Source organism: Methylobacterium sp. D48H, from assembly GCF_053345715.1.
This window is the reverse complement of the sequence record NZ_JBKFAP010000002.1, coordinates 385,176-435,588: the sequence shown is the minus strand read 5'-3', so window position 1 is coordinate 435,588 and position 50,413 is coordinate 385,176. Positions and strand designations below refer to the sequence as shown.

Sequence of the window (50,413 nt, the reverse complement as noted above, 5' to 3'; positions counted from 1 at the left end):
CCCACGGCCATTTCGACCACGTCGGCGTCCTGGAGGACCTCGCGGAGGACTGGGACGTCCCGGTCTACGTGCACGCCCTGGGGCGGCCCTATCTCGACGGCAGCGCCGCCTACCCGACGCCGGATCCGAGCGTCGGCGGCGGACTCCTCGGCCGTCTGTCGCCGCTGTTCCCGACGAGCCCGGTCGACGTCTCCGGGCGGCTCCGCCTCCTGCCGGAGGACGGTTCGGTGCCGCCCCTGCCCGGCTGGCGCTGGATCCACACGCCCGGCCACGCGCCGGGCCACGTCTCGCTCTGGCGCGAATCCGACCGGACGCTGATCGCGGGCGACGCCTTCATCACCACGGCGCAGGAATCCGCCTACGCGGTCGCGACGCAGGCGCCGGAGCTGCACGGGCCGCCGATGTACCTGACGATCGACTGGCCGGCGGCGCGCGCGTCGGTGCGGGCGCTCGCCGCGCTCGCCCCGGAGCGGGTCATCACCGGACACGGCCGGCCGCTGCAGGGGCCCGAGATGCGGCGCGCCCTCGACGCCCTGGCGGCGGACTTCGACCGGGTCGCGGTTCCAGAGACGGGCCGGTTCGTGGAGAACCCGCTCGGGGCCGCCGACGGCTCCGCCTACAGGGCGCCGCGCTGACCGGCGCGATGCGGCCGCGCGGGCGGAATCCCGCGCCTCACGAGGCCCGCGCGAGATCCTGGAACGGGGCCGGGGATCGCGCGGCGGCGAGCACGCCGTCCATCTCGGCCTTCGGCATGGCGTGGCCGAACAGGTAGCCCTGGCCGAAATGGCAGCCCTGTTCGGAGAGCCAGTCGAGGCTGGCGTCGGTCTCGATCCCCTCGGCGGTGGTGGAGAGGCCGAGGCTCGCCCCGAGCTTGATGATGGCGTCGACGAGCTTCGCCCGCTCGTCGCTCATCGTGATGGCGTCGACGTAGCTGCGGTCGATCTTCAGCTTGTCGAACTTCAGTTCGCGCAGGTGGTACAGGCTGGAATAGCCGGTTCCGAAATCGTCCAGCGCGATGCGCACGCCGAGTTCGCGCAGCGACAGCAGGGTCGTCCGGGTCGCCTCCAGGTCCTGGATCAGGGCGCTCTCGGTGATCTCGACCTCCAGGCGCTGCGGCGGGAAGCCGGTCTCGGTCAGGATCCCGAGGATGCGCTGGGCGAGCCACGCGTCCTGGAACTGCTGCGGGGCGATGTTCACCGCGAGGATCAGGTGCGGCGGCCAAGCCCGGGCATCCAGGCAGGCGCGGCGGATCAGGCTGTAGCTGAGATCCGCGATCATCCCGGTTTCCTCGGCCACCGGGATGAACTCGCTCGGGCCCACCACCCCGCGCGTCGGGTGGCGCCAGCGCGCCAGGACCTCGACCCCGACGATCTCCTTCTCGGGGAGCGACACCACCGGCTGGTAGAAGGGCTCGATCGCGCCCGTCTCGATGGCGAGGCGAAGTTCCGTCTCCATGCGGGCGCGGGCGCGCAGCTCCGCGTCCATGGCGCTGCGGAAGAAGCGGACATTGCCGCGCCCGTCCTTCTTGCCCTGGTACATGGCGAGGTCGGCCGCGTGCAGGATCGCGTCGGCGTCCCCGTGCTCGGCCGACACCGCGGCGACGCCGACCGTGGCCCCGACCTTCAGGTCGTTCTGGTTCCACGTCACCGGCTCGGCGATGCGCGCGATGACCGCCTGGGCGAGGCGCCGCAGCGCCTCGCTCTCGTAGCGGAGCGGGACCAGCATGGCGAACTCGTCGCCGCCCAGACGGGCCGCCAGGCCGCCCGACGGCACGAGCTGCTGGAGACGCTCGGCCACGGCGCACAGGACCGCGTTCCCGGCCGCGTGGCCGTAGAGGTCGTTGACCGGCTTGAACCGGTCGAGGTCGATGAGGAGCACCGCCGCGTCCGCGGCGCCCGGCGCGTGCGCCCGCTCCACGGCGTCGATGAAGCGGCGACGGTTCGCCAGACCGGTCAGCCCGTCGTGCCGGGCGATCGCCTCGGCCTGCGCGGCGGCGGCGGCGCGCTCGAGCATGAGCCGCCGGAGGATGATCGATTTGCGGATGCTGGCGCCCCACTGCGCCACGCCCATGCAGGCGGCGAGCAGCAGCAGGTCCGTGAGGTTGTAGGTGGCGACGACGCTGTTCAGATACGCGAAGGTCCCGAGCGTGACGCCGACGAACCAGATCCCGACGCCGATCACGAGGAGGCACAGGGTCTCGTACAGCTCGCCGCGGCCCCAGGCTCTCGACGTCTCGATCGGCATGGTCAGGACCCGGTTTCCAACGTCAGAGCGAAGCATGCCGTCCGCTCATGCGCTGTAGATCAGCTCCGGACGCGGCAGCTTCTCTACATCTTTACGGGTCTTTGTCTTGGTTTAATTTGGATTAAATCGCGCCGCCACGCTGCGCGCGGCTCGGGGGCGCCGGTATGTCCCGTCGCGGGAAGAGATGGACAGGGCCGCGCCGTCACGCCTCGTCGACGGCGTCCGGACGCTGCGCGGCCGCGCGGCTCTCCTGGAGGGTGGCGGCGGCCTTGACGATCGACAGGATCCCGCCGCGGGTCGTCTCGTCGGTGATGCTGGTGAAGGCCAGGACGAGTTCCATGACCTTCGGATCCTCGAACAGGGCCGCGGGTCCGACGCGTCCGCCGCCGTTGTCCCGCGGATCCGCGAAGAACGTGTCCACCGGCACCCTCAGCAGGTCGGCGATGGCCTGAAGACGCCCTGCGCCGATGCGGTTGCGCCCCTTCTCGTACTTCTGAACCTGCTGGAAGCTGACGCCGATGGCCTGACCGAGATCGGTCTGGCTCAGGCCCTGTGCCACGCGGAGCGCCGCGATGCGGCCGCCGATCGAGCGATCGGTCTCGGTGGCGGACTTGGGCTTCGGGGAGGACGACATCGAACGGAAACCTTCAGCATGCTGGATGAGTGGCACTTACCCAGAGTCGCGGAAAAAAACACAACCGAAAACTGCTTAGCGCACCAATAAGTTGCGCAATTCCTAGTTGCACTGGACGCATGGCTTGGCTGTTGGTTGTACGCCCAGGGACGGTGTAACCGCAATGGTCAACTGTATCCGTCACGCAGCGCACAGACGGTTTCCCTCCTGCGCCTGTCTTCGCCGGCTACGGCAGCCTCTCAGTCGCCGTGCGCGACGATACATCGGAGATCGGTCGAAGGGGTGGTAAAGTACCGAGGCCTCCGATCGTCGTGGCGGACGATGACGGATATGTGATGCGGCCGGCATTGTGGTGGGACTGCGGCCGCGGGTCTCCATCAAGACATCGGCGATGCAATTCACCGGCGCGAATGTCGCGGCCGGCGGGACACACACCCCTGTTTCCGACATCGGGTCGCGTCTATCGCCGGCCTAAACACTTTAAGTCCCGGTCGAGAAAATCTATGAAATGATGTATTCACCGGCCAGGCTCGACGGTAGAGTCGGTCTCCCATCACAGCGCCCTCGTCGATGACCGACCTTCTCGTCACCCTCCAGGAGCCAGCCGAACCCGCCGGGCAGGCCGGGCCGGAATCCGAGACGTCGGCCCTGCGCGCGCACATCGCGCGGATTCTGCGCAGGCTGCCTCCCGCCAAGGCGACGAAGACGACCTGACCTCGACCGCCGGGAACGGCGCCGCGACCTGCCCGGACGGATCATCCGCTCGGGACGGGCACCCGGTCCGGACACCCCTCCTAGGCGACGGCCTCCAGCGGCTGCGGCCGGGCGCGGACGCGATCGAGGATGTCGAGGGTGCGGATGCTGTCCGCGAGCGGCATGATCGGGCTCTCGCGGGCGCCGGCGAGCAGGCAGCGATGCACCTCGTCGATCTGATGCCGCAGCCCGAACCCGAGGTACGGCGTCGGGATCAGCGCGACGCGGCGGAAGTCCAGCGGCTGCAGGAGGCGTTTCGCGAAGGCCAGTCGGCCGATGGCCTGGCGGCGCGGCGGGGCACGGTCGGCGGGCGCCGGCGCGGCCGCGGTGCGCACGCGCGTGAGGAAGGGCGGGCACAGGAACTGCCGGTGCAGGTGGATGCGGCCGCGCGTGCCGACGATCACGGCGGCGTTGTCGGCCTCTCCGGTCGAGCCGCAGCTCAGGGTCGCGGTCCTGGCGTTCCAGCCGAGCGCGAGCGCGGCCTGCTGCGGCGCCGCACCGCCCCGATCGAGGCCGACGCCCGAGACCTCGGTGGGTGCGCCGAACAGGTGGAGCGCCAGCGACACGGGGTAGACCCCGAGATCGAGGATCACCCCGCCTTCGGCCGGAACGTCCGTCCGTCCGGGCGGGTTCGGCGCGCGGGGGAAGAACAGGCGGGCGTCGAGATGCAGGGGATCGCCGATCTCGCCCGCCTCCAGCATCGCCTTGGCCCGCACGACGCCGGGCGTGAAGCGCATCCACATCGCCTCCATGCAGAAGACGCCCTTCCGCCGCGCCGCCTCCGCGATGCGCCGCGCCTGCCCGCCCGAGAGCGCGATCGGCTTCTCGATCAGGACCGACTTGCCGGCCTCGATGCAGGCCAGCGCGCTGTCCATGTGGTCGCTGTTAAGCGTGGCGATGTAGACGACGTCGATATCCGGCCGCGCGGCCAGGGCCTCGACGCCGGCGACGGCGGCCGGCGCGCCGGACGCCTGGGGGAAGGCCGCGGCGAAGGCCTGGGCGCTCCCGGTGCTCCGCGCCCCGACGGCGGTGAGGCGCGCGTCCGGCCGCCCGAGAAGGTCGCTGACGAAGCGCTGGGCGATGACCCCGGTGCCGAGGACGCCCCACGAGACGGTCTGTGCCATGGCTAGAACCTGGATCTCAGCTGGATCACGGCGCCGCCGCCGGCATTCTGCATGGCGAGCGCGATCTCGGTGATGTGCAGCACGAACCGCGCCGGGAGCGGCGCCGGAACGCCCGCCCGGATCGCCGCGGCCTGGGCCGCGGGTCCGCGGGCGAAATCCATCTGCGACGGGTAGCTGGGCAGCTTGCCGCCGAAGCGGGGAGTCGGCAGCTTCCGACCGAGGAAGATCCGCCCGGGCAGGTAGCGCTGGATCCGGTGCAGCAGCCGGCCGAGCCGCCCGGGCGCCTCGCCGCTCGGCGAACGGAGATAGACCGGGCCCTGGCTGGCCCACGAATCGGTCACGGTCAGGACGCCCCGGTCGCCGATGATGTGCAGGGATCGGTCCTGCGGCGCGACGAGGCCGCAGGTGATCCGCGCGACGACGCCGGATCGGAACTCCAGGCACGCCGTCGAGAAGTCGTTGGCGACCGAGTCCGGGGGCTGGCCGGTGCCCTTGTCCGGGTACAGGCGCGACGCGAAGGCGGTCATGCGCTCGACCGGGCCGAACATCAGGCTCATCCAGGTCAGGTAGTAGCCGGCGTGCTCCAGGGTGCAGCCGACCCGGTACTCGTCCTCGGCCGGCCAGGGGGCGCCGGTCACGCTCCGCCATTCATGCACCGGCTCCCGGAACACCGGCCCGTCCTCCAGTTCGGCGTAGACGAGCCGGACCGACCCGACCTGGCCGGACGCGACGGCCTCCCGCACGGTCGCGCCCGCCTCGCCCAGGATGCTCGCGGGCGCGCCGCTCAGCGAGAGGCCCTTCGCCTCGGCGAGTTCCACCAGCGCTTCGGCCTGGGCGTACTCCATGGCGAGCGGCTTCTCGGAGTAGACGTGCTTGCCGGCCTCCAGGGCGGCCTTGGTCACGACGTAGTGACTGTGCGGATTGGTCAGATTCAGGATGAGGCCGATCTCCGGCTCGGCGAGCAGGGCCTCGAGGCTGTCGAACGCGCGGGCGTTGTAGTGACGGCAGAAGACGGCGCGCCGCTCCGGGTCCCGGTCGTAGACGCCGGCGAGGCGCAGTTCGGGGTGGTTCACGAGGGTCGTCATGTAGAAGTCGGCGACGTAACCGCAGCCGACGATCCCGATCTGCATCTCTGTCCCTGAAGGTCATCCGCACCGGATTCGGGTCGTAGCGGCAGCGCTCCGTTCCGCGCCTTCATCAATTGGGCGTAGGATCGACGCGCCGAGAGCTCAGCGACGCTCTCCGGCGCCCGAATTCGGCGCCCATGTCTCGGCAGTACACGGCGCTCGGGCCGCAGGCGCTTACGCTATTCGGTCGAACGCGCGTTTAACGCTCCGTTTACCGTACGGTCCGACAGTTCCGGTGCAACCGGAGCCCCGTGGACAGCCATGCTCGATGTCGCCTTCTGGTGGTGTGTGGCCGTGGCTTTGACAGGATCGGTCGGCCTCGTCGGCCTGGCCGTCGTCGCCGGCCGGAGCGGCCGCTCGCAGCCGCGCGGCCTCAAGCTTACCCGGACCGAGCCCCTCGTGCTCCGTCACTTCGGGCGCGCGTAGGTCGGCATTCGACCGGCACCGGCCGAGTGTCCGGCGTCTCAGATCTTTAAGTTCGCGGTCGGGTCGGGTTGCCGCCGGGAAGATCCGTCGTGCCCAGGTCGCGCGAGGATCCCCGACCCTCAACCGGTTCACCCCGGTCGACGTGGCCGTCGGGAACCACCGCCTGGGATCCCTACGATGTAAGGCGGATCGGGATCGGGCCGGTCGCGGTCACCGGAACGGACGTAACCGAGGTCGTCGACGGCAGGATCGCGTGCCTCCGGGTGCCGCTCGACCCGCCGACCGGTCGGGCTTGCCACGGTGCGACATCACGGTTTCCGCGGGTTCGATCTCAGGTGAGCCGCTTCCCTTCGCGGCGCCGGACGCTGCCGGTGTCAGGTCAGGGACAGCGATCGAGGTCCGGCCGCCTCACGATCTCACCCGGAGCACGATCTTGCCTCCGAGCCGACCCTCCTCGGAGCGCGCGTGGGCGCTGGCGACCTCGTCGAGGGGAAACTCCAGGCCGACTCGCGGCATCACGAGGCCGCGCTCGAGGAGGCGCGTCACGGCGTCGAGCTTCCGGCCGTCCTGGCGTGAGAAGACGAAGTGGTAGGTGGCGTTCCGGCCCCAGGCGCCGATGAGGTTCTGAGGCGTCGCGGTGTCGACCAGGGTGACGACGCGCCCGTCCTCGCGGAGGATGTGCGGGGAGCGCGCGAGCGTGTCGCGGCCGATCGTGTCCAGGACGACGTCGACGCCCCTGCCCTCGGTCAGGCGATCGACGGCGTCTACATAGTCCGCGCGCTCGAAATCGATGACGGCGGAGGCGCCGAGCCGCTCGACGCGCGCCACGTCGCTGCCGCGCGCCGTCGCCAGGACCCGTGCCCCAATGGCCTTCGCGACCTGGACGGCGATCGCCCCGACGCCCCCGGCACCGCCGTGGACGAGGACGGTCTCTGTGACCTGCAATCGGGCCCGCTCGACCAGCCCTTCCCAGACGGTCACGCCGACGAGGCTGACGCTCGCGGCCTCGGAATGGGTGAGGTTGACCGGCTTGCGCGCGACGATGCCGGCATCCGCCACGTGGTACTCGGCGTACGATCCCGGACCGTCGAAGATCCGCGGCGTGTAATAGACCTCATCCCCCGCGCGGAACTCGGTCACGTCGGATCCGACCTGGTCGACGACGCCGGACACGTCGTGCCCGATGATGGCCGGCAGCGCGACCTGATCGGCGTAGTCGCCGCGGCGGATCTGGCAGTCGAGCGGGTTGATCGACGTGGCATGCACGGCCACGCGGACCTGCCGGGGTCCCGGCCGAGGGTCCGGCAGCTCCCGGAGCTCGAAGCTGTCCGGCCCCCCGAACTTCGTCAACACCATCGCCTTCAAGAGGGCCTCCCGTCCTGACCGGCCAACCTTGTGTCAGCCGGGCTGCGGGATGACGAACGCGTTCTCCTCACGGGGTCGATGAGCTACGTTCAGCCATGACGATGCGGAGATCGCTTCCCCCCCTCGCGGCGCTCCGGGCCTTCGAGGCGGCCGGGCGCCGCCTGAGCTTCCGCGCTGCCGCCGACGAGCTGGGTGTCACGGCGACCGCCATCAGTCATCAGATCCGGCTTCTCGAGCAGATCCTGGGGCTGCGTCTCTTCCACCGCGAGACGCGCCGGGTCCGGCTGACCGCCGAGGGCACCGTTCTGCTGCCCGTGCTGCGCGACGGTTTCGACGCGTTCGCCCGAGCCATCGAAGAGATCCGCGGCCGGCACGCGGCCGGCGTTCTCACGCTCTCGGCCCCGACCGCCTTCGTGGCGAAGTGGCTCGTGCCTCGGCTTGCCGACTTCCGGGCCGCGCATCCCGATTGCGATCTGCGACTGCACGCGTCCGACAGCCTGTTCGACTTCGCCCGCGACGGCGTGGACGTCGCCGTCCGATACGGGCCCGGTCCCTATCCCGGCCTCGACGCGCACAGGCTGGTGGTCGACCGAGTCGCACCCGCTTGCAGTCCGCGTCTCGCCATTCGATCCAAGAGCGATCTGGCCCGCCACCCCCTGCTGCACTTCGAGTGGCCCGACCTGACCGACGAGACGCCGACCTGGCCGGCTTGGCTGCGGAAGGCCGGGATCACCGATATCGATGGCGGTGCGGGCATTCGCTTCAGCGACGAAGGCCACGTCATCCAGGCCGCGATCGCCGGTCAGGGTATAGCGCTGGTCTCGGTCGTACTGACCGCCGACGACCTGGCGAGCGGCACGCTGATTCAACCCTTCGGGCCCGTCCTCGACGCGCACCCCTACTGGGTCGTCCACCCGCGACATCCGGCCCAGGCGGGACGCATCGGGGTGCTGATCGACTGGCTGCGCAACGCAGCCATCCGGTGACGCGGGACCATGTGGCGAGGTCTGTATGAAGGTTCGCGAGCGGCCATCCGCCGGCGGTTCGGCAATCTTTGTTCGGGGCGGGACCCGGCATCTCGACAATGATGCGGCGACCGTCCGAAGCGTTGGCCCAAACTCCCCGCTCGATCGCAGTGCTCGTCGTGGAGCGAAATTTTCGCCGATCGCCGGTAAATCTCGGCGGCATAGCAAGCCTAAATCCAGTGTCCGGTAAAACCGAAGCTTAAGTCGGAAGGACAGGCGATGCTGTGTCGTAAAGGCTTGCATGAAGACGTTCGACGGGGCCTGTTGCAAGCCCGTCAAGGCAGTCAACGACGAAGGAGTGCGAATCTGAGATCTTTCGCGATCGATCGCCATCGTGGACGGCCGTTGTGAACCGCCCGATAGGTTCCGCCGGCGACACGTGCCGACAGGCCCTGGAGCGCCTCTAGGCGCGTCTCAGTTCGATAGATCGCTTCGCGCTTCTCGAGCTGGTCAAGCGCGCTGCGAAAGAAAGCGGCCGCCCTTGCCCGATCGAAGAGTGGAAAATGCTCAGCCGTCGCTTCCGGAAGCCGTTCGACGATATCGATCATGGCGGTCGTGGCTTCCCTGTAGGGATCCAAGCCCCCAGCTACCGTCCTCCGACCCGCGCTCCGCTCGCGCTCACCGTGTCCGAACAGATTATGGGCGTGCTGCCGATAGCGGACCAGGGGTACATCGATCTCGACGGTCTGACCGACGACTTGCGCCAGGAACATTACCCAACGGTCGTGAGCGATCATCTCGCTGGGGACAATGAAATCGATAAAACGGTCATCGACATCCCACAGATCCAAGAGTTCCCATCGAAAGACGATCGAAAATCCGAAGAACGTCAACCACGGATCGTAGGTGAGCGGTTTTCTGAGGCCGGTACGATGAATGCCTTGCCGAAAGACGCCAAGCTCGCGATTGCTGGAGTCGATAGTGATGGCCGTATGGGCGATCATCGAGACGCTGCGATCGTCCAGATAGGGCGAGCAAAACTCGATCTTCTTCGTGTCCCAGATATCGTCCTGATCGCAGAAGGCGACGAATTTTCCACGCGCCAACCGAGCGGCTCTCAAGAAATTGCTTCGAAAGCCGAGCGCGGGCACGTTCTCATGGATTTTGAACTCGATTGAGCTGCCGCAAGAGAAATTTCGGACAATTTCCAGCGTGTTATCCGTAGATGCGTCGTCGGAAACGATGATCTCAAGAGGATGTACTGTTTGTCCGACGAGAGTTTCGAGCTGTTCGCGGATAAATCTCGATCCGTTATGCGTGGCAAGAACAACAGAAACACCATGTTCATATCGCATGATGATGTCCTGACGAAACGGATTGCTATCTTCTGCGGTCGGAGCAACAATCAGACCATCTCTCGGTCACGGGTGGCCTCTCGAGTTCTTGCTATCGAGTGAGCGCGTATTCATTTGGGGCCACAGTCTTAATCGAACGGACTTGGATGCAAATAAATGAACGGAGCTGTGGCGGCCGAAGCAGATATTTTGCTCCATTCTCTTGGTAAGATGCCGACCAAGAACGTCTTTCTTGAACTCGAGAGTGGCGCTTTGCGCCGACGCGGAGGCTGTTGATTTATCATCTTAGTCGTCGGTACTGTCTATAGCCTTCGCCACAAAAAGCAAGAGCGCTAATGAAGTTCTTGTTCTGCACGTTCCGATCATTGACCTGTACCCGCCGGGGGCCGGAAGGGATATCGACGCGGCCGGATGACGGCGTGCGCTCCGACAGATCTGCGACGCCGAAGCTGACCGGCGGGAATCCACGCCACGTTGCCGACTCGCAAGCTACCCAACCCAGGCGTTCGGAGAGCGGTCGTTGCCTGCCGAAAGCCGCCACTTATCGATCGTCCAGCAACCTCGGATTGAAGGCGCGGTTGGCATCCCACTAAGGAATCCCATTCGCCCCGTGGTCTCGGTAGCCGGATCGAGCGAGAAGGCGATCATGATAGGCCGAGACGGCGGGATAGCTCGGGCGCTCCATTGGCGTCATGCGCCAACGGTTTACGGACAAGCCGAGAACGACATCCGCCAACGTGAAGGCTCCTCCGGTCACATAAGCTCCGGTTGAGGAGAGATGGTGGTCAAGGATCCCCATATTCGCGTTCCAGGCCTCGACCCCCGCCACTATCCGGTCTGGATCGGCGTAGGCCGGATCACGACGAACGAGGCCGAGGAAAGCCGCCCGCCAAGACGCGTTCAACTCGGTCGCTTGCCAGTCCATCCATTGTTCAACCAGAGCGCGTCCACGTGGGTCAGCAGGGAGCAGATCCGTCCGAGTGGCGCTCGCAGCGAGGTAGCGGCAGATCGTATTTGACTCCCACAAGGCCCCTGCCGCGTCTTCAATCACGGGCACGAGGCCGTTCGGGTTGCGAGCCAGAAATTCCGGGGTATCCGTTGCTTGGAAATCGCTGCCGTAGTCCTGGCGATCGTAATCCAATCCGATCTCGGCACAGGTCCAAAGCACCTTGCGAACATTGATCGAACTGGCCTTGCCGAGAATGCGGATCATGGGAGCGGGTTAGCCAACGCTGGAATGATGAAGAGACGACCACAGAGGGCGTGGTTGCATCTTCCACCCGCGGAGTTAACCGCCCTTGTCTCAGGTGCGCAAAGCGGATGCAGCGAGCGACCTCGAGAGGATCTCGAGCGATGTCCACGGCTACGCCCGCTTCGATGCGTCCACAATCCAGATGCGGTCGGGCAGGGAACCATCCATTTAAGACGTTGGGGAGAGCCATGCGCCGCGGCAGAAGCTGGCCGAAAGATGCCGGTCTGCTCCGGAGTGAAACTGCCGGAAAAGTCGACACCTCCTGTCGCGCGTCGTCAGAACACCGCGTGGTCGCCGCGCTCGGCGACCGCCTCGCCACGGACCACGCGCGCATAGTAGTCGAAGAGCGTCTCCGATCCCGTCGACGGAGTGGCCTGGGCATCGTATCGCCCGGTCGCCGGGTCCAGGACGAGCATGGACTCCGTCGCGTAGTAGCGCCCGATCCGCGCGAGTTCGGCCTTGGCGGCCAGGGCCGGTACCCATCGGCCCATCGTCGTCAGAACGGCGACGATCGCGTCCAGCAGCACGACCGGAATGTGCGTGAAGCGCGGTTCGCGCCCCAGAAGGGCGAAGAGCCGCTCGCCCTGCGCGCGCGGCGTGATCGCCTCGCCCGGGCCGCCGATCGGCAGAACGCGATTGCGGCGGTCCCCATCGTCGAGGCAGTCCGCGAGATAGCGGCCAAGGTCGTCGTCGCTGATCGGCTTGCAGGCCGTCAAGGTCCCGTCCCCGAACACCAGAAATGGCTTGCCGCGTTTCACGCGTTCGATCTGTCCCGAGAGCGATTTGAAGAAGGCGGTGGGCCGAACGATCGTGTAGTCGAGCCCCGATGCGATCAGCTCTGCCTCGAAGGCGCGCTTGGCGCGCTGAAAAGCGAGGATCGGCTTCTGGACGCAGATCGCCGACAGAAGCACGACATGCGTGACGCCGGCCGTGCGGCCCGCGTGCAATGCCTCGACCTGCGCGCCGTAATCGATCGCCCAGGCATCGTCGGGCAGCCCCGTGCGCGAGGCGAGGCACGACACCAGGGCGTCGAAGCGTTCGCCGCGGATACCGTCGCGCGCCAGCGACACCGTGTCGGTCAGATCCACGATGCGCGCGGTAGCGCCTGACGGGATTGCGGTTTCGGCAGGGCGCCTGACGAGGCAGACGACCTCGTGGCCGCGCGAGACCAGTGCCCGAACCGTTGCCCGGCCGATTGTGCCGGTCGCTCCCAGGAAGAGGACACGACGCGGCTTCACACCGTCCGGTCGATCCGGTTTCATGATCGCTTCATCACGACGTTCAACCATCCTAGCGCGACGGCGACGCTTGCGCTGCCCCGTCGAACGGCGAAAGCGTAGATACGACGGGATCCGCAGAATGATCCGCGTCAATCTTGACGTTCAGCTGCGCGAGACCGCCTGTCCAGTGTCGACCCTTGGCCTGAGGTGGCTTCCGCTCTCCACCCCCGGCAGTCGCGAAGCCGGACGGTGCGAACCCTGTAAGTGCGCAACCGGCAGTTCGCTCACTTGCGTCGCGCAACGCGGGGTGCGCAACGCGAACTTGCCGGCGCCCTCCCTGACGAGCCCGCGCTACGCCGCAGGAAGGTGGCGGGCGGGTTCGGCACGCGCCAGCGGGGCAGTTCCAGCGCGCCTTCGAGGAACCGTCGGCCGCGGACAGGACGCCGGCGCGGGCCGGGAGCGGGGTGGCGAAGAAGGCCGAGAATCTGGCCAAGCGGATGCCGGACGCCGGATGCCGGGCGCAGCGGCGCCGAAGGTGGTGGCCGGCGGTGAGACCGGCGAGGCGGAGAGCGTCACGATTTCCGGTCAGTGGGGTACAGATCCCCGACGACGTCGCCGACAGCCTGCATGGCTGATCGTTAGCCGCGCCCCTTGGCCGCGAACCCCCAGACCGGCCGTCTCGAGAACGGTCTCTTCGTCTCGCGATCGGCTTCGAGCCGGTCAACGCGAGGGCGATTCGAACGGCACCACCGTCGCCATAGGCTGAACGATTCCGGTCGTCGCTACACTGACCGGTCGACCAAATGTCTGTGCCCAACTCAACTGAATGACGCTGATTCTTACTTGTCCGACAGATCGTCTCCGAGATATCTCACTACGTCGACGTTTAGAGAAGCCGATCCAGCGCACGACCGGATGCGCGCACTTGTTGCGTGAACCAAGCGATTGCCCGATTTGATACCGAACGCGGGTCGAGCACTTGCACTTTTGTCTCACGATGCACATGGGATGCGGTTCCTTCCGGCGGCAGTGAGGGGCCACTGCAGAATTCAGCCGGACGAGCTGGATCTATATTTCCATACGCTGAGCCTCGATGTCGGCCAGATGATAATTCAGTAATAATTTACCCGTCGATGATGATATAACATTGTTCGATTGAGCTGGAATCGCGGCCAATGCGCGGGCCTGCAACTAAATAACGTCGCGTGGTGATACATTCGAGCGCGAATGGTGGTCTCGCGCAGGCGAAATGCTCGACGGTCCCGCGACGAACTCTTTATTTCTGGACCAGCGAGAAGCCTGCTCAGATCAGTCACCCTCGGGGTGCACCGGGATGCGCACCGCCGTTGCTGCCCCCCTCGATAGCGCTGTCGCCGAGGGAACAGGCTGCGGGTGAGGTCAGGCTGACCGGTTTTCATCGCTGTGGGCTGATCCGAGCGTTTACCGATCGGCCGCGTTTCGGTCACCGACGGCGACACCGGGGTGATCCGCGGGACCCGCATCCGCCGTCGGACTGGAAGCGTGCCGAGTGCGCCAGTGGCGTCGAGACCGGTCGGAAATGGAGAAGCCCGCGGCGCCCCCGGCAGCGCTCACGCGGGCTGTCTGCGCGATCGAGGGCGACATCCCGCGCGAGGGCGACGAGATCGACCAGCTTCCCGGAAGCAGGGAGTACGACCGGACCGCGATCGACACGGGCTCCGGCGAGCGCTTACTCTGCCGCGAGGTCGAGGCCGCGGGCTGGCGAGCGGCGCGCGGGTGATGGACGCGCCCGTCCCTGAACTTCCCTCGACATCAACCGTTCCTGTGCCACAGCAATCGCAGGGACGACTTCATGACTCGCACGCTCGCGGCGCTCGCAGGAGCCTTGTCCATCGCCCTGGCCGCGCCGGTCTCAGCGCAAACGGTGACAGGCGGCGCTGGAAACACCGGGGTCGCCCCGCCGGCGACAACCGGAGGTGCCGGCCCGGGTGCCCGGGATCTTGGACCGAGCCCGGTCACCCGTGGAAATGAGGCCAACCCGAGCAACTCGTCGATCCCGGGCACGACGCCGGGCGTTAACATTGGCGGCACCCCCACGAGCGGGCCCCCCGGCACTGGCGGCACGTCGGGCGGCCCGTCCCTCGGTCGGTAAGCCCGCTCGGCCCCGCCCCGATCTGCTCACGGGGCGGGGGAGCGCCTGATCTCACCAGCGTGTGAGCCGAGCCGATACGCAACGCGGCCCGGCGGCAGGTTCGCGGCCCGCGGTTACCGGGCGGTATCCCATGCACCGAAAGCAAGTTTTAAGATTACCGTTCTATATGTCTGACATCGCATTGCGTTCCGATGTTGACCATGACCCTCGCGCTGTTGGCCGTCCTGATTGCCGGGGCGCTGTGTCTCGGAATGATCTCCGCGTTCCTGCCGTTTCAGCGTCCGCGCGAGGAGATCGAGTTGGCAGAGTTCACCGACGACGAATTCTTCGACATCGGCGGGCCGATCATCGATATGCAGGCGACGCGCTAAGGGCGCTCGACACGGACTCGCCGTTCATCGGTCGGCGGGGCATCGAGAGGCGCGCCACGGCGCGCCGGGCAGGTCAAAGCGAGAGGTGCTTCGTGGACCCCCAGCCATTCACCATCGACACCGAGGCCCAGGCTCAGACGTACCTGACCGATCTCCTCAACAATCCGAAGAACCGGTCGATGAGCGAGATCGCGAGGCACTGCGCCCTGCGGGTCCGCAACCCGAAGATCAAGGCGTTCTTTCTGACCGAGGGCGCGAAGATGCTCGCCGAGATGAAAGCCTAGGGGCGAGACAGGAAAGCTCCGACCGGCGAACCGGGCGGCCCGTCCGGATTCGAGTCCCGGCGGGCGTGCAGCGGCAGCGAGAACGTCCCGCGCGACGGTGCCGACGGGGCTGAAGGCGGTAGCCTCGAGGGCATGCCGAGGCCCGGTCGACGCGTGGGCAGGCGGGACGGTTTAAGCCTCCGACGAGGACGGCGCCCGGCCTGCGTCCAGGATGACCTGACCGGCCGCCTTCGGACCGAGCTGATCGAGAGGATCTGCCAGGACCGGAGGAGCCGGACAGGCGGCGCGGTCGGACGACGCGCGCGGAGCAGGTCGCGCCGAAGCTGCACCAGATCGAGGTGCAGACAGCCCGGGGCAAGAACTTGGCGCTTGCGTGCGCGGAAGCGGAGATCTCTGAGCAGAGTGCCTCACGCTGGCGCAAGGCGTACGCCGGTCTCCGAGTCGATCAGGCTCGGAAGATGAAGGATCCGGAGCGCGAGAAGGCTCGGCTGCGGCGGCTCGTGGCCGATCTGACCTTGAAGAAGCAGATGCTGGCGGACGTGGCGGCCGGAGCCTCGTAGCATCCGAGCGACGCCGCTAGGCGGTTGCAGACATCCGGGAGAGGTACGGTCTCCCGGAACGCCACGCCTGCCGGACCGTCGACCAGCACCGCGGCACGCGACGCGATCTGCCCTCCGTGTCGGCCGAAGAGGACGCGTTGACCCCTGCCATCATCACTTTGGCATCCGAGTGCGGGCGCTGCGGCTGCTGCCGTGTCACCGCACTGCTGCGAGCGGATTGCAGGCAAGCGGGCCAGGATCGGGTTCAGCGCATCGGGCGTCGCGAAAGGCTCGAGGTTCCGCAGAATCCCTTTGACTAGGAGGGCGTAACGACCGCGCGTCGCGACGGCCGGGAGATCGGCGCTGACACAGGCAACGCCCCGGGCTTCGAGGACCTCGCGTGGGCCCCGGGCCTCGCCGACCGCCGGCTCGGGATGCGCGGCCCGATTGTCCAAGAAAGCCTCGCTTGGCAGACGGGAAGGCCGTTGACGATAGATGACGATCATAATAGATTATGGGCGTCATATCAAACCGTCGAGGGCCCGCGGGGGAGGCGGCGATGGATGCGGACTGGTCATCGTACGCACCGGCCTGGCCGGCCCGGATTTCCGTGACCCTGAAGCCAGCCTTGGTCCAGGCCTCCGAGGTCGCGCCGGCCGCGGGGATGGTCGAGGGTAGCGGCGCCGAGATCGAGGGCCTTGGGCAGTTCGGAGGCTCCACCGGGGTGACGATCGTCGACGCCAACATCCGGGTCTCGGATGGCCGGCCGGGGCTCCTGTCCAATACCCCCGAAGCCGGACGAGGGGGCCCGACCTCCCGAGTCCGCTCCTCGGACATCGCGTAGCCGGCCGCCGAAGCTGTCACGGACGAGGAAGCCTTCATGGACATCAGGACGCGCCGACTGCTGACGGCCCCTCTCCTGCCGACGCTGGCCCGGATGGCCGTGCCGAATGTCGCGGTCATGGTCGTCCAGACCTCCATCGGCCTGATCGAGACCTACTTCGTCGCCGAGCTCGGCACCGACGCCCTCGCCGGAATGGCGCTCGTCTTCCCGGTGGTCATGCTCGTCCAGATGCTGTCCGCGGGCGGCATGGGCGGCGGCATCCAGTCGGCGGTCTCGCGCACCCTGGGCGCCGGTCGGCAGGACGCGGCGGGTCTGCTCGCGTGGCACGCCGCCGCCATCGGCCTCGGCCTCGGCGCGGTGACCAGCCTGCTCGCCTTGACCCTGGGACCGCGCCTCTACGCGGCGATGGGCGGTACGGGTGCCTCGCTCAGCGCCGCGACGGCCTACGCGACCGTCGTGTTCGGCGCGGCGATCCTGATCTGGCTGTTCAACGCGCTGGCGGCGGTGATCCGCGGGACCGGCAACATGGCGCTCCCGGCCGGCGTCACCTGCGCCGGGGCCGTCCTGCTGATCCCGCTCTCGCCCGCGCTGATCTTCGGTTGGGGACCGTTCCCCCGCCTCGGGGTCGTGGGCGGCGGTGTCGCCTTCGCCGCCTACTACGCCGTCGGCGCCACCCTCTTCGCCGCCTACATCTGGTCCGGCCGGGGTGTCCTGCGCCCGAGCCCTCGCCCGCCGAGGCTGACCTGGGCGCCGTCCCGCGAGATCCTGCGCGTCGGCCTGCTCTCCGGCATCGCCAGCATGACCTCCAACGTCACCGTCATCGCCGCGACCGGCTTCGTCGGGACGGCGGGACCGGCGGCAGTGGCGGGGTACGGGACCGGCGCGAGGCTGGAGTACCTACTGGTCCCCCTGGTGTTCGGGCTCGGCTCGCCGATCGCCGCCCTCGTCGGGACCGCCCTCGGGGCCGGGATGCACGCACGCGCCCGTCAGGCCGCGCTGACCGGCGCCCTCGTGGCGGGTGTCCTGACGGAGGCCATCGGCCTCACGGCCGCCCTCCATCCTGCCGGGTGGCTCAGCCTGTTCGGGCACGATCCGGCGATGCTCGCCACCGGCTCGACCTACCTGCGCGTCGTCGGACCGTTCTACGGATTCTTCGGGGCCGGCCTCGCCCTCTACTTCGCGGCCCAGGGGGCCGGGCGTGTCGGCTGGCCGCTCGCCGCGAGCGTCCTTCGGATGGCCGTGGCCCTGGGGGGAGCCTGGATCGCGGCGAGGCTCGGGCTGGGCTTGGTCGGGATGTTCGTCGCCCTCTCGGCCGGCTTCTTCGCCATGGGCCTCGTCAACGCGGCCGCCTTCGCGACCGGCCGGATGTTCCTGGCGGAGCCCGCGCCGAGCACATCCCCTGTTCCGCCAAGCCTCACGGCGGCCGCCAATTCGGGACGCTGAGACGGGGCCTGCGACGCGGACGAGGCCGATGGGTGCCGGCGCCTCCGAGGCGAACGGCGTCCGCGTCCCGGGGCCGCGTCTCCTTCGGGATGACCGGGGCGCCCGCCCATCTCCAGGCGACGGTGCTGGGAGCACCCGAGGAGCAGTTCGGCAGGATCCTCGAACCGACCGGCCCGCGCTCGCGATCCATGACGGAGATCGCCGATGAATCCTCCGAGACCCTGGGCCGGATTGGCGAGGCCCTCGGATCTGGCTTGCTTTCAAAAATGATGATCATAATTTATATTGGGTCGCAGCGGGCAAGGTGCCGCGTGGATCGGAGGGCGATATGAGCAAGGGCAGCATTAAGACCGCGGTGGTCACAGGCGCCTCGTCCGGCATCGGGCTGGAAACGGCGAAGGCCCTTCAGGCTGCGGGCTACCGCGTATTCGGGACCAGCCGGAGGGCGTCTCCGGCCGTGGACGGCGGGATGGCCACCATCGTCTGTGACGTCACCGATGAGAGATCGGTCACTGAGATGGTCGAGACCGTCTTCGGCGAGACGGGGAGGATCGACCTCCTCGTGAACAACGCCGGCTTCGGCATCAGCGGCGCGGCCGAGGAATCGTCGGTCTCGCAGGCTCAGGCCATGTTCGACGTGAACCTGTTCGGCGTCATCCGGACGACCCGCGCCGTGCTTCCCCTGATGCGCGCGCAGAAGGGCGGCCGGATCGTCAACGTCAGCTCTGTCCAGGGCCTGATCCCGGCCCCCTACATGGCGCTCTACGGCGCCAGCAAGCACGCCGTCGAAGGCTACTCCGAGTCGCTGGACCACGAGGTTCGTGGGCAAGGGATCCGGATCGTGCTCGTCGAGCCCGCCTTCACCCGGACGGCCTTCGACCGGAACCTCGTGCGCCCCGACGCGCCGCTCGGCATCTACGAGGCGGAGCGCGCCGGTCGGGACCGGTTCCTGAGCGAGGTCATGAAGTCCGCCGATGCGCCCGAGGTCGTGGCGAAGGTCATCGTCGAAGCCGCCACCGCGACGAGCCCGAAGCGCCGTTACACGGCGGGCCCCAAGGCGAGGCAGGTCAGCCTGCTGCGCCGCTTCGTGCCGGCCACCGCCTTCGACAAGAGCTTCCGCAAGGAGATGCGCCTCCCGCAGGTCCCGTGATGACGAGTCCGGAGAGGTCGCGGATGCGGCGCGTGTCGGCGTGCAGGGGTTGAGATCGGCCGGGCGCCAGCGCCGTCGATCCTGACCCTCCGCGCTGCGTCGCGCGATGGCGAGTTTGGGCAGCGCGGAAGGGAGTTCTCACCAGGCACACCGACAGCACCCGCAGTTCCGCACCGCTTCGTCGACGTGTGGTGGGATGATCCGATCTGGCCGAGGCAGGGCGAAGCCTGGACGGCCGCGCCTACCTGCGGGCGCTGAAAGTCGGGGAGGCGCGCCTCCGCCGCCGGCCGCGCTGCTGGGGATCCAAGTCGATCGCTTCGTCAGAGAGCTCGGCGGCCTCGTGAAGCGCCGAGACGGTCGGGTTCGAGGCCATGGGCTTCGGCGACCCTGCGCCGCCAAGAATGCACCGACCGAGAACAGACCGTGGGTGGCTCTGGTGGTCCATAGTGCCCACGTGAACCGCGCGTTCCGCCTTTGCTCGCGGACTGACCAGCGATCGTTCCAGGACAGAGCCTTGTTGCCCAAAGGCTTGAATGGTCGGAGTGGCGGGATTCGAACCCACGACCCCTAGTCCCCCAGAACTCGGTCCGATCTAAATAAAGCTTATATTTCCAGTGCTTTATCTTACTTCCGCGCCCGCCGTGGGTGGGAAACGTGGTTGTTCTTTGCGATCTGGGCCTCTTCCATCGCCTCGACGCCGGTCCGGATATCCTCGACCAGAACGTGGGCGTAGCGCATCGTCGTCTCGATGCGGGAGTGCCCGAGCTGCTTCTGGGTGAGCTTGAGGTTCCCGGTCGCTCGGACCAGCCGCGTGCCCATGGTGTGCCGGGTGTCGTGCCGGCGGAACCCCTCCGCGATCCCGGCCTCGCGGACGTGCCGCCGCCAGTGCGACTTGAACCCGTTGTCGGTGATCGGGTGGCGCTTCGGTTCGAGCGGCTCGCCGTCCGGCCCCTTGCCGGGACGCGCCTCGGCATAGGTGAAGACGTGCGTCGGGTGGTGGCCAACGGCCTCGTCGATGATCGCGAGCTGCCGCGGGGTGAGCGGCATCGTATAGAACCGGGCTTGCCCGTCCTTGCCCTTGTTCTTGATGCGGACGAGCATGCTCAGCCGGTCGACCTGAGCCCAGGTCAGCAGCGCGCCTTGTGCCCGGCACCCGGTGGCGATCATGAACCGGAAGAGCCGGCCGTAATCGGGGCCGAGCGCCTCGATGATCCGCTTCTCCTCGTCGACGCTGGCCTCGCGGACGCGCTCCTCCGGCTCGCGCAGGCGGAAATCGCCCCACTTCGGTGACATCACCGGGTAGCCCCAGACGTCCCGGGCGCGCAGGAACAGCTTGCGGAGCGGGTCGACCGCGTACCGGTTCACCGTCGCGTTCTGGACCGTGTCGCTGGGGATCTCTCGCAGCCGGCGCGAGTCCTTGTCCCGCACGACCCGGATCCCGCGCCGCCGCGCGACCATCTGGGCGATCTTCTGGCCGGTGATCTCGGTGAGCAGGGTGTCCTCGCCGAAGTGGTCCATGATCCACTCCAGGGACCGCCACGTCGTCGCCGGGACAGCATGGTGCTTGCCGACCTCTTCCCAGTAGAGCGCGACCAGCACCGCCATCGTCGGCGGCTCCTTCCCGCCCCACTCCTGCCGCTGCTTCTTGACCGCCGCCCTGTTCGCCTTGGCGTCGGCCTTCAGCTGCTTTTCGGTGAGCTGCGCGGCACGCCGCTCAGTCTGGCCCGTAGAGAGGCGATATCGGTCACCTTCGATCCAAAACTCGCACCAGTAGGCCGACGCGTCGGGACGCTTATAGAGGGACATTCCGAACGCCTCTCGTCGTGGAGGTAATCGAGCAGGTCGCTGAGCAGGAACCGGCGGAGCTTCCGCTTCTCCCCGGTCCCCCGCAACACGTATTTGATCCGCCCCCGGTCGACCTCGCGGCGGAGCGTCTTCTGGTCCATCTCCAGGGCGGACGCGGTCTCCTGGAGGGTGAGCGTCGTGCGCCCATCGAACGCCGCTGCGAGGCGGCTCGGCACCGGCAGACGTTCGGTCATTCCCCTCCTCCCAGGTACGGCAGCAGCGGCGTAAGTTCGCGCTTCTCATGGGCGAGGCGCATGTCTTCTCGGACAGCCTCGCCGAAGGTGACGCTCGCGCCGGGCGGGACTGTGTTGGCGAGGAACTCGTCCTCGAACACCACGATGCCGACCTCGACGGCCTCCAGCTTCGCCTTGATGACCAGGGCGAGCGCCCGCCAGCGCGAGCGGCAGGCCTGCTCCCACGCGGCCTCGGCAGCCGACGCGGACCGGTCGCGGCCCGTCTCGGTCTTCGTGAACTCGCCGGCCTTCGGATCCGGCATCGCGAGCCGGAACAGGATCCGCCGGCCGCGCATGGTGAAGTGGATCGCGGCCTGCGTGTCGCTCTCCATGTGCGCGAACTCGCTGGCGCCGTAGCGCCGGACGGTGGTCCGGATCTCGGAGATGCTGCGGTCCATCGGGACGGATGTGTCGGCGGCGTAGCGGCGGCTCATGGTCGGATCCCTCGCTGCGGGCCGGCAGCGGCCCATTCGCGCTCGCGCGTCGCAGCCTCGACCTCTCGGGTCAGGTCTTGGCCGAAGTGCCGGCACTGCTCGACCGAGCCCGCGTACATGCACTGCCGATGGCGGGAGCAGGATCCGGGCTTGATGCAGCCGGACGGCCACGCGGAGCCGGCGGGCTTCGGTGAAGCCTGCGCAGCCCGCCGCGCCTCCGCCTCGTCCGCCATCCGCTGGTCGTAGAGCTCGGCCCCGCTGTCCGGCGTCACGCCGAGCGGACGTCGGATCGCGTCGTGGAAGGCGATCAGCAGACGGTCCCGCGCGGACTCGGCGGCGAGGATCCGCTGCATGACGGCCTCGCCGTGGGCCTCGGTGTCCTTCTCGCTGGGCTCATCCTCGCACCCGCCCGAGCAGCAGACGGGGCACACCACGTCCTCGTCGCTCGGCAGACACTGCTCGGACGAACCGATCCAGCCGCAATGCCCGCACTCGGTGAGATAGTAGCCGCCCCGGACCGGAATCGGCGGCGGGGTTGGGTTGCGGAAGTTGGCTGCCTCCTCGGCGAGCCGGGCGCCCTCGGCGCGCATGCACTCTTCGCAGGTGAGCATGAAGGGCTCGCCGCCGTTGTCGAACGGCTTGCCGCAGTCGTCGCAGATCGCGCTCACGCTGCCCTCCCGCTCGTGTCCTCGGTCGGCCGGATAGCGTCGGGTCGCTCCCAGATGCTGAGCCGCCGCTCGTAGCCGAGCATCAGCGGGTGCAGCGGGTGGCCGTCCTGCGCTGTGCCGAGGCACCACAGCGGGATCAGGTTCGCCTCCGCGATGCCCGCGACCTCCATCCATCGATTGCGGAGCCAGCGCGGGAGCTTCGCGCACGGTCCCCAGGCCACGATCACCTTCTCGGCGCCGCGCATGATGGCCCGCAGGTGGTCGCCGCCGGACGGGCCGATCGGGTCGGCAGTGGTCCGCAGCGCCCGGATGTCGGTGGCGCGGAAAGCGAACAGGTTGCCGACGACGATGTGGCCGAACCCCAATCGCTCGGAGAAGCCGACCACCTTCCGGATCGTCGCGTCGTCGGTGTCGGCGTCGGCCGTCGACGGGTTGACCATGATCCAGGCCACGGACGGTCCGGCCAGGAAGCCGCCGATGCTGCGCTCGAGCCGGTAGCGGTACAGGCCGCAGGGCGAGATGACGGCGCTCATTCCGCGGCCTCGGCGATCGGCGCGAGCTGGTCGATGTTGCGCGCGTGGACGGTGAAGCTCACCGCACAAATCCACGGGTTCTCACCCCAGAGACCGTCGCCCTTCAGGTTCCAGCGCGGGTCGTGCAGCTCGTTGATGAAGCTGCCGAACGCGCTCCGCGGGTCGGAGAAGCAAATGTCCTCCTCGGAGAGCGTCTTGCCGTCGGCAGCCCACCGGCTCGGCCTGCCGACGGGTGACCAATCCATGCACCAGCCATCGCCACCGCGGTATGCGCGCGGCCTCAGGGTGGCGCCCTCCGCGGCCGCATCCCCCTCGCTGATGTCCTGCAGGCGCTCGACCCGGACGTCCGTCACCAGGAGCGTGAGGCGCGAGGCCCAGCGCGGCATGAACAGCGACGGCCGCCAGATGCCCTCGGCGCCGCTCAGCAGATCCGGCAGCCACGTGTGCCACTTCGCGCCCGGGCAGCGCTCATAGTTGAACGACGGCCCGGCGCCCTCGTCCTCGCCATCCCAGGCTTCGATGTCGTGGCAGTCGCCGGTCGCGCGGTAGGCGATCTGCGGGCCGAGGCTGCCGGATCCAGTCTGCCACGTCTCCTTCACCCACAGCCGGTCGCCGACCGCGTAGGGCAAGCGGACGCTCGTGCCCGGCCCGAACAGCGGATGCTCGAAGCAACACCAGCCGTCGAAGATGGACGCGCGCGGCGAGCCCTGAACGATACCAGCTTGGATGCTGGCGTCGCGGTGCTTCAGAACCCGCCGCGTCTGCGTCTTGCCGGTGCCGGTCTGGCGCGCCTCGCGGAGCAGGGCCTGCACCATCGGCGCGCTGAACAGGATGGGACGGTCAGCCACGGGGTGCCTCCAAAGAGAAGAGATCAGCGGTCCAGCCGCAGCGCGCGACCCGGGCCCGCACGGTGGCGTCGCGGAAGCCCGTGCACCCGGGCTGACCGTCGGCGCCGTACTGCCACTCCTCCGGGTAGCCCGGCTCGTTGATGCCGTGCGCCATGGAGGCGACGAAGATCATGCAGCCCTGGCCAGCGAAGCCGTGGCGACGCGAGCAGCCGGAGCACCAGACCGCCGCGAAGTACTCGCCCTCGGAGCCGTTGCTCGGCCGGTAGGGCTGGCCCGCGTGCTTCTTCAGCCGCTCGGCCGCGGCTTCGGGGTAGATGCGCCGGTCAGCCACGGGCGGCCTCCGTCGTGACGTCGTAGAGGTCGTCCTGCGCCGCGGCGGAGAGGGCCGCCCGCGCGTCGGCGGCTGCATCGGTCAACTCGATGGTCGCATCGTCGTGCCAGTGGCCCGGCAGCGAGAGGATCAGCTTGTCGGCCGCGTCCGTGATCTCGGTCAGCGCCTTCTGCAGGGCCTCCCGATCCGCCTTCGGCTCGGCGACGGCTGCGCTCCCCGTCGCGAGGGCGTCGAGCACGTCCTTCCGCCCCTGCTCGCGGGCCGCGGCCATGAGCGTCAGCAGCCCCTCCTCATTCGAGCAGTAGGCTGGGAGAGCGAGATACGGCAGCTGCTCCTCGCTGATCTCCTCGAAGCCGTGCTGCTCGGCCGCCTCCATCCAGAAGTGCCGTTCCTCGCTTCCAGGCGCGGGAACGACGACGCTCACGGGCGGCGCCACGCCATGCCCAGCGCTGATCTCGGCCTCGGACGCCGGCAGGAAGTCGATCAGCCACTGGCGGAGCGCGAGGACCTCCGAGGCCGCGAGGCGCGCCACGTAGAGGTCGCGACCCTCTTCGTTGATGAGATCCAACTCCTCGTCCTTGAAGACGAGCTCCAGCGATCCGTCGCGGAGGTGCAGGGTCGCGGACATGCCCTCCACCCCGGCGCAGGCGTGGGTGTAGTACGGCCGCCGCTTGTCTCCGTAGGCAGCGGGAGCGAGGTCGCGGTTGCACATGTCGGCCGCGATGTTCCGGGCAAGCGAGTCCAGGACGGGAGCGTCGGCCCCAAGCCCGGCGAGCCCGAGCCAGTCGCGGACGAGGGTGAAGACGGGCGAGTAGGCGGTGCTCGTCGGGGGCACGAAGGGTGTCTCGGCCATGCTGCTACTCCGCGGCGGTGAGGGACGGGGACGGTGCGAGAAGGGCTGGAGCCTTGGGCGCCCAGCGCTCGCGGTCGGCGGCGATCTCGCCGTAGTTCCGGGGATGCTGGACCTTGAAGTCGGGGGTCTTCGGCCCGCGGACCCAGCCAACGGGTGTGCGCTCAAGCCAGCCGCCCGGGCTGAGCCAGTTCGTCGGCGCGAGCTGGAGGTGCTTGAAATCGGCGCGGGTCACCGGCCGCTCGTCGAGCAGCACCGACAGCCGGATCGCCTTCACCTTCCAGGCCGTGAGCGCGACCGGCGCCGAGGCACCCGCGACCACGTCCGGGATGTAGTCCGGCAGCTTGATCCGGGTGAGCGGCGCCCACTCGAACCAGTTCCGGGCATCGGATCCCCAGAAGCTCTCGTGCGGCAGGCTCGGTCCGAACGCCGGCCCATAGCGCCGCTCCTCGCCGGGCGGATCGGCGTACATCCGGATGACCGTGACGCCGAGCGCCTCGCAGATCTCCGGGAGGCTGTTCTGGACCTTGTCGGCCGGCACCAGCACCGCCCGGTAATCCGGGCCGACGAGGCCGGCCGTCCACTCCTGCCGCTTCGGCAGTGCCTGCGAAACCACGAGCGGGTTCAGCGCCAGCTTGGCCTCGATCCCGATCTGCGCGCCGTCGGTCTGCCGGACCAGCAGGATGTCGAAGCCGCCGGTCTCGGGGTACGCGACCCACTGCGCATGGTCGGTCCGCTTCGGCGCGGCAGTAGCGGCGGCGATGAAGGCGGCGCAGAGGTCCGCCTCGGAGAAGGGGTTGGCGCGCGGCGTCACAGGTCCGCTCCGATGAGAAGGGGTTGCACCGACCCATCCGAGAAGACGGCATCGAGCGGCACGTCCGCGGTCGGCTCGTCGCCGGTCCACCGCTGCGGCCAGGTGCCGGCGGCGATCAGCTCGCGGATGCGCGCCTCCTCCTCGGCGTTAAGCAGGTCGACGTGCGGCCGGCCGAGCCGGTCAGCCTCGGCGTTGCAGGCCGCCTGGATGGCGAGGATCCGATCGAGCGCGTCGAGGCGCGCCGGCAGGGTGATCGGCCCCATGCGCTGCTGGTTCGGCACCAGCGTCCCGTCTTTGCGGGTCTCGCCGCCGGGCTGGCGCAGCCGGTTCCGGGCGAGCCGCAGTTCCCGGTAGATTGGGCGCAGGCCGAGCAGCGGCGCGAGGTACGACCAGGCCGGCAGGGCGACGACCGCCTCGAGGGCCTTGTCCCGGGCGGCGAGCGGGCAGCCGACGCAGCCGGTGCGCGCGTTCGCCTCCTCGGCCTCGTCGCCACCGTAGGCGTCGGCCAGCATCGCCGTCGCCCAGCCACCATAGGCGCGCATCGGCGCGTAGACCCGGAGCCAGTCCCAGACGTTGCAGACCCGCCAGTGCAGGATCGGCGCGAGGGTCGCGAGGCGTCCGCGGACGCCCTTCATGTCGGGGAGGACCTGCTGATACCAGCCCTGGCCGCACTCGGCGCCGTCCTTCGAGCAGCTCATCTCGATCCGCCGGTCGCGGATAGCGCTCTCCCCCTGGCGGACGCCGGTGATCGTCAGCACCGTGTCGGTCTCGGGCAGGCCGGCGAGGTCGGCCTCGATCGCGGCCGCCATTGGGTCGATCTTGATTTGCCGGGTGCACCAGCGGAGCGTGTTGTTGTTCGGCGGCGGGACGCCCCGGCCGAGGATGTAGACGAGGAAGCGGCGGTCGAGCGGCGCAGTGACGACTCGCAGCCGGATCCACGGGAAGCGGGCGAGCCGCGCCATGACGTCGGCCGCGGCGATCGCGAGGGGCGTCAGCTCCTGGCGGGTGTCGGCATAGTAGACGGTCAGCGTCTTCGGCGGCGCGAGCCGGCCGGCCTCGATCAGGTGGACAATCAGGGTCAGCGTCGCGGTCGAGTCCTTCCCACCCGACCAGGCCATGGCCCAGTGCTCGTGCTGCGGGCCGTAGGCCTGGAGCGAGGCGAGGGTCATCTCGACAGCGTCGTCGTAGACCAGGCGCTCGGCCGTCAGCGCGAAGAGGTCGTGCTGCTTCGAGCCGCGGAGGATCGGTGCGGGCGCGTTCATGCCGCCCTCGCATCGTTCGCCGCGACGAGGGTGCCGAGCGCCGCGCGGCCGGCGGTGACTGGCGCGACCTCGTCGTCGACAGCCGGCCGGGCGTCGCCCTGGTGGCGGTCCCGCCGCAGCGCGCCAATGGTGCAGAGTGCGATCAGCATAAGCGACGGCAGGAGAGCGATCGCCAGGCCGAGGCCGATCATCAGGGGGGCGTTCATGCCGCCACCCCTTCGCCGCTCGCCGGGGCGCGCCGCTTCGTGCCGCGGTGCCGCTGAGCCCAGATCCGCACGTCGTCGTAGGTCGTGGCGTGGAGGACGCGCCAAGCCTGCCGGAGTTGGTCGAGGTTGAGGTGCGCGAGAAGCCCCTCCTGGTCGGCCATATCCAGATGGTCGGCGAGGAAGGCGCGGACGCGGGATGCGGCAAGGACCTGCTCGTTCGGCGGCGCCTGCCGGACGAGCGGCACCACCACCTGGAGGCGCAGCAGCGCGCGGGCGTTGACCGTCGCCTGTCCGGCCGGGAGCCCGACGCAGCCGCCGTCCTTGGTCTGGTGCGCCCACGATGCGGGGCAGACCGGGCAGGCCCAGACCCACACGTCGGAAATCTCGGGGTCGCGCGCGTCAACATCGCGGCCGTCGACGAGGGCGCATTCGGTGCCGCAGTCGGCGCAGAAGATGGTCGCCATGATCAGGCGGCCTGCTCGTCTGCTGGCGCGAAGCCGGGGAAGCCGTCGTCCTCCGACGGGGGGCCGCCGTCGTCGCGCGTGTCGACCTCGTCCATGGTTCGGTCGAGCTCGCCCATGATCTCGGCGAGGGCGCCGACCTGCTGCTGAGTGAGCCGTCCGCTCCAAAGCTCAAAGGTGTCCCGGCCCGCCCTCGCCTTCTCGCGCGCCACGTCGAACAGCGTCGGCTTCGAGGACTTCTGATCCGGGGCGCGCGTCGTCTGCTGGCTACCCTTGGGCAGCTCAACGTTCCCACCGGCCGCCCACTGCGCGAGGCTCCGGCCGGTCTCCTCGTCGAGAGCGCGGCGCTCGGCGAACAGCGCGCGGAATTGCTCGGGCAGCTTCAGCATGCGCCGCTCGCCGGGGAAATCAGTCTTCCACTCGGGCACGCCGTTCGCGCCCGGCAGGAGCAGGGCGTTTACGGTCATTTCGAACAGGAACTCCTCGCCGGCGATCGGCATGAAGCCCAACTCGGTTGGCGCGCCACCACCCTTGATCTTGAGCTTTTCCTTGGCGCGAAAGCAGAAGATGAAGTTGGCGTTCAGCCCAAGCACACCGTTGATGAACTGGCGCCGCTGCTTGGCCGGTAAGATCCAGGCAGAATAGGTTGCACGCTTGCGCGCCGCCTCGTTCTCGCCCGCGATCCGGTCGAGTTCGGCCTCCTGGGTCATCAGGTAGCCGCCGACGCCCTCGTGCTCGTGGCTCATCGAATCCACGACGATGGTGCGGGCGCCCTTCTTCACGCAGAACTCTAGCGCGGCGAGGTAGTCCAGCGAGCCGAACGGCGCGCCGAACTCGACGTGCCGGAACTTGAACCGATCGGCGTAATGCAGGGCGCGCCGCGACTCGGTGTCGACGACGAAGATCTCACCGCCCGTGACCTGCTGGACGCCCTGCGCGAGGCGAAGCGCCGAATAGGTCTTGCCGGATCCGGACGGCCCGAACAGGCCGACCAGGAGCGGGACCTGCTGCCGGACAGCCGGCTTGTCCTCGAAGGTGCGAACGGGGGCCTTCATGCGGCTTCTCCGGCTGGGGCGTAGGGGGAGAGTGCCGTCACGATCTGCGCGCCGTAGCGGCGGAACAGCGGGTCGCTCAGCTCGCGCATCTCCCAGCGCTCGGCCGCCCAGCGTGCCGGCTCGACGGGGGCGATGACGTCGGCGTAGCCCGGCCAGTCGTCGGACCGCAGGCACTCCCGGAAGGCCACGGCCGCCGCCACAGCCCGGCGCTCGCCGAGGTACTGCTGCTCGCCGCATAGCGGCACGATGCGGGCCTCGTGCGGCTCGTCGGTCTCGACGAAGTGGAAGCGGAAGCGGACGCGCCCGGCCAACTCGGGCATCAGGTGAACCAAGCCGCGCCGGTACCACGCCTCCTGGATGTCGAGGCCGTCGGCGATGCGGGTGGCGAGCATCCGATCGGACAGGCCGGCCGAAGTGGTCTTGAGGTCGTCGACCGTGGCCGTTTCCGGGTCGAACCAATCGAGCATCGCCCGGCCCCAGACGCCGATCCGGTCCCGCCAGATCAGCACCAGCTCGCCCTCGCCCTCGTGAAAGGCGCGCTCGGCGCCGGGCGTGTGCCGGCACTTCTCGCGGATGGCCGAGACCATTCGCTCTGACCGAGCAAGGTCCCCGGCCAGCACCGGCGTTTCGCCGCGCTCGATCGCGTCGTCGCGCTCCTCCTGGGCGGCCTTGGTCGCGTAATTCTCGACGGGCTTGCCGGCCTTGTTCAGCGCCTCAATGACGTGGATGCCGCGCCCCTTACCGGTCAGCAGCTCGTGAGCGACCGAACCGATGTCGAGCCTACGGTCCTTCTGATCGTCCCGGTCGCCACCGAGCCGAGGGTGCGCCGCGTAGGCGTGCCGCTCGGTCTGGTCGATCAGGATCCGGGCGATCGACGAGGAGAGCGACGGCTCCGGGCACGGATCGGCATGGTAGACGGCCGCCGGCATCCGGTAGATGCCCGGCTCGCGCACGAAGCCGGCGAGGTGGGGCGTGATCTTCATCGCCCTACTCCGCGGCCTGCTGACGGGTCTGAGCGGCGAAGTGCGCGCTCTCGACCCTCACCGCGGCCAGGTGGCCCGCGTCGAGCTGGTCCTCGATCGCCGGGAACCCGCAGAGCCGGTTCAGCGCCAGTGCGGTGATCTCGGCCGCGTCCCGGCGCGCGGCGGCGCCCGGGATGTCGGGGCAGATGATCTCGACGATGTGGTCGGCCCGGTCGACGACCGCGCCCGGGTTGGCGTGGCTGGCCCGGTACGGCCCGGGCTTGCCCAGCAGCGCCATGCGGCGCGCGAAGTCGTTGGCGGTCTGCATGGTCGGCTCCGTCAGGGTGAGGAAGGCGCGGGCCATCACGGCCTCGGCCTCGGAGAAGGGCGGGAAGGTCACAGGCGGCCCTCCCGCTCGCGGGCGCGGCGGGCACGGATCGCGTGCCCCTCGCGGATGTCGGTGACGTCGGCGGGCCGGTCCCGCGTCGGCGCGAGCGCGGCGGACCAGAACCGGAGCCCGGCAAGCCAGGCGTCGAGCCAGAGGGCGAGCGGGTTCATCGCGCCATCGCCAGCTTCGCGGTGAGGCGGCCGGCCGCGATCTCCACCTTCTGGTGAGCCTCGCCGAGACGCTCGGAGAGGCGCCGCAGCTTGTCGAGGTCGTAGGCCTGACCGGCGCCGCGCCCGGTCGCGCGCTCGATCGACCAAGCCATGGCCGATAGGGATTCGATCAGCCCGTCGAGACCGAAGAGCGAGGCGCCGAGTTCGCCGTCGGCGTGGTTGCGCTCGTAGGCCCCGACTGGCTCGGGCCCCGACGTCGCGTCGGTCAGTCGGGCCGCCAGGAGGCGCTCCGGCAGGGTGTGGAGCGGGTGCGCGTTCATGCGGCCTCCAGCAGCCAGTCGGCCTCGAAGTCCGCGAGGGCCGCCAGCTCGTCGGCGGCCTCTAGCGCGAGGGAATCGGCGTGGTTCTGGGCGGCGAAACAGGCCTCGGCCCAGCAGTCGAAGTCGTCGCCGAGGGGCCCGTAGGGGCCGCGCAGGGCGTAGCCGGCGGAGGAGCCGGCGGAGGAGCCGGTGATCCGGTAGCCGTCGGGGAGGTCGAGGCGCGCCATGGTCAGGCCGCCTCGGACGCGTCGTCGAAGAAGCTCGCGACCGGGACACCGATCCGGTGAGCGGCGGCCTGGAGCATGCCGGCCAACAGGCGATTGCTCGCCCGCTCGTACTTCTGGATCTGCTGGAAGGTGATCCCGAGGGCGTGGCCGAGCTGCGTCTGGCTGATGCCGGCAGCGAGGCGAGCAGCCTTCACGCGCTCGGCGATGCGACGGTCGGCGTCGCTGACGATGCGGCCGCCCATCAGCGGGCGCCTCGGACGGCTGCCACGTGCTGGGCGATGAACGCCGGCACGAACGGGGCGAGGCCGATGCTCAGCGAGCCGAGCAGGCAGTGCGCGACCACGACCGTGGCCGAGGCGTGCTGGAGGTTGTCGAGGTAGGCGGTGAGCACTTGGGGGCTCCGTCGCTAGAGGCGATGGAGCAAATTAGCCAAATGGCAAAAGAGGCGTCAAGCGTTTTTTGCCATTTGGCGAAAATGGCGCGCTGGTTCTAGTCGACGGGCTCCTGGCGCAGGCTCACCAGCGTCGCGATGTTGTTCTCACACTCTGAGCAGCCGAAGTTCTGGCGCTGAAGCCATGCGCTCTCCAGCAGCTCGTCGACGGTGCAGGGAGCGTCTTCCAGGTCGGGGGACTCGATCGTCCGCTTGGTCATGTGGTGGCAGTTGTGGCAGCGCAGGCGCATCGTGAACCGCGCCCGGATCGTCGAGACCTCAGCGAACATCCGCAGGCTCCTCCTTCTCGGATGTTCGCACTTTGTTCCTGACCGGGAACGGAGTCGAGGGCAGCCTCAACCTGCGGTTCGGGCTGTGGATAGCGGGGGAAAAGGCTGCCTGGCTAAGACCTATCGGCCCGACGGCGCAGGCCAGGACGGACGCGCATGGAGACGTCGCGCACGAGGCCAATCACCTCCATTGAATTCCATTCCACCGCCGACGGGTTGTTAGGCACTCGGATCGGCTTGTGCTTCTTGTTCGTGGAGCGCGGACAGAACCAAACCTCGTCGTCGTGCAGTTCGACTTCCTTCACCGACCATTCGCGGAGGTGTCCGCCCTCTCGGGTTCGCTGCAGGACGACGATCATGCCGTCGAGGAGCGGCTGACCGGTCTGCTCGAAGTCGACGCAGATAGCCCGGGCACCGTCGGGAATCGGTGGATCGGCAGCGTTCATGCTGTCGCCCTCGACGGTGAGCGCGAACCGCCGCGCCTTCGGGAAGTCCTCGTCCTCAGGCTCGAACACGTATTCCGGCTCCGCGTCGTCGAACTCGACGACCTCGCGGAATATGCCGGCGGCGGTCCGGCCCGCCACCGGGATCGGGAGCAACTTCTCATAGATGGGTGCGGTCGGCGCCGGCTCGGCTTCGATCAGGTCCGAAACCGAGCACTCGAGCACCCGCGCCAGGTTCTCAAGGTCGATCTTCCGCGGTTCGCGCTCGCCGGTCTCGAACCGTTGCACCTGTGACGTCGATAGGCCCACCGCGGCGGCGAGCTTCTCGAGCGACAGCTTGCGCGCTTTCCGGCGCGCTTTCAGTTCCGGCATAGCCATTCGGCGAAGCTGCGTTGGCTCTAGCGCGCCCTCCAGAGCCAATCGGCAAATCCCCCGTTGACATTTTTCGCCATTTGGCAAAATCATGGGGCATGGACCTCGCCGCCTACCTCTCGGAGCGCAACATCAAGCCCGCGACCTTCGCGGGCGAGATCGGTGTGCCGCCCTCCACCATCACGCGCATCCTTCGAGGTGAGCGCGATCCGCGAGGCGCTACCATCCGGAAGATCGTCGCCGGGACCGGCGGCAAGGTCACCGCGTCCGATCTGATTGCCCGCCCGGCCGAGCCCGAGGCCGCGTGATGGGCGCTCACGACTTCATCCGCGAGAAGCAGGTTGAGCGCCTCGTCTTCGAAGCCACCGATGCCGGCTTCCGCAAGGTCTCCCGCATCACCGAGGTGACCGATCGCGAGACGCAGATCATCGCGTCCTACGACCTGGCCGCGCAGCGCATCGTGGTGACCGAGCGTGAGCTGACGTCCTTCCGTACCGGCGCGACGCCTGTGGAGTACGACTGGCTTCGGCTCTCTCTGACCCTCGACGAGGCGCGGGCCCTGAACGCGCGCCTCTCCCGGCTTCTGGCCGATGCTCAGTCGGAGGGAGCTTGATGCTCGCGGCTCGGGATCTCCGGCAGGAAGAGCAGTTCCAGCGCTTTGCGGGCGTCCGGCAATGTCGGATTGCCTTCCAGGGCAACGGCAAGATTGACGTTCGCATTGTAGTGAATGCGCTCGTACTGGCTTCGGTCCGGTATGCGCAGAAATGCGTCGATGATCGCATGCACAGCGAACCGCTGCGCGATCACTTCGGCTTCCAAGTCTTCGATTTTCTTCCGCAAATCGCGGTCGCTCATGGTCGCCTCCATCGACGTGGGCTTCGGCGAGGAGGGTCGGGTGCCAGCCCGGCCCTCCACCCTCACAGCTTCGGCGCATCGCTAAGCTCCGGCAAGCGCGCCCCCGTCAACGGAAAGGCTGCGTGATGGGCGTGGATCACAACCGACCCCTCGCCGCCTTCGCCGGGGCTGTAGCCCTGGCCGCCCTCGGCACAGGTCTGACCGTTCGCAGCCGTGCGCAGCGCGCTCGGGAGAGCGAAGCGCGGTTCGGCACGGCGCTGAGCGAGGCGCGCCGCTTCCTCGCCTCCACAAGTCGTGTCGATCTCAAGCTCGACACCGAGCCCTTGGCCCCTGCGAAGCCGACCGAGCGTCCGCTCGTGCGCGGGATGAGCGTCACGTTCGGCCTCGACGGGTTCGCTGGTTTGGCGCTGCGCGAGGAATCGGGTCGCGAGCATCTCTTCAGCATCCGCGAGAAGAGCCTGCTCGAGTTCATCCGGATGATCGACCCGCGCCGGGAGACAACCTCTGACCCGGCGGGCGCCCCGCACTTGCGCGACATGGGCGCGACCCTCGTCGACAAGGCACGGGCCCGTTTCCTCGAGGCACAGGCCGACAAGCTGGAACGCGAAACGGCTGCGGAGTTCGTCCACGCGCTCGGCAGCGACCGTCCGTTCCAGGCTGACCGGTGGTCGGTGATCTCGGACATCGTTCCGAGCGCCATCATCGCCTGCGCCCGCGATCTGCAGGGCCGCGAGATCCGGATCGAGACGAGCCCCGACCGCGCCCGCTGGCTGGCCGAGCACCTGCTCGCCGCGGCTCGGCAGGTCGAGATGACCTCGGACGTGGATCGCGCGACGGCCGACGCCGTCCGGCGTCACAGCGAGGGCGCGTAGATGCTCGCCGCCCTCTCCCAGCTCACCACCGGCTCCCAGCGTGCGCTTCCGCGTTCGCCCGTGGGCGCTGCCATCCCGGCCGGTGTTGAGGGCCCGCGAGGGCGTTTCTCCCGAGACCGACTGGCCGGAGCCTGCGCGCTCCGGCCCCTTTCGGGAATCCTCGTCGCGGCCGTGATGCTGACCGCCTGCGAGGCCGACCAGATTTCGGCCCGGGCTGTCCTGGAGGAGCAGGGCTTTCACGCGATCGCCTTCGCGATGGCGCCGCCAGTCGGCCGGCCCTGCGCGTGGGGTGAGCCGTTCGCGCTGCGCTTCCGGGCCGTTCGCGAAGACGGCGCCGTCGTGGCGGGCACGCTCTGTGCGGCCGACGAATCCGCCCAGGACGCCAGGCTGTTCGCCGATCCGTCGGAGGGCCAGAGCTGATGGCCGGTCGCATCGATACGGCCGAGTGCCGCGCGCTCCGCGCCGCGGACTGGACGCTGGACCAGCTTCGCTTTCGCTACGGCGTCAGCCGGCCGCGGGTGAGCTTCGTCTGCAAGGGCGTCGTCTGTCCGGTCGACCACCACCGCCGCGTGGCGGACGCGCTCGGCCAGCGCATGACGAAGGTCGGCAAGACCAACCGTGCTCGGGTCCGCGCACTCTTCGCTGCAGGCCACGCTCCGAAGACGATCGCCGTACTGACCGGCTTCAACCTGACGACGGTCTACAGCCACCTGCCGCCGCTCATGTCGCCGCTCGCTCGCAAACTGCGGGAGGCCGCCTGAAATGGTCGCGCAGATCGTCTTCACCGGCCTCGCCGTCTTCTGCGCGCTCGACGCGGCGCTCGTGGCCGCGCTCGCTGGCCGTCTCTGCGCGCAGGATCGCGTCGAGCGCCGCCGCGGGTTCGGCATCGCGGGTGTGATGCTCTGCGCGAGCCTGATCTGTGCCATCGCCGGAGGTGTCGCGTGAGCGCGCTCCGGCTCTCCCATCGCGGCGGCGTCGAGCGCATCGCGCTCCCCGCACGCGAGCGCGCCGGCCGGGCCCTGACCTGGTGCCCGTGCCGGCGCGTCATCGTCCCTCGCGATCGCCTGTGCTTGCCGGCCGTCGATCGCGTCCCTGCGTGTGCGTACCTCACCCCCATCATGGGGAGCTGCTGAGATGTCGGCCGCCTCCTTCATGCCCGGCCAATCCCCGTCGACTTCCTCGATGTTCACAGCATCGAGGAAAGAGATGGGAAAGTCTGGACAGGTCGTGGGAAGGGTTTCACCTTCCGATGACCGAACATTCGCAGAACGTGTGTCGACGTTCCTGCGCAGGATGCATCCGGTCAAGACGGCCCAGTGCGTCGAGGCCGAGGCCGGCATCCCGGCCACCACCGTCCGCAAGTGGCTGGAGCAGGGCTGCGCGCCGAGCGGCAAGCACACCGCCGCGCTGGCCCGCCGGTACCGCGGCTTCCTCTGGGCCGTCTTCCCCGACGCCGAGAACGAGTGGGTCGCGGAGATCGCCCGGCAGGACGAGCTGGAGCGCCTGGAGCGGCAGGCCGCCACCATCCGGCAGCAGATGTCCGACGTTCTGAGGGGGCGCCTGTGATCTGGCTCGCTCGTCTCGCTCGCCTCGCCGATCTCGCGCTGCGCGGCCTCTCGCTCCCGTTCCTGGCCATCGGCTGGATCGCCACCCCGATCCTGTGGAGCGCCCGCGCCTGCCAGGACAAGGCCCGGGAATGGGACCCCGAGCTCTGGGCCCGCGGCCAGCACACCGACCTTCACCCGCCCCCCGGAGCCTGAGGAGAGCCCCTTGACCATTACCGTCTACGTCGATGTCCCGAGCGACCTCGAACGCGCCGCCGAAATTACCACCGTCGAACGGAAGGTCGGTGGCGAGGTCCGGTGCGTCTGGACCGACGCCGTGAAGGCCGGCCAGAACCGCTACTTCTACGCGCACGACGGCGCGTCGATCGTGGTCGCGGAAACGACCGGCGGTGTCAGCGATGGCCATCCCCGGCTGGTCGCCGTCTTCGCCTTCTCACTGGGCCAGCCGGTCGGACTGGTCGGCACGGACGAGCGCGGCACCATCATCGCCCGGGCCGAGTACGCCGAGAGCTCGCGCAACTACCTCGTCCGGTATCGCGCCGCCGACGGTCGTCTGACCGAAGGCTGGTGGAGCGAGGCGGCGATCGCTGCGGTCAACGCCCCGGCCGGCCCCGCCGAGCAGCCTGCGGAAGCGGCCTGACGATGGTCGACGGCAGCGACCAGGCCGCGGCCTTCCAGACCGCCCTCGACCGCGGGCTTCCCGCACTGCTCGGGGGTGCCTGCAAAGGCGTCGAGGACGGCATCCAGAACGCCTCGCCGGCGACGTTCGCCCTGCGCTGCTCGCTGCTGGCCTACCTGCGCGTCGCGCTCTGGACCGCCGAGCTGGTGCTGGAGGCCGAGCAGAAGGGCGGATCAACGCCGGCGAGCGTCAGCCCCGGCCAGTCCCTCACCCCGGTGCTCGGGCGGGATCTCGCGCTCGTCGAACCGCTCGTGCCGCGCCGCTCCGGCGGCCTCGACCCGCGCCTTCCGGCCGGCCGCTACCACCCCTGATCCGAGCCCGAGGAGGCCGCGATGCACAACCCCCTGTCCGCCCTGATGGAGATCCTCCGCCGCGTGCTGCCGGCCAGCGCCGACGCCGAACTCGTCGAGGTCGAGACGCACCTTCGCGCGGGCATCGAGAGCGTGGTGCGCGCCGAGGTCACCGAGCAAGTCGAGCAGCTGCGGACCGACGTGCTCGCCGCCGTGCGGACCACGCTCAGCCCGATCGTCGGTGCTGCCGCCCTGGCGCCCGAGACCGCGGCCGGCGAGCCGGCGACGCCGCCCGCAGCCTGATCCCGAAACGAGAACCGCCCGGCCTGCTGTGGGAGCGGGTGCCGGGCGGTCAATCGAAGTCGCGTTGGAGGCCGATATGGAAGCCACAGACCTGTTTTCGACGCAAGAGCCCGAGGCCGTTTTAGTGGTCGATGGCGCTTCGTCTTTGGCTATTCCTGCGCCGCGCCGGGTGATCCTTGGCGTTGATCCTGGCGCGTCTGGCGCGATCGCCTTCTTTCGCCCGGACCGGCCGGCCGAGATCGAGGTCTACGACGTCCCGCTCGTCGACAAGATGATCGATGCCGCGCAGGTCGCGCACCTGATCCGCTCGGCCGGCGCGACCGAGGCGATGATCGAGCGCGTCGGCGCGATGCCGAAGCAGGGCGTCTCGTCCACCTTCAAGTTCGGCATGGCCTACGGGGCCGTTCTCGGGATCGTCGCCGCGATGGAAGTGCCGATCCGGCAGGCCACGCCCGGCCGCTGGAAGGCTCACTTCCGGCTTAGCGCCGACAAGGAACAGGCCCGCGGCCTCGCCGTCCGCCAGTGGCCGGGCTCCCGCGACTTCTCGCTGAAGAAGCACCACGGCCGCGCCGAGGCCGCCCTGCTCGCCCTGTATGCCGTCGAGGTGGTGCGGTGAGCGGCGCCCGGGTTACGCGGCTGGACCGCGACCGCTTCGAGGTGTGGTCCCGCGTGCCCGGGATCTCCCTCGCCGTCCTTGAGGACAGCTACCGCTTCGAGCGGGCGGCTACGCCCGCCGACCGCCGCCAGCCCAGCCCGCGCCCGGTGCCCGGGCCGCTGGTGAAGGAGGCGATCGCCGCCGGCGTGCCGCTGCGCCGGCCCGGGGATCTGTTCGGGGGTGCGCTATGAGCGTGCGCGGGGCCCCCTCTGTCATGGCGTCCAGGCGCGAGCCGCCGGATAGCCTCGACTTCTTCCCCACGCCGCCCTGGGCGACGCGCGCTCTTCTCGTCGAGGTGCTGCCGCGGGTGACGGCTGGCCTGCACATCCTGACCGCTTGGGACCCGGCCTGCGGTGAGGGCCACATGGTCGAGGTCCTTGGCGAGCAGATTACCTTCGCGAAGGGGACGGACGTCTTCGATTACGGGCGCGGCTACCCTGTCGCCGACTTCCTGGACGCTGGCACGAGGCTGAGCCCCGGCGCCGATCTGATCTGCACCAACCCGCCGTTCAACGCGGCGGTGAAGTTCGCGCTCAAGGCGCTCGACGAGGCGCCGGTGGTGGCACTCCTCCTGCGCACCGTGTGGGTGGAAGGCGAAGGCCGGTACGAGGCGCTGTTCCGCGACCGGCCGCCGACGGTGTTCGCGCCCTTCGTCGAGCGTGTGCCGATGGTGAAGGGCCGTTGGGATCCCGATGCACGCTCGGCCACGTCCTACGCGTGGTTCGTGTGGGTCAACGGCGAGCCCGCGAGGGCGCCGCTGTGGATCCCGCCGGGCCAGCGCCGAATGCGCACGCGGCCGGACGATGCGCGCCGCTTCGGCGGTGCCGTCGACACTCCCCTGTTCGACCTCGTGGCGGCGGAGTAGCGCGATGGCCTCCGCATCCTGGATCATCGAGCAGCAGCGCGCCGAAGCGGAGATGATCGACCGCTTCAACGACCTCGACGCGGTGATCACCCGCGTCGAGGACGAGGAACGGCGCCACCGCGTCACGGCCGAGACGTTCGCCGGTCAGCCGAACTGCAACGGCGCCGTCGCCCTCCAGCGCGCCAACGACCTCAAGCAGGTTCTGGCGATCGTGAAGCACCATCAGGCGAACATCGACCGCGTCCATCTGCTGGAGCAGCCGAGCCGCCTCGTGCGCAAGACGGGGAGCGGCCGATGACAAGAGCCATCACAGCGCCCGTACTCAAACGCGATTTGAGCGCCGCCTATGTGCGGAGCCGCCTCGAATACGATCCCGAAAGCGGCGTGTTCACTTGGCGTCTTCGTCGTGTCCGTCGGCAGTACGATGCTAGTTGGAATACACGCTTTGCTGAAAAGGTTGCGGGCTCTCTCGACAAAGACGGGTACGTCACGATCAGTCTGCGCGGGAAGCACTATAGGGCGCATCAGCTTGCCTGGCTGTACGTCACTGGTGTTTGGCCCCCTCACGAGCTTGATCATCGCGACCGTGACAAGTCCAACAATCGGTTCCTGAACCTTCGTCCAGCAACCAAATCTCAGAACGCCGTCAATACGGCCGCACCGAGGAGTAACCGATCCGGGCGGAAGGGCGTCATCTGGCAGGCTCACGCTCGCAAATGGCGCGCCCGGATCAAGATCAACGGGCGCACCATCCATCTCGGCTACTTTGCTCAGATCGAAGAGGCCGCTCACGCTTACAGGGAGGCAGCGAACCGCCATTTCGGCGCGTTCGCTGCGGTCGCGTGATGTGGAGCCCTCAGCAAGACGCGGCCCTCTGCGCCATCGCGGCGTGGCACCGCGATTCGGACGATCAAGTGTTCTACCTCGCCGGGTACGCCGGCACCGGCAAGACGACGATCGCCAAGGAGGCGGCGGCGGGCTGCGATGGCGATGCCATCTTCGCGGCGTTCACCGGCAAGGCCGCGCTGGTCCTGCAGGGCAAGGGCTGCCGCGGCGCCCGGACGATCCACTCGCTGATCTACTCGGCCTACGAGCACGAGGAGATCGACGAGGCGACGGGCGAGGTCCTGCGCGTCGAGTGGCGCTACGGGCTGAACCCGCTCTCGGAGGCCTCCACCGCCGACCTGATCGTGGTCGACGAGTGCTCCATGGTTGGCGACCGGCTGGGCGAGGACCTGCTGTCATTCGGCACGAAGGTGCTGGTGCTAGGCGACCCGGCGCAGCTCCCACCGGTGCGCGGCGAGGGCTTCTTCACCCGGGTCGCGCCGGACTTCATGCTGACGGAGATCCACCGGCAGGCGGCGGACAACCCTATCATCCGCATGTCGATGGATGTCCGCGAGGGGCGTCGGCTCCAGCGCGGCGGCTACGGCGACAGCCGTGTGATCGACGTCCGCGATCTTGGCCAGCGGGCGGTGACCGGCGCTGATCAGGTGCTCGTCGGCCGCAACATGAGCCGGCGCACGGTGAACCAGAAGGTCCGCAAGATTCAGGGTCGGGACCCGCGCCATCCCGAGCCGGGTGACCGCCTCGTCTGCCTGAAGAACAACAAGGACAAGGCGCTTCTGAACGGCGGCCTGTGGTCGGTGCGCGAGATACAGCGCGGCGAGGGCGACTTCTACTCGCTCCACGTGGATTCGCTCGACGTGCCGAAGCTTGAAGCGCGCGTGGTGGTGCACCGACTGTTTTTCGACGGGATGCCCGAGGACATTCCGTGGGAGATCCGGAAGAAGTCGGACGAGTTCACGTACGGCTACGCGCTCACCGTCCACAAGGCGCAGGGCTCGCAGTGGGACGACGTCCTGCTGATCGACGAGAGCGCGACCTTCCGGCAGGACCGGGCCCGGCACCTCTACACCGGCCTGACCCGGGCCGCGCAGCGCATCACGGTGGCGCTATGAGCGTCGCCGAGGACTTCGCTCGCTGCGCACGGCTCCGCATGGTCGAGCTGGAGTGGTTCCGCGCCGCCGGCGTGTCGGGCGCCCAGCTCATCGGCTACCGCGTCGACCCGGGCGCTATGGGCTATGCCCAGTTCCGCCTGCTCTACCCGACCCGGGAGCCGGTCGACCTCGGTTTCGAGGTGCGGCGCGCCCGCGTCCAGTTCCTGGCTCGGGGTCGCTTCATCCCCGCGTGGGACCGGCGCGCGGCGACCGACGAGACCGTGCCGGCCCTGGTGATCCCGGCGCTGGAGGACGGCGAGCTCGTCGACCTCGTCGCGTGGCACCCGAAGACCAGGCGCCTCGCCTCGCTGGACCGTCGCGCCGGCTGGCTCGCTGGCCCCGTGCCGGAGCCGGATGCGCCGCTCGTGGTGTTCGCCGATCCCCTTCCCTGGTTGGCCGCGTGCCGGGCCGGCGTGGTGGTGGTGCACGAGAGCCTCGCGCGGCCCTTCCTGCTGGCCCAGCCCGCGATTCAAGCGGCCGACGTCGACCACGGCGAGGCCCTTCGCGCGATGCTCGCGAAGGTCCGCCTCCCGGAGATCTTTTTCCCGGCGCCCGAGGAAGGTGCCACGAGGTTCGCGGCATGACGGCGACGGCCAAGCTCATCAAGCTCGCCGACGAGAGCAAGAAGAAGCGGCGCCGGAAGGGCGGCTCCGGCGACTACACGGACGTCGACCTCGAGGCCGGCGGCTACAGCCACGAGTTGATGAACAGCGAGTTCGCGTTCCTGCTCGTCGGCTCGAAGGCTGTCGTCATCCGCGAGAACCCGAACGCGCCGATCGAGCAGCGGGTGCGATTCCTGACGCTCGACGCCTTCCGGCAGTGGTCGCTCAACCGGCACACCGAGGTCTTCGACCCGGCGGCGAAGGAGGTGAAGACGGTCAGCTGGGCCAAGCGCTGGCTCGGCAGCATCGACCGTCGGCAGTTCGACGGCGTCGAGTTCCACCCCGATTCCAACCCCGACCCGGACCAGGGCGGCGGGACGCCCGGCTATTACAACCTCTGGCGCGGCTGGGGCTGCGAGCCGCGGCGCGGTGGCTCCTACGCCGTGTTCCGCGACCACCTGCTGACGAACGTGTGCAGCGGCGACCAGGACCTCTTCCGCTGGGTGTTCGGCTTCTTCGCCCACATGCTCCAGCGTCCCCGTGAACGCCTCGGCGTCGCGCTGGTACTGCGCGGCAAGCAGGGCGCCGGCAAGACGAAGCCCTGCGAGGTGTTCGGATCGTTGATCCCGTCCCACTACTTCCTGGTCGATTCCGCCCGCTACCTAACCGGCACCTTCAACGCCCACATGGCGTCGTGCCTGCTGCTCCAGGCCGACGAGGCGGTGTGGGCCGGCGACAAGCAGGCCGAGGGGCGGCTGAAGGGGCTCGTCACCTCGACCGAGCAGATGGTGGAATCGAAGGGCATCGACCCGATCCGCCTGCGCAACTTCGTCCGGGTCGTCATGACCTCGAACGAGGACTGGGTCGTGCCGGCCGGCAAGGAGGAGCGGCGGTTCTGCGTGCTCGATGTGGGCGACGGCGTCATGCAGAACAGCGAGTACTTCGCCGAGATGCAGCGCGAGCTCGACAACGGCGGCCGCGAGGCCCTGCTGCACGATCTGCTGGCGTTCGACCTCACCAAGGTCGACCTGCGCCACATCCCCAAGACTGGCGCGCTGCTCGAGCAGAAGATCCACTCGCTCGATGCGATCGACGCGTGGTGGCTGGACCGGCTGATGGCCGGGACGCCGACGCGCAAGGCCGACGAGTGGCCGAACCACATCTGGACCAATCTCGTCCGCGACGACTACCTCGAAGCATCTGAGCGACGCGGCGTGCGGCGGAAAAGTACCGAGACCGAACTCGGCGCCCGGCTCAAGAAGATCGTCCCGCTCTTGCAGCGCCAGAAGCGGCCATGGACCACGCCCGAAGGTGAGCGCCGAGTGTGGTGCTACATCCTGCCGTCGCTGAAAGACTGTCGCAGATCTTTCGAGAAGGCCATCGGCCAAGTCATCGAGTGGCAGGACGAGGAAGACGTGCCTGGGCCGGACGATGGCTGATCCGCCCCACCTGCCCCACCTCTGTTTCGAGGTGGGGCGCCTGTAACCCACTGAAATCAAAGGCTCTGCCCCACCTGCCCCACCTGCCCCACCTCGCGCGCGCGTATGGAAAATCGGAGCTGCAGTTCGGGGCCAGCCAGCGCCCCGCCTACTCCTGAAATTACTCCAACCTTCAAAAAAGGTGGGGCAGGTGGGGCAGGTGGGGCAACACCAGGAAGATCAGACACTTACGCCGCCCCACCTCCATAACCGAGGTGGGGCAGGTGGGGCAGAAGCCCCGAAGGCCAGACAGGAGACCCCCGATGCCCGAGACCAACACCACCGACCTCGTCAGCCTCGCAGCCGGAATCACGGCCTCCTACGCCGCCGGCAACCACTTCCCGGCCTCCGCGCTGCCGGACGTGCTCACGGCCGTCCACGGGGCGCTCTGCGGCTTGGTGCAGGGATCGGCGGTCGAGGCGGCCCCTGCGCCTGCGGCCGACACGCCCTCCCCGGCCGAGATCCGGAAGTCGATCCGTCCGGACGGCCTCGTCAGCTTCCTCGACGGGCGGTCGTACAAGACCTTGAAGCGGCACCTCACCGCCTACGGGCTCACGCCGGACGGCTACCGGCAGCGGTTCGGCCTGCCGGCGGACTACCCGCTGGTCTGCCCGTCCTACTCGGCCCAGCGATCCTCGCTGGCCAAGGCGATGATGCTCGGCGTGCCGGGCAGCCGGGCGAAGCTGCAGGCGGCGGAGTGAGGGCTGTGGCGGCGATCCTGATCATCTACCTCGCCAGCAGTTCGGCCTCGACCGGGATGACGATGGCGACGGCCGAGTACGGCAACGCGGCCGCCTGCGAGGAGGCCGGCAAACAGGCCGAGAAGCGGCTGTCTGGCTGGGTGACGACGGTCCGCTGGTCCTGCTCGCCCAAGGGCGATGTTGGCCCTGCCGCGCCGCAGGCCCGCTGATGCCGACCTACACGCTCATCACCGTGACCCATGGCGGCAAGGTCCGCCATTCGCGCGGCTTCGAGAGCCTTCGCATGTGCCAAGAGGCGCGGTCGATCGCGCTCACCGGCATGACGATCGCCCAGGCGGAGGAGGCCGACCGGGTCGTGCGCGAGCGGGAGGCCGAGTGGGCGCGCCAGCGCCAGGGCATGATGGAGGCTGAGTGGCGGGAGCGGCACCCGCCCCGGTCGCCGACCGAGGTCGAGGCCGCAGGCCTGCGCGTCATGCGGCTCGTCTGGACACATGGCGAGACGAGCGCGCGTCCCGAGTACCTCAACGACTGGTACGGCTACCAAGTGTCGGTCCGCGTGGACCGGTCGGTTTTCGGCGACGACGGCCTGATCCGCGACGAGTTCAGGATCACCGGCGGGCGGTCGTGGGGCGCGCATCACCTCACGGCGTCGCCCAGTCCGGACCCTGGCAGCATCCGCGTCGCCCACTGCGTGATCGAGCTGCCGGACGAGCCGGCCGTTCCCCTGTCGAAGCTGATGGACGCTGCGGAGTAGGCTCATGGACGCGATCACGGGACAGACGCTGCGCGATTGGGGCTTCACCGGCGGCAGCTGGATGAAGGCTGGCCTCGCCAAGGCCAACGACATGCGTGCGGAGGGCGCGACCGACGATGAGATCCGCGTCGCTCTGCGAACGGTGGAGGTCGAAGCCGTTCCGGCTCCGGTAGCCGGCGCTCCCACGACGGCTCCGATTCCAACGCGCCGTCCGGATCTCGTCGTGCAGGAGCCGCCGATCACGATCTTCGGTGAGCACGACGACCGCACCCGTGGGCAGATCGAACGCTGCATGGGCATCGGCTCGGCCGTGAAGGGCGTCCTCTGCGCGGATGGCCACCTCGGCTACGGCCACCCGATCGGCGGCGTCGTAGCCTACGAGGATCACATCTCTATCTCGGGCGTGGGCTTCGACATCGCCTGCGGGAACATGGCCGTGCGCCTGGACGCCCGGTACGACGACGTGAAGGACCGAGTCGCGACGATCCTGGCCGACATCGGCCGCGTGATCAGCTTCGGTGTCGGGCGCAAGAACGAGGAGCGCGTCGACCACCCGCTGTTCGAGAGCCCGCTTTGGGCTGACGTCGCCGGCGCCGAGGGTCTGAAGAGCAAGGCGCAGGCGCAGCTCGGCACCGTCGGATCCGGCAACCACTACGTCGACCTGTTCGAGGACGAGGCCGGCTTCGTCTGGATCGGCGTGCACTTCGGCTCGCGCGGCCTCGGCCACGCCATCACGACGCAGCACCTGAAGCTCGTCGGCGCGAAAGACGGCATGGAGGTCGACCCGGCACTGCTCCCGATCGATCACGACCTCGGACGCTCCTACATTGCCGGCATCGAGCTCGCTGGCCTCTACGCGTATGCCGGTCGAGAGTGGGTCGTAGAGCGCGTCCGACAGATCATCGGCGGTCAGGTCACCGAGAGCGTCCACAACCACCACAACTTCGCGTGGCGGGAGCGACATGGTGATCGCGATCTCTGGGTTGTTCGCAAGGGCGCGACACCGGCCTTCCCCGGCCAGCGTGGCTTCGTCGGTGGCTCCATGGGCGACGATGCGGTCATCCTGGAGGGGGTCGACACCCCGGCCGCCCAGGAGGCGCTCTACTCCACCGTGCATGGCGCCGGCCGGGTCATGTCCCGCACCGAGGCGCGCGGGCGCTTCGTGAAGGACGAGCGAGGCAAGAAGATCCGCCAGCCCGGCCGGATCCGTCACGACGAGTGGCAGGCGTGGATCCGTGGTCGCGGCGTGCATCTCCTCGGTGGCGAGATCGACGAGGCGCCGCAGGCCTACCGCCGCCTGCCGGACGTCCTGGCAGAGCACGTCGGGACGATCCGGGTGCTGCACACGCTTCGCCCGTTCGCCGTCGCAATGGCCGGCGAAGGGGAATTCGATCCTTACAAAGACTGAGGTTGGGAACCGAGCATCAAGCTCGACTAGCGTCGCCAGCGCGAAGTGATCTTTGAGAGTTCCCAAACAAAAGCTTCTTTCAACAATCCGGGAACTTCTCTGATCGGGATCTCGTCCTCGGGAGACAGGGATGCCTGTAAGGCGATCCTACTTTGAAGTTTTCGCCAGGAATGCACAATAGCGCAGCATGGCAAAACGTGCATAACACAAACCATTACCCACTCAATGAGGCTGTAGTTGCCAAATTCGTTGGATGAGAAGTGGGTTACATCAAAAACAACGACAAATCCGCCGCCGAATATCTGGACCGACAAAGCCCAGGCTGCGAGGTATTTTACAGCCCGATCCCATGTCCAGCTTTTTCCCGTTCCTGCTCCAGCCAATATACGTAGCGCTTGAAAGAAGGGCGAGATGTTGCCTGGGTACTCCGCAACGTGCGCCGGCCACTCTTGCTGGTACTGCTCCCGCAGTTCGATCGGTGCACGATTGATCGCAATATCGATGATTCGCGTAGTTGTGCGTGGAAGCCAAGCGATGATTTCATCTTTTAGTATGCCGGTCATGACTACCCCAAAGGCGCCAAATACAAAAAGCAAAGATTTGATCAGCCATTCCATGAAGGTGCCCCGATCAGATTTGGCATTTGTAGTTCGGACAACGCAGAACGAGCACGAGTCACTCCGATGCCGGTCAAGTTGTAAAAGCGCCGCTTCGGTCGACCTTCTTCTTTCGGATCAATTTTCTCCCAATTGCCTTCGATCCACTTGGCTTTCTCAAGGCGAGCAAGCAGCGGGTAGAGAGTGCCAGCACCTACTCCGGTCGCCTTTGAGATTGCTGCTCCTGAGGCTTCTGCTGAATTTGCCGCCAGCAAGAACTTCAGCACCTTCAAGGTGGGGGCTGAAAGGCGCGGGTCTCGGTCAGCCATTCGGGAATCCTTGAATGTCGATATAGCCCCTATATCGAGTTTCGTTAGAGCTGTCCAGAATGTCCTGCGGTCGCTGATTGAGATCGATGCGAGTCCCCACAAATGGTCCCGATCCGCCCCGCGAGCCCTGGACCTGCGCCGATGTCGAGCGCTGGCTGAAGACCGCATTCCGGGCGATGCCGTACACGCCGATCTACGCGCCGCGCGGCAACACGCTGAGGTCGGCCGACGTGAACCAGCCCAGCGCGACCTTCGATATCGTGGCCTTCACCGGCACCGTGCTCGGCGATCGGTCCGAGGATCGCAGGATCCTGCTGCTCTGGGCGCGGGCCATCGCCACCGAGGGCGAGATCGGCGGCTCGATCGCTCAGTTCTGCGAGGCCCGGGGCATGTATCGCAGCACGTTCGACCGCAAGCGGATCCGGGCCTGTGAGAAGATCGCGGCTGAGAAGAACAGGCGTGACGGTCGGCACTGATCTATGTTCGGCCGCGCTCCATCGAAAATGCCGCAGCGGTCAAGTTTCCTCTTGACGATGCGGAAACGGGCGCCGGACCACAGGTGCGTTGCTGCTTCGTGTCGAACGGCAAAGCATTGGGGACCACCGTGCAGGCCAGTTCGCAGAGCACCACCCAAGCCGGGGCACCGAAGCGCCGCAAGATGACGATCGAGGAGGCCCTCCGCTGGGCCATCCGCGACGAGCTGCCGAAGCGGCGCGCCGACGCCCCGATCCGCGGGCCGCAATGCGCCTCCGACCCGGTTTGGCGGATGGTCGCGATGGGCGGCCGGGTCGACAACTGGTCGCGTGAGCCCGGGATGCCGCCGGCGATGGGTGACCCCCATCCGGACGCCATCACGATCGAGGCGCACCTCCAGGTCCTGAGCGAGACCCTGAAGCGGGTGGCCGTCGGATCCGCGGTCTGCCCGCTCGATCTCTCTCCCTATCCCGTCCAGGTCGAGCTGCGCGGCAAGGCCAGCCTCGACGTGATGGTCGCCGCCGCGATCGACGCCACGCCGTCCTGGCTCGTGACCGGCGCGATCCGCAGCCGGCCGGAGGTCGGCGACGGCATCGCGATCGAGCCGGTGAAATCGACGAACGGCAAGATCACGCTGTGGCGGACGGTGCAGGTGCTGTGCGGCCAGGGCGAGGACGGCACGCCGTGGTTCACGAGCCACGACGAGGTTGCGGTGTCCAAGGGCGACAGCCGGGATACCGGGCTGTTCTGCAAGCTGGACTACACCCGCCTGGGATTCGAGGTCGTCGAGGAGCAGCTGCGCTACGCCTACTGGCACGCCGCGCTCGTCTACCTCGTGCCGGCCCTCCAGCACCTGACCAGCATCGAGGTGCTGCCGCCGAAGTCGCCGATCGCGCCCTGGCTGGAGCCAGCTGAAGAGGTCCGCGCGCCGCTGCCGAACCTACGGCCCCGCCGCCACATCGAGAGCGATCGCCGGGTGGCTGGTCGCCGCGCGGCGCCGATGCGGGCCTCCCCGGTCCGGAAGATCGATCCGCGCGACTGGGCCGCATCACGCAAGTGGCTGGCATAGGTCGACGAAATTCGCCTAGACGGCTGACAATCATTATCTAAAATCGAACCCGCGGCAAATATGGCTGGCTGCCGAAATGCCTGCAATGCCCTGATAAGCCCATGTGAGCATGTATGATGCGTGCGATATTGGAAGACATAACCAATCGCATCTCAAGCGCTTCCATTTTGAAATTCGTAGCGGCGATTCTGGCGATCGTTGTAGCAGCTGGCAGTATATACGTATTTGGATTTCTGGTTTATTTGGGGTCTGCTGGGTTCAAATATTGGCAGGAGGTGCTGCGCGACCATTTTGCGGCAATTATCGGCTTGCCCGGAGCCGCTGCGGTCTCTTTTGCCATCGTAGTTTTTCTTAGACAGACCGAAGGGCCGATCGAATTTGAGGGCCTGGGCTTCAAGTTCAGGGGAGCCGCAGGACAAGTGGTTATGTGGATCGCATGCTTCCTGACGATCACCGCTGCGATTAGGATGTGCTGGGAGATACCCAAGTAAGTCGCCACCAGCATACGAGAGCTTGACCGGGAGAACGGCTTGCGGTAGTTTGGATCCTGCAAAATTTTAGAAGGCCCCGGCGGAAATGCGCGGGGCCTTCGTCGTTTCGGGCTACGCCCGAGCGAGTAGGTGCGGCGCGCCCGAGCGCGTGAAAAAGGCATCGCAGTAAGCCGGCCAGCCAGGACGCCCGAAAAACCCGCAGCCGTCCTCAGGACGGTTGTTGAAGCTGTAGCCCCGGCCCGCACCTCCACCCGAACTTCCCTCGTGCCCCGTTCGTTGTAACCCGCGACACGGCCACGGTTTTCTGACACTATCGGTCCCCGTGATGTTCCAGCCGGGCGCACACGCGTGAGCGCGCATGCGACAGTGACCGCGATCGAGCAGGAGGCCGCAGCCTTCTGCCGGCGGCGCTTCCGCGATCAGGCGGAGTACCTCGAAGCCAAGGACTCGCACTGCAAGCGCATCGCCGCGCTGGTGCGCCAGCTCCGCCCGCAGCTCGGTACCGTCGAGAAGCGCTCGTTCGGCACGTCCGGCACCAGCACGAAGGGCGTCCCCTTCACGGTGACGCGGCGCGCGAGAAAGCGAGCGGCCTGAAGATCAGGCCTGGCCCGGCCACTGACTGACCGGAATGAGCGGCGGGCTCATCCGCATCAAGGTGAGCTCGGTGGGTTTCACCTCGAGCCGCTCGTAGCCGGCCGCCAACAGGATGCCGAGGTCGTTGGGGTGCATGTTGGGCACCGTCCGGACCGTCCCGATGGGCGCGTCGAGCAATTCCTGAACGATCATTTCGGCCTCCACAGTCTTGAAGGTCGATGATGGGGCCGGAAACGGTCTTCGACAAGTTCTGGGCGCTCTTTTCGGGCGCACGATAACTGCCCTTCCCGTGCACCCGAACGGGGTCGGATCGGATGCACGATAACGCCCTCGTTCTGGCGCCGACGATGGCGCTCGTCCTGGCCGAGCCAGACGCGCTCGACGCGGCGGCTGCCCGGTTCGCCGCGGCCAGCCGATCAACCGCGACCCGGCGGGCCTACGCCGCCGACTGGCGCGACTTCACGGCCTGGTGCGCGGAACAGGGCGCCGAGCCCCTGCCGGCCTCGGGCCGCACGGTCGGCCGCTACCTGACACATCTGGCCGGCCTCGCCCGGTCGGTCTCGACAATCGACCGGCGCGCGGCCGCGATCGCCTGCATCCACCGCGCGGCCGGACACGACAGTCCGACCGTTCGTGAGGAGGTCCGGCAGATCCTCGCCGGGATCCGCGCCACGCTCGGCCGGGCGCCAGCGAAGAAGAAGGCGCTCACGGTCGACCTCGTCGGCCAGGTAATCCGCAAGATCCGCGGCAAAGATCTCGCCGCGGTCCGCGATCGGGCTCTGATCCTGCTGTGCTTCGGCGCGGCGCTCCGCCGGTCCGAACTGGTTGGACTAGACGTCTCGGATGTCGAGCGACACCGCCGCGGCCTGATGGTCCGGCTCCGGCGCTCGAAGACCGACCAGACAGGCGAAGGCCGCTCCATCGCGGTCCTCGACGGCAAGCTGAAGATCCCCGCCGCCGTTCAGGCGTGGCTCGAAGCTGCCGGCATCGCGGACGGCCCCCTCTTTCGCGGGTGCGACCGCGGCAAGCTCTCGGCCGAGCGGCTGAGCGCTGGCCAGTTCGCCCGCATCCTGAAGGCGCGCTGCGCCGCCGCCGGCCTCGACCCCGATGCGTTCGGCGGCCACTCGCCGCGGCGCGGGTTCGCGACGACGGCCGGCGACGAGGGCGCGGACCTCAGGCTCACCGCCAAGCACATGCGCCACGTGAAGCTCGAGACGACCGCCGGGTACATCGAGGATGGCGACCTGTTCCGAAAGAACGCCGGCGCGGACTTCCTGTGATGACCTCCGTCCCGCCGCCGATCGCATTCCGCTCGGGCCTGACCGCCTGGGCGCACAGCTTCGGGTCCTGGCGCATCGAGTTGGCGTCCAGCGCGCACGATGCGCCGCTCTACCTCGCCACCGACGGCGCCCGCATCCGCTGGGTCCACGCCGTCGGCGAGGCAACCCGCTTCGAGACATCGAG

The 50,413-nt window shown here is 68.4% G+C and carries 72 protein-coding genes and 2 pseudogenes (2 of these 74 only partly in view); 39 read left to right on the top strand and 35 right to left on the bottom strand.

The genetic code is table 11. From position 1 onward, the window contains the following. A protein-coding gene (locus ACLBX8_RS08470) for an MBL fold metallo-hydrolase (RefSeq protein WP_447714958.1) crosses the window boundary here: on the top strand, positions 1 to 635 show its 3' portion. Its footprint begins 268 nt before the window's first position; the window shows 635 of its 903 coding nt (coding positions 269-903); its start codon lies beyond the left edge, outside the window; the stop codon is at positions 633 to 635. Positions 636 to 672: 37 nt separating this feature from the next. Here ACLBX8_RS08470 and ACLBX8_RS08465 read toward each other — a convergent pair whose 3' ends face one another. Both ACLBX8_RS08465 and ACLBX8_RS08460 read right to left on the bottom strand, forming a co-directional pair. Continuing rightward, complete coding sequence (locus tag ACLBX8_RS08465) at positions 673 to 2,280, bottom strand: putative bifunctional diguanylate cyclase/phosphodiesterase (protein ID WP_447714957.1); 1,608 nt, start codon at positions 2,278 to 2,280, stop codon at positions 673 to 675. Between the two features lie 166 nt (positions 2,281 to 2,446). After that, positions 2,447 to 2,878: a helix-turn-helix domain-containing protein gene (locus ACLBX8_RS08460; RefSeq protein ID WP_056527784.1), complete on the bottom strand. Its 432-nt coding sequence runs from the start codon at positions 2,876 to 2,878 to the stop codon at positions 2,447 to 2,449. A gap of 570 nt (positions 2,879 to 3,448) precedes the next feature. Between ACLBX8_RS08460 and ACLBX8_RS08455 the strand changes: the two genes are divergently transcribed. After that, entirely contained in the window at positions 3,449 to 3,592 is a 144-nt protein-coding gene (locus ACLBX8_RS08455) for a hypothetical protein (RefSeq protein ID WP_447698597.1), read from the top strand. A gap of 80 nt (positions 3,593 to 3,672) precedes the next feature. On the opposite strand, the gene ACLBX8_RS08450 is transcribed toward ACLBX8_RS08455, so the two are convergent. From ACLBX8_RS08450 to ACLBX8_RS08440, 3 genes are all read right to left on the bottom strand, one after another. Then, the gene (locus tag ACLBX8_RS08450) at positions 3,673 to 4,755 is read right to left on the bottom strand and encodes a Gfo/Idh/MocA family protein (protein WP_447698598.1); all 1,083 of its coding nucleotides are present in this window, start codon (positions 4,753 to 4,755) and stop codon (positions 3,673 to 3,675) included. A 2-nt stretch (positions 4,756 to 4,757) separates the two neighbouring features. Next, positions 4,758 to 5,885 carry a Gfo/Idh/MocA family protein gene (locus ACLBX8_RS08445; RefSeq protein WP_056527789.1) on the bottom strand — a complete coding sequence of 376 codons (1,128 nt, stop codon included), beginning with the start codon at positions 5,883 to 5,885 and terminating at the stop codon, positions 4,758 to 4,760. Between the two features lie 831 nt (positions 5,886 to 6,716). Then, positions 6,717 to 7,673, bottom strand: a complete 957-nt coding sequence (locus ACLBX8_RS08440; RefSeq protein ID WP_447698599.1) for a zinc-dependent alcohol dehydrogenase family protein — start codon at positions 7,671 to 7,673, stop codon at positions 6,717 to 6,719. A 95-nt stretch (positions 7,674 to 7,768) separates the two neighbouring features. Between ACLBX8_RS08440 and gcvA the strand changes: the two genes are divergently transcribed. After that, positions 7,769 to 8,659 carry a transcriptional regulator GcvA gene (gene gcvA / locus ACLBX8_RS08435; protein WP_447698600.1) on the top strand — a complete coding sequence of 297 codons (891 nt, stop codon included), beginning with the start codon at positions 7,769 to 7,771 and terminating at the stop codon, positions 8,657 to 8,659. Positions 8,660 to 8,982: 323 nt separating this feature from the next. On the opposite strand, the gene ACLBX8_RS08430 is transcribed toward gcvA, so the two are convergent. The 4 genes and pseudogenes from ACLBX8_RS08430 to ACLBX8_RS08415 all read right to left on the bottom strand — a co-directional run. Beyond that, positions 8,983 to 9,993 carry a glycosyltransferase gene (locus ACLBX8_RS08430; protein WP_447714956.1) on the bottom strand — a complete coding sequence of 337 codons (1,011 nt, stop codon included), beginning with the start codon at positions 9,991 to 9,993 and terminating at the stop codon, positions 8,983 to 8,985. Between the two features lie 589 nt (positions 9,994 to 10,582). Beyond that, complete coding sequence (locus ACLBX8_RS08425) at positions 10,583 to 11,206, bottom strand: glutathione S-transferase family protein (RefSeq protein WP_447683489.1); 624 nt, start codon at positions 11,204 to 11,206, stop codon at positions 10,583 to 10,585. A gap of 314 nt (positions 11,207 to 11,520) precedes the next feature. Next, on the bottom strand, positions 11,521 to 12,507 hold the full coding sequence (locus ACLBX8_RS08420; protein ID WP_447698601.1) for an NAD(P)H-binding protein: 987 nt from the start codon (positions 12,505 to 12,507) through the stop codon (positions 11,521 to 11,523). Positions 12,508 to 12,803: 296 nt separating this feature from the next. Further along, positions 12,804 to 12,989 (bottom strand): annotated as a pseudogene (locus tag ACLBX8_RS08415) (hypothetical protein); the annotation flags it as partial. 1,034 nt (positions 12,990 to 14,023) lie between these two features. On the opposite strand from ACLBX8_RS08415, the gene ACLBX8_RS08410 reads away from it, so the two are divergent. The 7 genes and pseudogenes from ACLBX8_RS08410 (at position 14,024) to ACLBX8_RS08380 (ending at position 19,227) form a co-directional block, all read left to right on the top strand. Next, positions 14,024 to 14,224: a nuclease gene (locus tag ACLBX8_RS08410; RefSeq protein ID WP_447714955.1), complete on the top strand. Its 201-nt coding sequence runs from the start codon at positions 14,024 to 14,026 to the stop codon at positions 14,222 to 14,224. Between the two features lie 572 nt (positions 14,225 to 14,796). Then, entirely contained in the window at positions 14,797 to 14,967 is a 171-nt protein-coding gene (locus ACLBX8_RS08405; RefSeq protein WP_331298099.1) for a hypothetical protein, read from the top strand. A 92-nt stretch (positions 14,968 to 15,059) separates the two neighbouring features. After that, on the top strand, positions 15,060 to 15,251 hold the full coding sequence (locus ACLBX8_RS08400) for a hypothetical protein (protein ID WP_020095026.1): 192 nt from the start codon (positions 15,060 to 15,062) through the stop codon (positions 15,249 to 15,251). A 254-nt stretch (positions 15,252 to 15,505) separates the two neighbouring features. After that, positions 15,506 to 16,092, top strand: a pseudogene (locus ACLBX8_RS08395) (transposase); the annotation flags it as partial. A gap of 308 nt (positions 16,093 to 16,400) precedes the next feature. Then, a complete protein-coding gene (locus ACLBX8_RS08390; protein WP_447714954.1) occupies positions 16,401 to 16,634 on the top strand; it encodes a hypothetical protein in 234 nt (77 codons plus the stop codon). Between the two features lie 36 nt (positions 16,635 to 16,670). Next, on the top strand, positions 16,671 to 18,077 hold the full coding sequence (locus ACLBX8_RS08385; protein WP_447714953.1) for an MATE family efflux transporter: 1,407 nt from the start codon (positions 16,671 to 16,673) through the stop codon (positions 18,075 to 18,077). Between the two features lie 328 nt (positions 18,078 to 18,405). Further along, positions 18,406 to 19,227, top strand: coding sequence for an oxidoreductase (locus ACLBX8_RS08380; protein WP_427509048.1), 822 nt, complete (start codon positions 18,406 to 18,408; stop codon positions 19,225 to 19,227). Between the two features lie 624 nt (positions 19,228 to 19,851). Here ACLBX8_RS08380 and ACLBX8_RS08375 read toward each other — a convergent pair. The 22 genes from ACLBX8_RS08375 to ACLBX8_RS08270 all read right to left on the bottom strand — a co-directional run bounded on the left by ACLBX8_RS08375 (position 19,852) and on the right by ACLBX8_RS08270 (position 32,369). Beyond that, a complete protein-coding gene (locus ACLBX8_RS08375; RefSeq protein ID WP_447714952.1) occupies positions 19,852 to 20,832 on the bottom strand; it encodes a tyrosine-type recombinase/integrase in 981 nt (326 codons plus the stop codon). A 74-nt stretch (positions 20,833 to 20,906) separates the two neighbouring features. Next, positions 20,907 to 21,266 (bottom strand): helix-turn-helix domain-containing protein, encoded by a 360-nt coding sequence (locus ACLBX8_RS08370; RefSeq protein ID WP_447714951.1) that lies wholly within the window; start codon positions 21,264 to 21,266, stop codon positions 20,907 to 20,909. Then, positions 21,263 to 21,739: a hypothetical protein gene (locus ACLBX8_RS08365; RefSeq protein WP_447714950.1), complete on the bottom strand. Its 477-nt coding sequence runs from the start codon at positions 21,737 to 21,739 to the stop codon at positions 21,263 to 21,265. The genes ACLBX8_RS08370 and ACLBX8_RS08365 overlap by 4 nt, the downstream gene beginning before the upstream one ends. Continuing rightward, the gene (locus tag ACLBX8_RS08360) at positions 21,736 to 22,407 is read right to left on the bottom strand and encodes a hypothetical protein (protein ID WP_447714949.1); all 672 of its coding nucleotides are present in this window, start codon (positions 22,405 to 22,407) and stop codon (positions 21,736 to 21,738) included. The genes ACLBX8_RS08365 and ACLBX8_RS08360 overlap by 4 nt, the downstream gene beginning before the upstream one ends. Next, complete coding sequence (locus tag ACLBX8_RS08355; RefSeq protein ID WP_447714948.1) at positions 22,404 to 22,940, bottom strand: DUF1643 domain-containing protein; 537 nt, start codon at positions 22,938 to 22,940, stop codon at positions 22,404 to 22,406. The genes ACLBX8_RS08360 and ACLBX8_RS08355 overlap by 4 nt, the downstream gene beginning before the upstream one ends. Further along, positions 22,937 to 23,788, bottom strand: coding sequence for a hypothetical protein (locus ACLBX8_RS08350; protein ID WP_447714947.1), 852 nt, complete (start codon positions 23,786 to 23,788; stop codon positions 22,937 to 22,939). The genes ACLBX8_RS08355 and ACLBX8_RS08350 overlap by 4 nt, the downstream gene beginning before the upstream one ends. Next, complete coding sequence (locus ACLBX8_RS08345) at positions 23,781 to 24,119, bottom strand: hypothetical protein (RefSeq protein ID WP_447714946.1); 339 nt, start codon at positions 24,117 to 24,119, stop codon at positions 23,781 to 23,783. The genes ACLBX8_RS08350 and ACLBX8_RS08345 overlap by 8 nt, the downstream gene beginning before the upstream one ends. Then, positions 24,112 to 24,972 (bottom strand): hypothetical protein, encoded by an 861-nt coding sequence (locus ACLBX8_RS08340; RefSeq protein ID WP_447714945.1) that lies wholly within the window; start codon positions 24,970 to 24,972, stop codon positions 24,112 to 24,114. The genes ACLBX8_RS08345 and ACLBX8_RS08340 overlap by 8 nt, the downstream gene beginning before the upstream one ends. Positions 24,973 to 24,976: 4 nt before the next feature. Continuing rightward, complete coding sequence (locus ACLBX8_RS08335) at positions 24,977 to 25,783, bottom strand: hypothetical protein (RefSeq protein WP_447714944.1); 807 nt, start codon at positions 25,781 to 25,783, stop codon at positions 24,977 to 24,979. Continuing rightward, the gene (locus tag ACLBX8_RS08330; protein ID WP_447714943.1) at positions 25,780 to 27,045 is read right to left on the bottom strand and encodes a phosphoadenosine phosphosulfate reductase domain-containing protein; all 1,266 of its coding nucleotides are present in this window, start codon (positions 27,043 to 27,045) and stop codon (positions 25,780 to 25,782) included. Before ACLBX8_RS08330 ends, ACLBX8_RS08335 begins: the two co-directional genes overlap by 4 nt. Then, positions 27,042 to 27,251, bottom strand: a complete 210-nt coding sequence (locus tag ACLBX8_RS08325) for a hypothetical protein (protein ID WP_447714942.1) — start codon at positions 27,249 to 27,251, stop codon at positions 27,042 to 27,044. Before ACLBX8_RS08325 ends, ACLBX8_RS08330 begins: the two co-directional genes overlap by 4 nt. Next, on the bottom strand, positions 27,248 to 27,715 hold the full coding sequence (locus ACLBX8_RS08320; RefSeq protein ID WP_447714941.1) for a hypothetical protein: 468 nt from the start codon (positions 27,713 to 27,715) through the stop codon (positions 27,248 to 27,250). Before ACLBX8_RS08320 ends, ACLBX8_RS08325 begins: the two co-directional genes overlap by 4 nt. Positions 27,716 to 27,717: 2 nt before the next feature. Beyond that, entirely contained in the window at positions 27,718 to 28,767 is a 1,050-nt protein-coding gene (locus tag ACLBX8_RS08315) for an AAA family ATPase (RefSeq protein WP_447714940.1), read from the bottom strand. Next, positions 28,764 to 29,750: a PD-(D/E)XK nuclease-like domain-containing protein gene (locus ACLBX8_RS08310; RefSeq protein ID WP_447714939.1), complete on the bottom strand. Its 987-nt coding sequence runs from the start codon at positions 29,748 to 29,750 to the stop codon at positions 28,764 to 28,766. Before ACLBX8_RS08310 ends, ACLBX8_RS08315 begins: the two co-directional genes overlap by 4 nt. Before the next feature lie 4 nt (positions 29,751 to 29,754). Then, entirely contained in the window at positions 29,755 to 30,129 is a 375-nt protein-coding gene (locus tag ACLBX8_RS08305) for a hypothetical protein (protein WP_447682723.1), read from the bottom strand. Then, complete coding sequence (locus ACLBX8_RS08300; RefSeq protein WP_447714938.1) at positions 30,126 to 30,287, bottom strand: hypothetical protein; 162 nt, start codon at positions 30,285 to 30,287, stop codon at positions 30,126 to 30,128. The genes ACLBX8_RS08305 and ACLBX8_RS08300 overlap by 4 nt, the downstream gene beginning before the upstream one ends. Then, the gene (locus ACLBX8_RS08295) at positions 30,284 to 30,607 is read right to left on the bottom strand and encodes a hypothetical protein (RefSeq protein WP_447714937.1); all 324 of its coding nucleotides are present in this window, start codon (positions 30,605 to 30,607) and stop codon (positions 30,284 to 30,286) included. Before ACLBX8_RS08295 ends, ACLBX8_RS08300 begins: the two co-directional genes overlap by 4 nt. After that, positions 30,604 to 30,834 (bottom strand): hypothetical protein, encoded by a 231-nt coding sequence (locus ACLBX8_RS08290; protein WP_447714936.1) that lies wholly within the window; start codon positions 30,832 to 30,834, stop codon positions 30,604 to 30,606. The genes ACLBX8_RS08295 and ACLBX8_RS08290 overlap by 4 nt, the downstream gene beginning before the upstream one ends. Before the next feature lie 2 nt (positions 30,835 to 30,836). After that, a complete protein-coding gene (locus tag ACLBX8_RS08285) occupies positions 30,837 to 31,076 on the bottom strand; it encodes a helix-turn-helix domain-containing protein (RefSeq protein ID WP_447714935.1) in 240 nt (79 codons plus the stop codon). After that, a complete protein-coding gene (locus tag ACLBX8_RS08280; RefSeq protein ID WP_447714934.1) occupies positions 31,076 to 31,225 on the bottom strand; it encodes a hypothetical protein in 150 nt (49 codons plus the stop codon). The genes ACLBX8_RS08285 and ACLBX8_RS08280 overlap by 1 nt, the downstream gene beginning before the upstream one ends. A gap of 98 nt (positions 31,226 to 31,323) precedes the next feature. Continuing rightward, complete coding sequence (locus ACLBX8_RS08275; protein ID WP_345820165.1) at positions 31,324 to 31,554, bottom strand: hypothetical protein; 231 nt, start codon at positions 31,552 to 31,554, stop codon at positions 31,324 to 31,326. A gap of 113 nt (positions 31,555 to 31,667) precedes the next feature. Continuing rightward, the gene (locus tag ACLBX8_RS08270; RefSeq protein WP_447714933.1) at positions 31,668 to 32,369 is read right to left on the bottom strand and encodes a helix-turn-helix domain-containing protein; all 702 of its coding nucleotides are present in this window, start codon (positions 32,367 to 32,369) and stop codon (positions 31,668 to 31,670) included. A gap of 98 nt (positions 32,370 to 32,467) precedes the next feature. On the opposite strand from ACLBX8_RS08270, the gene ACLBX8_RS08265 reads away from it, so the two are divergent. After that, positions 32,468 to 32,677 carry a helix-turn-helix domain-containing protein gene (locus tag ACLBX8_RS08265; protein ID WP_447714932.1) on the top strand — a complete coding sequence of 70 codons (210 nt, stop codon included), beginning with the start codon at positions 32,468 to 32,470 and terminating at the stop codon, positions 32,675 to 32,677. After that, positions 32,677 to 32,982, top strand: coding sequence for a hypothetical protein (locus ACLBX8_RS08260; protein ID WP_447714931.1), 306 nt, complete (start codon positions 32,677 to 32,679; stop codon positions 32,980 to 32,982). Before ACLBX8_RS08265 ends, ACLBX8_RS08260 begins: the two co-directional genes overlap by 1 nt. Here the strand turns inward: ACLBX8_RS08260 and ACLBX8_RS08255 are convergent. Next, on the bottom strand, positions 32,964 to 33,224 hold the full coding sequence (locus tag ACLBX8_RS08255) for a hypothetical protein (protein ID WP_447714930.1): 261 nt from the start codon (positions 33,222 to 33,224) through the stop codon (positions 32,964 to 32,966). The genes ACLBX8_RS08260 and ACLBX8_RS08255 overlap by 19 nt on opposite strands. A gap of 125 nt (positions 33,225 to 33,349) precedes the next feature. Here ACLBX8_RS08255 and ACLBX8_RS08250 point away from each other — a divergent pair, with 125 nt between their 5' ends. The 21 genes from ACLBX8_RS08250 (at position 33,350) to ACLBX8_RS08150 (ending at position 45,396) form a co-directional block, all read left to right on the top strand. Further along, entirely contained in the window at positions 33,350 to 34,096 is a 747-nt protein-coding gene (locus tag ACLBX8_RS08250; RefSeq protein ID WP_447714929.1) for a hypothetical protein, read from the top strand. Next, positions 34,097 to 34,516, top strand: a complete 420-nt coding sequence (locus tag ACLBX8_RS08245) for a hypothetical protein (RefSeq protein ID WP_447714928.1) — start codon at positions 34,097 to 34,099, stop codon at positions 34,514 to 34,516. Further along, entirely contained in the window at positions 34,516 to 34,857 is a 342-nt protein-coding gene (locus tag ACLBX8_RS08240) for a hypothetical protein (RefSeq protein ID WP_447714927.1), read from the top strand. Before ACLBX8_RS08245 ends, ACLBX8_RS08240 begins: the two co-directional genes overlap by 1 nt. Position 34,858: 1 nt before the next feature. Next, positions 34,859 to 35,041, top strand: a complete 183-nt coding sequence (locus ACLBX8_RS08235; RefSeq protein WP_447714926.1) for a hypothetical protein — start codon at positions 34,859 to 34,861, stop codon at positions 35,039 to 35,041. Positions 35,042 to 35,389: 348 nt separating this feature from the next. After that, positions 35,390 to 35,662, top strand: coding sequence for a hypothetical protein (locus tag ACLBX8_RS08230; RefSeq protein WP_447682712.1), 273 nt, complete (start codon positions 35,390 to 35,392; stop codon positions 35,660 to 35,662). After that, the gene (locus ACLBX8_RS08225) at positions 35,659 to 35,856 is read left to right on the top strand and encodes a hypothetical protein (protein ID WP_447682711.1); all 198 of its coding nucleotides are present in this window, start codon (positions 35,659 to 35,661) and stop codon (positions 35,854 to 35,856) included. The genes ACLBX8_RS08230 and ACLBX8_RS08225 overlap by 4 nt, the downstream gene beginning before the upstream one ends. A gap of 10 nt (positions 35,857 to 35,866) precedes the next feature. Then, positions 35,867 to 36,301, top strand: a complete 435-nt coding sequence (locus ACLBX8_RS08220; RefSeq protein ID WP_447714925.1) for a hypothetical protein — start codon at positions 35,867 to 35,869, stop codon at positions 36,299 to 36,301. Positions 36,302 to 36,303: 2 nt separating this feature from the next. Next, the gene (locus ACLBX8_RS08215; protein ID WP_447714924.1) at positions 36,304 to 36,651 is read left to right on the top strand and encodes a hypothetical protein; all 348 of its coding nucleotides are present in this window, start codon (positions 36,304 to 36,306) and stop codon (positions 36,649 to 36,651) included. 21 nt (positions 36,652 to 36,672) lie between these two features. After that, positions 36,673 to 36,933, top strand: a complete 261-nt coding sequence (locus ACLBX8_RS08210) for a hypothetical protein (RefSeq protein WP_447714923.1) — start codon at positions 36,673 to 36,675, stop codon at positions 36,931 to 36,933. A gap of 76 nt (positions 36,934 to 37,009) precedes the next feature. Continuing rightward, the gene (locus ACLBX8_RS08205; RefSeq protein ID WP_447714922.1) at positions 37,010 to 37,549 is read left to right on the top strand and encodes a hypothetical protein; all 540 of its coding nucleotides are present in this window, start codon (positions 37,010 to 37,012) and stop codon (positions 37,547 to 37,549) included. Between the two features lie 53 nt (positions 37,550 to 37,602). Beyond that, positions 37,603 to 37,779, top strand: coding sequence for a hypothetical protein (locus tag ACLBX8_RS08200; protein WP_447714921.1), 177 nt, complete (start codon positions 37,603 to 37,605; stop codon positions 37,777 to 37,779). Positions 37,780 to 37,802: 23 nt separating this feature from the next. Then, positions 37,803 to 38,453 (top strand): hypothetical protein, encoded by a 651-nt coding sequence (locus tag ACLBX8_RS08195; RefSeq protein WP_447714920.1) that lies wholly within the window; start codon positions 37,803 to 37,805, stop codon positions 38,451 to 38,453. Between the two features lie 4 nt (positions 38,454 to 38,457). After that, entirely contained in the window at positions 38,458 to 38,751 is a 294-nt protein-coding gene (locus ACLBX8_RS08190; protein WP_447714919.1) for a hypothetical protein, read from the top strand. After that, on the top strand, positions 38,748 to 39,299 hold the full coding sequence (locus ACLBX8_RS08185) for an HNH endonuclease signature motif containing protein (protein WP_447714918.1): 552 nt from the start codon (positions 38,748 to 38,750) through the stop codon (positions 39,297 to 39,299). The genes ACLBX8_RS08190 and ACLBX8_RS08185 overlap by 4 nt, the downstream gene beginning before the upstream one ends. Continuing rightward, complete coding sequence (locus ACLBX8_RS08180) at positions 39,299 to 40,414, top strand: ATP-dependent DNA helicase (protein ID WP_447714917.1); 1,116 nt, start codon at positions 39,299 to 39,301, stop codon at positions 40,412 to 40,414. Before ACLBX8_RS08185 ends, ACLBX8_RS08180 begins: the two co-directional genes overlap by 1 nt. Next, positions 40,411 to 41,037, top strand: coding sequence for a hypothetical protein (locus tag ACLBX8_RS08175; RefSeq protein WP_447714916.1), 627 nt, complete (start codon positions 40,411 to 40,413; stop codon positions 41,035 to 41,037). Before ACLBX8_RS08180 ends, ACLBX8_RS08175 begins: the two co-directional genes overlap by 4 nt. Beyond that, the gene (locus ACLBX8_RS08170) at positions 41,034 to 42,494 is read left to right on the top strand and encodes a primase-helicase family protein (RefSeq protein ID WP_447714915.1); all 1,461 of its coding nucleotides are present in this window, start codon (positions 41,034 to 41,036) and stop codon (positions 42,492 to 42,494) included. The genes ACLBX8_RS08175 and ACLBX8_RS08170 overlap by 4 nt, the downstream gene beginning before the upstream one ends. A gap of 302 nt (positions 42,495 to 42,796) precedes the next feature. Further along, complete coding sequence (locus ACLBX8_RS08165; protein ID WP_447714914.1) at positions 42,797 to 43,234, top strand: MucR family transcriptional regulator; 438 nt, start codon at positions 42,797 to 42,799, stop codon at positions 43,232 to 43,234. A gap of 5 nt (positions 43,235 to 43,239) precedes the next feature. Further along, a complete protein-coding gene (locus tag ACLBX8_RS08160) occupies positions 43,240 to 43,443 on the top strand; it encodes a hypothetical protein (protein ID WP_447682698.1) in 204 nt (67 codons plus the stop codon). Then, positions 43,443 to 43,988 carry a hypothetical protein gene (locus tag ACLBX8_RS08155; protein WP_447714913.1) on the top strand — a complete coding sequence of 182 codons (546 nt, stop codon included), beginning with the start codon at positions 43,443 to 43,445 and terminating at the stop codon, positions 43,986 to 43,988. Before ACLBX8_RS08160 ends, ACLBX8_RS08155 begins: the two co-directional genes overlap by 1 nt. Before the next feature lie 4 nt (positions 43,989 to 43,992). Further along, positions 43,993 to 45,396 carry an RtcB family protein gene (locus ACLBX8_RS08150; protein ID WP_447714912.1) on the top strand — a complete coding sequence of 468 codons (1,404 nt, stop codon included), beginning with the start codon at positions 43,993 to 43,995 and terminating at the stop codon, positions 45,394 to 45,396. 26 nt (positions 45,397 to 45,422) lie between these two features. On the opposite strand, the gene ACLBX8_RS08145 is transcribed toward ACLBX8_RS08150, so the two are convergent. Continuing rightward, a complete protein-coding gene (locus tag ACLBX8_RS08145; RefSeq protein WP_447714911.1) occupies positions 45,423 to 46,013 on the bottom strand; it encodes a hypothetical protein in 591 nt (196 codons plus the stop codon). Beyond that, positions 46,001 to 46,321, bottom strand: coding sequence for a PadR family transcriptional regulator (locus tag ACLBX8_RS08140; protein ID WP_447714910.1), 321 nt, complete (start codon positions 46,319 to 46,321; stop codon positions 46,001 to 46,003). Before ACLBX8_RS08140 ends, ACLBX8_RS08145 begins: the two co-directional genes overlap by 13 nt. A gap of 86 nt (positions 46,322 to 46,407) precedes the next feature. On the opposite strand from ACLBX8_RS08140, the gene ACLBX8_RS08135 reads away from it, so the two are divergent. The 4 genes from ACLBX8_RS08135 to ACLBX8_RS08120 all read left to right on the top strand — a co-directional run bounded on the left by ACLBX8_RS08135 (position 46,408) and on the right by ACLBX8_RS08120 (position 48,949). Beyond that, the gene (locus ACLBX8_RS08135; protein ID WP_447714909.1) at positions 46,408 to 46,797 is read left to right on the top strand and encodes a hypothetical protein; all 390 of its coding nucleotides are present in this window, start codon (positions 46,408 to 46,410) and stop codon (positions 46,795 to 46,797) included. A 182-nt stretch (positions 46,798 to 46,979) separates the two neighbouring features. After that, on the top strand, positions 46,980 to 47,864 hold the full coding sequence (locus ACLBX8_RS08130; RefSeq protein ID WP_447714908.1) for a hypothetical protein: 885 nt from the start codon (positions 46,980 to 46,982) through the stop codon (positions 47,862 to 47,864). A gap of 113 nt (positions 47,865 to 47,977) precedes the next feature. Beyond that, positions 47,978 to 48,355: a hypothetical protein gene (locus ACLBX8_RS08125; protein WP_447714907.1), complete on the top strand. Its 378-nt coding sequence runs from the start codon at positions 47,978 to 47,980 to the stop codon at positions 48,353 to 48,355. 366 nt (positions 48,356 to 48,721) lie between these two features. Further along, positions 48,722 to 48,949 (top strand): hypothetical protein, encoded by a 228-nt coding sequence (locus ACLBX8_RS08120; RefSeq protein ID WP_447714906.1) that lies wholly within the window; start codon positions 48,722 to 48,724, stop codon positions 48,947 to 48,949. A gap of 3 nt (positions 48,950 to 48,952) precedes the next feature. Here the strand turns inward: ACLBX8_RS08120 and ACLBX8_RS08115 are convergent, their stop codons facing one another. Next, entirely contained in the window at positions 48,953 to 49,141 is a 189-nt protein-coding gene (locus ACLBX8_RS08115) for a hypothetical protein (RefSeq protein WP_447714905.1), read from the bottom strand. Positions 49,142 to 49,263: 122 nt separating this feature from the next. Between ACLBX8_RS08115 and ACLBX8_RS08110 the strand changes: the two genes are divergently transcribed. After that, positions 49,264 to 50,229: a site-specific integrase gene (locus ACLBX8_RS08110; protein WP_447714904.1), complete on the top strand. Its 966-nt coding sequence runs from the start codon at positions 49,264 to 49,266 to the stop codon at positions 50,227 to 50,229. After that, positions 50,229 to 50,413 carry the 5' portion of a hypothetical protein gene (locus tag ACLBX8_RS08105; protein ID WP_447714903.1) on the top strand. Its footprint extends 61 nt past the window's final position, so the window shows 185 of its 246 coding nt (coding positions 1-185); its start codon is at positions 50,229 to 50,231; its stop codon lies off the right edge, out of view. Before ACLBX8_RS08110 ends, ACLBX8_RS08105 begins: the two co-directional genes overlap by 1 nt.

What these genes read in the sequence shown, in the direction of transcription:
- ACLBX8_RS08465 (WP_447714957.1), bottom strand. Translation starts at nt 2,280, where the DNA reads ATGCTTCGCTCTGACGTTGGAAACCGGGTCCTGACCATGCCGATCGAG.
- ACLBX8_RS08460 (WP_056527784.1), bottom strand. Translation starts at nt 2,878, where the DNA reads ATGTCGTCCTCCCCGAAGCCCAAGTCCGCCACCGAGACCGATCGCTCG.
- ACLBX8_RS08455 (WP_447698597.1), top strand. Translation starts at nt 3,449, where the DNA reads ATGACCGACCTTCTCGTCACCCTCCAGGAGCCAGCCGAACCCGCCGGG.
- ACLBX8_RS08450 (WP_447698598.1), bottom strand. Translation starts at nt 4,755, where the DNA reads ATGGCACAGACCGTCTCGTGGGGCGTCCTCGGCACCGGGGTCATCGCC.
- ACLBX8_RS08445 (WP_056527789.1), bottom strand. Translation starts at nt 5,885, where the DNA reads ATGCAGATCGGGATCGTCGGCTGCGGTTACGTCGCCGACTTCTACATG.
- gcvA (WP_447698600.1), top strand. Translation starts at nt 7,769, where the DNA reads ATGACGATGCGGAGATCGCTTCCCCCCCTCGCGGCGCTCCGGGCCTTC.
- ACLBX8_RS08430 (WP_447714956.1), bottom strand. Translation starts at nt 9,993, where the DNA reads ATGCGATATGAACATGGTGTTTCTGTTGTTCTTGCCACGCATAACGGA.
- ACLBX8_RS08425 (WP_447683489.1), bottom strand. Translation starts at nt 11,206, where the DNA reads ATGATCCGCATTCTCGGCAAGGCCAGTTCGATCAATGTTCGCAAGGTG.
- ACLBX8_RS08420 (WP_447698601.1), bottom strand. Translation starts at nt 12,507, where the DNA reads ATGAAACCGGATCGACCGGACGGTGTGAAGCCGCGTCGTGTCCTCTTC.
- ACLBX8_RS08410 (WP_447714955.1), top strand. Translation starts at nt 14,024, where the DNA reads ATGGAGAAGCCCGCGGCGCCCCCGGCAGCGCTCACGCGGGCTGTCTGC.
- ACLBX8_RS08405 (WP_331298099.1), top strand. Translation starts at nt 14,797, where the DNA reads ATGACCCTCGCGCTGTTGGCCGTCCTGATTGCCGGGGCGCTGTGTCTC.
- ACLBX8_RS08385 (WP_447714953.1), top strand. Translation starts at nt 16,671, where the DNA reads ATGGACATCAGGACGCGCCGACTGCTGACGGCCCCTCTCCTGCCGACG.
- ACLBX8_RS08380 (WP_427509048.1), top strand. Translation starts at nt 18,406, where the DNA reads ATGAGCAAGGGCAGCATTAAGACCGCGGTGGTCACAGGCGCCTCGTCC.
- ACLBX8_RS08375 (WP_447714952.1), bottom strand. Translation starts at nt 20,832, where the DNA reads ATGGCGGTGCTGGTCGCGCTCTACTGGGAAGAGGTCGGCAAGCACCAT.
- ACLBX8_RS08370 (WP_447714951.1), bottom strand. Translation starts at nt 21,266, where the DNA reads ATGACCGAACGTCTGCCGGTGCCGAGCCGCCTCGCAGCGGCGTTCGAT.
- ACLBX8_RS08365 (WP_447714950.1), bottom strand. Translation starts at nt 21,739, where the DNA reads ATGAGCCGCCGCTACGCCGCCGACACATCCGTCCCGATGGACCGCAGC.
- ACLBX8_RS08355 (WP_447714948.1), bottom strand. Translation starts at nt 22,940, where the DNA reads ATGAGCGCCGTCATCTCGCCCTGCGGCCTGTACCGCTACCGGCTCGAG.
- ACLBX8_RS08340 (WP_447714945.1), bottom strand. Translation starts at nt 24,972, where the DNA reads ATGGCCGAGACACCCTTCGTGCCCCCGACGAGCACCGCCTACTCGCCC.
- ACLBX8_RS08330 (WP_447714943.1), bottom strand. Translation starts at nt 27,045, where the DNA reads ATGAACGCGCCCGCACCGATCCTCCGCGGCTCGAAGCAGCACGACCTC.
- ACLBX8_RS08325 (WP_447714942.1), bottom strand. Translation starts at nt 27,251, where the DNA reads ATGAACGCCCCCCTGATGATCGGCCTCGGCCTGGCGATCGCTCTCCTG.
- ACLBX8_RS08320 (WP_447714941.1), bottom strand. Translation starts at nt 27,715, where the DNA reads ATGGCGACCATCTTCTGCGCCGACTGCGGCACCGAATGCGCCCTCGTC.
- ACLBX8_RS08315 (WP_447714940.1), bottom strand. Translation starts at nt 28,767, where the DNA reads ATGAAGGCCCCCGTTCGCACCTTCGAGGACAAGCCGGCTGTCCGGCAG.
- ACLBX8_RS08310 (WP_447714939.1), bottom strand. Translation starts at nt 29,750, where the DNA reads ATGAAGATCACGCCCCACCTCGCCGGCTTCGTGCGCGAGCCGGGCATC.
- ACLBX8_RS08300 (WP_447714938.1), bottom strand. Translation starts at nt 30,287, where the DNA reads ATGAACCCGCTCGCCCTCTGGCTCGACGCCTGGCTTGCCGGGCTCCGG.
- ACLBX8_RS08295 (WP_447714937.1), bottom strand. Translation starts at nt 30,607, where the DNA reads ATGAACGCGCACCCGCTCCACACCCTGCCGGAGCGCCTCCTGGCGGCC.
- ACLBX8_RS08290 (WP_447714936.1), bottom strand. Translation starts at nt 30,834, where the DNA reads ATGGCGCGCCTCGACCTCCCCGACGGCTACCGGATCACCGGCTCCTCC.
- ACLBX8_RS08285 (WP_447714935.1), bottom strand. Translation starts at nt 31,076, where the DNA reads ATGGGCGGCCGCATCGTCAGCGACGCCGACCGTCGCATCGCCGAGCGC.
- ACLBX8_RS08275 (WP_345820165.1), bottom strand. Translation starts at nt 31,554, where the DNA reads ATGTTCGCTGAGGTCTCGACGATCCGGGCGCGGTTCACGATGCGCCTG.
- ACLBX8_RS08270 (WP_447714933.1), bottom strand. Translation starts at nt 32,369, where the DNA reads ATGCCGGAACTGAAAGCGCGCCGGAAAGCGCGCAAGCTGTCGCTCGAG.
- ACLBX8_RS08265 (WP_447714932.1), top strand. Translation starts at nt 32,468, where the DNA reads ATGGACCTCGCCGCCTACCTCTCGGAGCGCAACATCAAGCCCGCGACC.
- ACLBX8_RS08260 (WP_447714931.1), top strand. Translation starts at nt 32,677, where the DNA reads ATGGGCGCTCACGACTTCATCCGCGAGAAGCAGGTTGAGCGCCTCGTC.
- ACLBX8_RS08255 (WP_447714930.1), bottom strand. Translation starts at nt 33,224, where the DNA reads ATGAGCGACCGCGATTTGCGGAAGAAAATCGAAGACTTGGAAGCCGAA.
- ACLBX8_RS08250 (WP_447714929.1), top strand. Translation starts at nt 33,350, where the DNA reads ATGGGCGTGGATCACAACCGACCCCTCGCCGCCTTCGCCGGGGCTGTA.
- ACLBX8_RS08245 (WP_447714928.1), top strand. Translation starts at nt 34,097, where the DNA reads ATGCTCGCCGCCCTCTCCCAGCTCACCACCGGCTCCCAGCGTGCGCTT.
- ACLBX8_RS08240 (WP_447714927.1), top strand. Translation starts at nt 34,516, where the DNA reads ATGGCCGGTCGCATCGATACGGCCGAGTGCCGCGCGCTCCGCGCCGCG.
- ACLBX8_RS08235 (WP_447714926.1), top strand. Translation starts at nt 34,859, where the DNA reads ATGGTCGCGCAGATCGTCTTCACCGGCCTCGCCGTCTTCTGCGCGCTC.
- ACLBX8_RS08230 (WP_447682712.1), top strand. Translation starts at nt 35,390, where the DNA reads ATGCATCCGGTCAAGACGGCCCAGTGCGTCGAGGCCGAGGCCGGCATC.
- ACLBX8_RS08215 (WP_447714924.1), top strand. Translation starts at nt 36,304, where the DNA reads ATGGTCGACGGCAGCGACCAGGCCGCGGCCTTCCAGACCGCCCTCGAC.
- ACLBX8_RS08210 (WP_447714923.1), top strand. Translation starts at nt 36,673, where the DNA reads ATGCACAACCCCCTGTCCGCCCTGATGGAGATCCTCCGCCGCGTGCTG.
- ACLBX8_RS08205 (WP_447714922.1), top strand. Translation starts at nt 37,010, where the DNA reads ATGGAAGCCACAGACCTGTTTTCGACGCAAGAGCCCGAGGCCGTTTTA.
- ACLBX8_RS08195 (WP_447714920.1), top strand. Translation starts at nt 37,803, where the DNA reads ATGGCGTCCAGGCGCGAGCCGCCGGATAGCCTCGACTTCTTCCCCACG.
- ACLBX8_RS08190 (WP_447714919.1), top strand. Translation starts at nt 38,458, where the DNA reads ATGGCCTCCGCATCCTGGATCATCGAGCAGCAGCGCGCCGAAGCGGAG.
- ACLBX8_RS08185 (WP_447714918.1), top strand. Translation starts at nt 38,748, where the DNA reads ATGACAAGAGCCATCACAGCGCCCGTACTCAAACGCGATTTGAGCGCC.
- ACLBX8_RS08180 (WP_447714917.1), top strand. Translation starts at nt 39,299, where the DNA reads ATGTGGAGCCCTCAGCAAGACGCGGCCCTCTGCGCCATCGCGGCGTGG.
- ACLBX8_RS08175 (WP_447714916.1), top strand. Translation starts at nt 40,411, where the DNA reads ATGAGCGTCGCCGAGGACTTCGCTCGCTGCGCACGGCTCCGCATGGTC.
- ACLBX8_RS08170 (WP_447714915.1), top strand. Translation starts at nt 41,034, where the DNA reads ATGACGGCGACGGCCAAGCTCATCAAGCTCGCCGACGAGAGCAAGAAG.
- ACLBX8_RS08165 (WP_447714914.1), top strand. Translation starts at nt 42,797, where the DNA reads ATGCCCGAGACCAACACCACCGACCTCGTCAGCCTCGCAGCCGGAATC.
- ACLBX8_RS08155 (WP_447714913.1), top strand. Translation starts at nt 43,443, where the DNA reads ATGCCGACCTACACGCTCATCACCGTGACCCATGGCGGCAAGGTCCGC.
- ACLBX8_RS08150 (WP_447714912.1), top strand. Translation starts at nt 43,993, where the DNA reads ATGGACGCGATCACGGGACAGACGCTGCGCGATTGGGGCTTCACCGGC.
- ACLBX8_RS08145 (WP_447714911.1), bottom strand. Translation starts at nt 46,013, where the DNA reads ATGGAATGGCTGATCAAATCTTTGCTTTTTGTATTTGGCGCCTTTGGG.
- ACLBX8_RS08140 (WP_447714910.1), bottom strand. Translation starts at nt 46,321, where the DNA reads ATGGCTGACCGAGACCCGCGCCTTTCAGCCCCCACCTTGAAGGTGCTG.
- ACLBX8_RS08135 (WP_447714909.1), top strand. Translation starts at nt 46,408, where the DNA reads ATGCGAGTCCCCACAAATGGTCCCGATCCGCCCCGCGAGCCCTGGACC.
- ACLBX8_RS08130 (WP_447714908.1), top strand. Translation starts at nt 46,980, where the DNA reads ATGACGATCGAGGAGGCCCTCCGCTGGGCCATCCGCGACGAGCTGCCG.
- ACLBX8_RS08125 (WP_447714907.1), top strand. Translation starts at nt 47,978, where the DNA reads ATGATGCGTGCGATATTGGAAGACATAACCAATCGCATCTCAAGCGCT.
- ACLBX8_RS08115 (WP_447714905.1), bottom strand. Translation starts at nt 49,141, where the DNA reads ATGATCGTTCAGGAATTGCTCGACGCGCCCATCGGGACGGTCCGGACG.
- ACLBX8_RS08110 (WP_447714904.1), top strand. Translation starts at nt 49,264, where the DNA reads ATGCACGATAACGCCCTCGTTCTGGCGCCGACGATGGCGCTCGTCCTG.